Origin of the sequence: Paenibacillus contaminans, from assembly GCF_003285015.1 — a bacterium.
GTDB lineage: Bacteria > Bacillota > Bacilli > Paenibacillales > NBRC-103111 > Paenibacillus_V > Paenibacillus_V contaminans.
The window spans coordinates 1-57,671 of record NZ_QMFB01000014.1 but is presented as its reverse complement, the minus strand read 5'-3'; the positions used below and the strand labels follow the sequence as shown (position 1 = coordinate 57,671).

Genomic DNA, 57,671 nt, shown 5'->3' with positions numbered 1-57,671 from the left:
GGCAATGCGATACCGCGAGCGGCTGGACGGCAGCCGCCATACGCCGAGAATCGCGTTTCACGGCAATGAATGACGGCCATCGAGCGGCGCCGGCGAACGGCCGAGCCGGTCCGGCATGTTTTCACCAATACGTTAAGACAAGTGTCACATACATTTTCCGGATAATTTGAGGAGGGATTTCGATGACGGTTCGCGAATCGGCCATCGTCGTCGGCGGCGGAATCATCGGTTGTTCCATCGCTTATGAATTGACTAAACGGGGATTTGCCGTCACGCTGCTCGACAAAGGCGGCCTGAACGAGGAAGCTTCCACCGCCGCAGCCGGCATGCTCGGCGCACATGTGGAAATCCATCATGACGGCCCGTTCTACGAGCTGTGCAAAGAAAGCCAGCGCATGTACCGTCCTTGGACGGAGGAACTGTACGAGCTTACCGGCATCTCGCCGCAATATACGCCGGAAGGGATCGTTCGGGCGGCTTTAACCGAGGACGACGAGTTGGAGCTGCGCGGCAGGCTGCCGTGGATCGGCTGCTCCTGGCTGTCGGCCGACGAAATCCGCGCGCTGGAGCCTGCTTTATCGCCGAACGTGCGCGGCGGCCTTTATTTTGAGAGCGACCATCAAATCCATCCGCTTCATCTCGCTCGATCGCTTCAAGCCGCGCTGCAGCTATCCGGATGCCGCGTCATGCCTTGGATGCCGGCGCTTGGCGTCATCCGCGAGAACGGCCGCGTGTGCGGCGTTCGTTGCCCGCAGGGGCCGCTTTACGCCGATCGGGTCATCGTTACGGCTGGTGCCTGGGGCGGCGAATTGCTCGAGGGAGCGGGGCTGAAGCTGCCGCTCTTCCCGGTCAAAGGGCAGTGCTTTGCCGTACGCCCCGCCTCGCTGCCGATACGTAAAACCGCGTTTACCCAGGGCTGCTACATCATTCCGCGGCAGGACGGTACGCTTACGATCGGCGCCACGCAGCTCGAGGTCGGCTTCGACAAGCAGCCGACCGCTGCCGGAATCGCCGCCGTTTACGCCAAAGCCGAAGCCCTGCTGCCGTGCGTCAAAGAAGCGGCGTTCCTTAAGACGTGGGCCGGCTTGCGTCCCGGAACGCCGGACGGTTTGCCGTATATTGGCGGCGTAGCAGGCGCTCCCGGGCTGATCGTCGCCACGGGCCACTACCGCAACGGCATTCTGCTAGCGCCGGTTACGGCTAAGCTGATCGGTCAGCTTGCATCCGGCGAGACGCCTTCTACGGATCTTGCCCCGTATACGCCAGAACGGGTTCACGCTGCACAAGCGTAGAGAATAGAAAGTCCCCCACAGCATTGCGGCGGCAGCCGCTGTCCTGCGGGGGACTTTTATATTACTTCACGTTTAATTGTTGTTCCAGCCAGCCATAAGCGAGTTCCCTGATCATTCGCGGGAATTCATGCTTTCCGCCGCCCATCAGCCCGGTGAACCGGTCCCCATGCCCGGCTGCGCCATACAAGTCCGCAACCGATTTGACCGCCCTGCCGATCGCCTCCCAGTGCGGGAAAATCGCATCGTTCTGTGTATACCAGATAAACGCCGGACGCGGAAACGTCAACGCAAGTATTTCGTTGAACTCGAACGGAATTCTCCCTTGCGTGAGATCCAGCGCCGGGAAATGGGTAAACCATTCCTTCCGCAGCGCCCAGCGGGACGGAAGCGGATCGCCCGCAAACGTGCTTAACCCGCAGCTGACGACAATCGCTCTTACGCGTTCATCGACCGCGGACAGGAAGAAGGAGTTGTAGCCGCCGAGCGAATGCCCGATTGCGCCGATACGGGAGCCGTCCACGATGTCAAGGCTGCATAACAAGTCGACGCCGTGCAGGTGATCGGTCATCATTTTGCCGATCATGGACCATTCCGGAAAAGCGTCTTGGAACGGAGCGGTCTGAAACGGCTGCTTGCCGGGATAAACCCGCTCCCCTGCCGTAAGCACATCGGGCGCCAATACGACGAAACCGCGCTCCGCGAGCTCAAGCCCGTAAGCCAGCTCTTTATCTCCCGCAATCCCCGACACCTCTTCCTTTCCTTCGGGAACGGTTTGATGCAAAGCGATGACCGCCGGGCATTTGCCATGCTCCGCGGCCGCAGGAATAAGCAAATTGGCGGGTACTTGATCCCCGAAGCTCGACCGGTATACGATTCGGCTAAGCTTGATCCGATTTCCGGCTGTCGTCTCGCTTATGACCTCGTAAGCTACAGGCCCGCGTTCCGGCAAACCGCCGCTAATCCGCATCAGCCTATTCAGGATGTCCGCCCGTCTGACGGCCCACTCCCGCCCGATATCCGAAGAATCGCCCGCCTCCGTCAGAAGCTCCGGCATTTCATTTCCCAAATCGTATGCCAAACGACACACCCGCCCTTTGAATGAAATTAAGTTAGGATATAGAAGAAAGCGCTTCAACCCGGCGGCAGTCCGTTCTTTCGCAGCATACCTGCTCCCTGTCAGCCTTTGGGCTCGAACTTCAAACAAGGGGTTCCCGACGACTGTCGAACGACAATCGCCGGCATTTGCGCGCTCTTAAAGTTGAAAAACTTGCAGCCGCGCGGGAAGCTTTTGTCCCAGGTCACATAATAATACCGGCATTTCATACAATCGATACGTTTGGATTCCGTCATCAAGTCCTGTTCTACCCCCGCTGAAGCTTCGCAAGCAGCGCCCACTTGCGCTCGGAGCGCCGTTTGTATTTGGGCAGACCGCGATAAATTTGCACCGTTTCGCGGAACGCATCCTTGGCCTCGGCCCCCCGCCCAAGCTGGGCATAAAGCTTTCCGAGACGATAATATGCTTCGCAAGAAGAGGAATGTACCGTGCGAAACTGAACGAGATAACCGATCGCCTTGTCCGGGTCGGTCAAAGCGAACGTTTCGCCAAGCCGCAAATACGGCTCCCCGTATTTAAGACGAGGGTTCATGCCGAGACTTTGCAGCACGAGCCTTTCGCCTTCCGCGATATCGCCGAGCTTCAGCTTGCAAAAGCCCGTTTCATAAATCACTTCCGGCGAATCGTCCATGATCGGACGCACCTGCTCGAGATAATCGAGCGCTTCTTGATATTTCTTTCTCTCGATCAGCAGCCGCGCGGCTTCCAGCTTGCCGCTCGTATTATGCGGACTCGCCGACAGCTCCTGCCGCAGCCGCGACAGCTTCCGGCTCCGCTTGAAAGGCTTTACGAAGCTCGGCATGATGCCGATAAACCGCCGGTCGAGCAAATATAATATGACGAACAGCACGAGCAAAGCCAGTAACGGGTTGCCGAGCAGCCGCCAGAGCAGCACAAAGCCTATAATTTTCCCCATGCTAACCCTCCCCACTTATTCCCATTCTACCATAAAGAACCGGAGCCGGAAACGGCAAAAGACGCCCTGCCGCGTGACTTGCGACAGAAGCGCCCCTATTTGGAAAGCCCTACAGAGGTTGTTCAAAAAGCCATGCTGATAAGTCGACTTATTGAACTCGCACTTTAGAATAAATCGTCGAACACGTCGAATACCGTTTTTTTCTTCTTATGCTTGCCGTACCCGTATTTTCCCTGCTGTCCGTCGTAATTGTTCTGGTTATTGTAGCCGTAGTCTCCGCTGCGGTTGTAATCGTCATGTCTCGTTTGCTTTTTGTAGTCGTCATCGTCATGATCGCGGCGTCCGCTCCACTGCTCGTAGCTCTGACGAACTTCGCGCATGCCTTCGGTCAGCTTTTCCAGTTCTCCGCGATCCAGCCAAACGCCCTTGCAATCCGGGCAGACATCGATCAGAATCCCGTTCTTGTCCACTTCCCTCATCCGCACATCATGGCATACCGGACATTTCATCGTCATTCCTCCAAACGTGTTTTTACATAACTATAGCTTTTCCTACGTTCAAGAGGGCAAACCGTTTCGCCTTTTTTGCCGCGTATGTGCGTTTCTATTAAAACAAGCTTCTCCCGCCTGCATAAAATGGTAGAGAAGCAGAATGATCAGATTTACTGCTCCGGGCTGCCCGCGAAGCACCGGAATCCGTTTCAAGGGATCTGCTTCGGATCGCGGGAAATGGATAAGGAGGGAATGCCAGTGAGGCCCGATCGTCCGGTACTGACTTTGCTAGGAAGCGCCGGGGGAGTCGCCAAAGCGGTCCTTTCCATCCTCCAACGCGCCGCACAGGATGGTGATGATCCGATTCACGGCTGGATGAAGCAATGCCGAATCCACCTGGTCGACTACCGGCAAAAAAGCAAAGCGTATTACAGCAATCTGTTTCCGCATTTGAAAAAGCAATTTGTTCTGCATCAGTTCGATTTGTCCGATTTGCCAAAACTCCGCGAGCATTTGCAATCTAGCGGAACACAGCTGGTCATTGACGTATCATGGGCGGATACCGTCCAAATGATCGGCTGCTGCAACGAGCTAGGCATCAAATACGTCAATACCGCGCTTGAAAATACGGCCGTTGACGAAGATACGTCGCTGGAGGGTTTTACGCTTTTATGCCGCTCGGAACGATTCGAAGAAGCAAGGAATGCGTTCGGCAACTGCACGGCTATCGTCGGCTCCGGCATGAACCCGGGCGTCGTGCAGTGGATGGCATTGGAGCTGATGAGCCGCAATCCGGACAAAATGCCGAAAGCTTGCTATATCGTGGAGCATGACACTACCTTTTTCGCCGACGACTCACGCATGAAGCCGCAAACGATTTATACGACATGGTCGCCGGAATGCTTCTTGGATGAAGCGCTACTAAATTACCCCATGTTCATGCAGCGCGGCGTGCCGCTTTTTATATACGACGATGTGTATGCGATGGAATTTCGCGTCCGGCTCGGGGACAAATCGTTCACGGGATGTCTGATGCCGCATGAGGAAGTCATTACGCTCAGCAAGCTGTACGGGATGGAAACCGGCTTTATTTACCGCGTCAGCGAGCAAATGACGGAGACGATCCGCAAGCATCTGCCCGTTCAGGACGACTTATGGGAATGGAATATGAGCGTGCTGGATCCCGAAAAAGCGCCGCTCGCCGGCGAAGATACGGTCGGCGTCCTGCTCGTTTACGACGATAAGGAAACGTATATGTTCAACTCCCTCTCTACTAGCGAGGTTTATCCGGCCTATCCGACTAACGCGACATATTTTCAGGTGGCCTGCGGCGTTTACGGAGCAGTCGCTTCCCAAGTGCTGGACCGGCTTCCGGCAGGCGTTTATTACGTAGATGAGCTGCTGATGCAAACGGAAAGCCGTTACGGCGCCTATGTGTCACAGTACATGAAGCATTTTACGTTGGGGGAAAATGCCGTTTCGGACGGGATGCTGCTCGATAGAATGACTGAGCCCGAGGCGCCGGAGCAATCGGAGAATAAGGGAAAGGAGGAATAACCATGATCAAACCGACCAATCTGACCGGCTACTATAAAGAAGGGGAACGCGAGGAGCTGTGGCTGTTTGACGACGTCGAGGAAATGGGGCTCGAAATCGGCTATAAAATCGACCGGCTTCTTCACTACGAGCAGTCGCCCTACCAGGAAATCAGCGTAGCGGAATCGGCCGGCTTCGGGCGTATGCTCGTGCTTGACGGCATTCCCCAATACACCTCCAAGGAAGGGTATATTTACAATGAGATGCTGACTCACGTCCCGCTGACGACGCATCCGGAGCCGCATAAAGTGGCGATTATCGGCGGAGGGGACTGCGGGGCCGCACGCGAAACGGCAAAATATACGGACGTCAAACGGATCGACGTCGTCGAAATCGACGCCCGCGTCGTGGAAGTGAGCCGCACTTGGCTCTCCAATCCTGCCATCTACGAGTTGGATGACCGCGTGCATATGATCTATCGCGACGGCTTGCATTGGATCAAGGGGCAAAAAGCGATTTACGACGTGCTTATCGTCGACCGCTCCGATCCTTACGGACCGTCTACAGCCTTGTATAAGCCCGCTTTTTACGAATTGGCCTACCGCGCCCTGAACGAAGACGGCTTGTTCGTCTGCCATTCCGAATCGCCTTACTATAACCCGAAAATTATGCGGGATACCGTACGCTATCTAAACAAGCTTTTTCCGATCGTTCGCGTTTATTTGGCGGCCGTGCCTGTTTTTCCGGGCGGCATTTGGAGTTTTGTCATAGCTTCTAAAAAATGGGATCCGATGCACGCGGACATTCGCAGACTGCAATGGCGGAATAACGGCTACATGAATCCCGACCTTTTTTACGCCTCTTTCGCCCTTCCGAATTATGTAAAGAAGGCGCTCGAGTAACGGCTCTGCAGCTTCACTTGCCGGGCCCTATCCGCCCTCCCCTTGTCGATTGAATCCGTTCGTCTGCCGGCACAACTTTTGGATAATTCCGGTTATGCTAAGCTGAGCAGACATTAACGGAACCATTCGAAAGGGGCTTATTTTTTTTGAAAAGACTTCGGATTTCCACGCTGTTCGTAATGCTTATCGTTTTCGCTATCGTTGAAGCCGCTTCCGCCCCCGCTGCCTCCGCTAAACCGGAAGCCCCCAAAGCCGCCTTCGTTCGAGACGGCAGCCTTTGGCTGAAGACAAGCCGCAATGAAACACCCGTCGACCGGGGGCAAAGCTTCTCGGACATCGCCTGGTCCGCGGACGGCAAGCTGCTGGCTTATGTCAAGCAAAAGCAAGGCGCATGGATACATAATACGGAGACGGGCAAAAAGGAGCAGGTTTTTACAAGCAACGTTCGCCATTTACACTGGTCTCCGAAAGCAAGCTTGCTCGCCTTCCAGGACGAAAGCATTCTCGACGTTGTCGATGCGACAGGTCCGGCGCCGAAACCGTTCACGAACGTTACCGGAGGGGTCGGCAGCTACGTCTGGGAGCCGGAAGGCCAAGGCTTTCTAGTGTCTACAGGCGCGCAGCTGACGCCGGCGGGCTGGTCGGACGTGAAGCTGTATAAAGTGCCGCTGACGGAAAATTTCGATGCGTCGAAAAGCAAGCTTTTCTACACCATCCCGAACCCGCCCGGAGAGCTGTTCGCCGTCGGGACGACTACGTTCAAATGGTCTGCGGACGGACGCTGGATCGCTTTTATCGCGTTCCCGACCGCCTCCTTGGCGATGGATGCGAATTCGCTCTGCCTGCTTTCGGCAGACGGCCGGTCTTTCCGCAAAATCGGCGACATGCTAGGGCATGAAGACTGGTTCCAGTGGAGCCCAGAAGGCTCGCAGCTCGCGTATGTCGGCGGTCAAGGCCGTTTTTATGCGGAGCCCAAGGAGCTCATATTGTACGATCCGGCGGCGCCCGGCGTTTCGGTTACGTTGACGCCGAAAGGCATGCTGGATATCGGTTTTGCATGGCAAAACCCGGCTATTCTGACCGTATCGCGCGGCAAAGCCCTAGGAAACATGGGCAGCGCGTTCCACTTCCCGATGCCCGGTCTTGTCAACCAGTCCGCCGCATCTCCTACGGATGCCCGTGCAATCACGAAGCCACCGCGCGGGCTCGGCGATATCCGGCCGCAGTTTTTGCGGAGCAGCGGCCGTCTCGTTTGGCAGCGAACGAACGGCAAAGGCGGGGGCGATCTATGGCTTGCCGACGCGAACGGGCGCAACCAGCGGCTCTGGATTCGCAGCGTGAACGGCGAATATGCCGTTTATGGCGGATGAGCTATTCGTTCAAGCTTGTCCTGCCATATTGTTGAAAAAGTTAGTGATACTCGCCCACCGATGTGCTACAATTACAAAAAATCGTAACACACATAGGAGTGGAGAACTTGAAAGCGCATCGGTATAAAGCACTATTCATCTTGGCCCTTGCATGCTGTATTTTGGTTGCAGGATGTGCGTCCATATCCGGCACAAACGAGTCTTCCCGAAAGGACGAGCTTCTGCTGGCCGTCGGTTCGGAGCCCGAAGCCGGCTTCGATCCGACTACGGGTTGGGGTCGCTACGGCTCGCCTCTCTTCCAAAGCACGCTGCTCAAAAGGGACGATCAATTGAAAATCGTGAACGATCTGGCCGCGGAATATGAGGCAAGCAGCGAGACGTCATGGACGGTCAAGCTACGCCGCGACGTCAAATTTTCGGACGGTAGGCCGCTAACCGCAGCGGACGTGAAGTTCACCTTCGATACCGCAGCCTCGAACGGCTCCGTCATCGATTTGACGAACCTGAAAAGAGTGGAGACCCTTGACGATTATACGATAAAGTTTACTTTGAAGGAGCCTCAATCCACATTTCTTTCCCTGCTTGTGACGACAGGAATCGTTCCGAAGCATGCTTACGGGAAAGATTATGCGAGCAACCCGATCGGCTCCGGCCCCTACAAGCTCGTACAGTGGGATAAAGGCCAACAGGCGATCGTCGAGGCGAACCCGGAATATTACGGCAGCAAGCCTTATTTTAAGAAGCTGACCTTCCTGTTCTTGACCGAGGACGCCGCTTTCGCAGCCGCCAAGGCCGGCAAAGTGGACATCTCTTATATCCCTTCCGCCTTCAGCAAACAGCAGGTAAAAGGCATGCGGCTGGAAACCGCCAAATCGGTCGATAACCGCGGTATCGTGTTTCCGTATGTCAAAAGCGGCGGCAAAACGAAGGACGGCTTCGCCATCGGCAATGACGTAACGGCGGACATCGCGATCCGCAAAGCGATCAACGAAGCGGTAGACCGCAAAGCGCTCGTAGACGGCGTGCTGGAAGGGCACGGTACGCCGGCCTACACGATAAATGACGGGCTCCCTTGGTGGAACCCGAAAACGGTTATTCCCGACGGGGACGCAAACACAGCCAAGAAACGTTTGGCCGATGCCGGCTGGAAGGACGGGGACGGAGACGGCGTTCTCGAGAAAAACGGGCTGAAAGCCCAATTTACGCTGATGTATCCTTCGGGCGATGTCACGCGGCAATCGCTGGCTTTGTCCGTCGCCGACATGATCAAGCCGATCGGCATCAAAATCGACGTCGAAGGCAAAAGCTGGGACGACCTCGAATCGCAAATGCACGCTAACGCCGTCCTTTTCGGCTGGGGAAGTCACGATCCGCTCGAAATGTTCAATGTGTACAGCAGCAAGTACGGCGGGGTCGAGTACTACAATCCCGGCTACTACGGCAATCCTGCAGTCGACGACTGGATGGACAAAGCGATGCGAGCGACGAGCGAGGAGAAAGCATTGGACTTCTGGCAAAAAGCGCAATGGGACGGCAGCACGGGCTTGAGCGCGCAAGGGGATGCGCCGTGGGCTTGGCTTGTGAACATCGATCATCTTTATCTGGTCAAAGATAAGCTTGATATCGGCAAACAGCGCATCCACCCGCACGGCCACGGATGGCCGGTAACCGACAATATCGAGAGCTGGAAATGGAATGAGTAAACGAAATGAAAGCCATTAACGGAACGAACCGCAATCTTGCCCGCTTCCTTATCGGGAAAGCAATCCGGCTCGCCTCCCTGCTTGCGGCGATAAGCGTCATATCGTTCCTGCTTGTCAGCCGTTCCCCGATCGATCCGACGCAAGCGTACATTGGCGCCGACATGATGCGGGTCAGTCCGGAGCAGCGGGCGCAGATTGCGGAATATTGGGGCTTGGACAAACCTCCGGCCGAACGGTTTATACAATGGGGCAGCGCCCTCTTGAGCGGCGATATGGGAACGTCGATGATCTACCGCGAGCCGGTCGCCGACGTCATCCGCGAGCGATTTCTCAGCTCGTTGGCACTAATGATTACAGCTTGGATATTATCCGGGCTGATCGGATTCATCGCGGGCGCTGTCGCCGGAATGAAGCAAAATACGTGGATAGACCGGCTGATCAAATGGTATTGCTATACGCTGGCGTCCACTCCGGCTTTTTGGCTGGGCCTTGTGCTTGTCATCGTGTTTTCGGTATGGCTCGGCTGGTTCCCGGTTTCGCTCGGCGTTCCGGCAGGCGTACTGGCCGAAAATGTAACGATTGGCGACCGCATCTACCATATGATTTTGCCGGCGCTGACGCTGAGCGTAATCGGCATTTCCAACATCGCCTTGCATACGAGGCAGAAGCTGATTGACGTTTTGTCCAGCGACTATATGTTATTCGCAAGGGCAAGAGGCGAACGGGGCTTCGGGCTGTTTAGGCGCCATGGCCTGCGCAACATCGCGATACCGGCAATCACGCTGCAGTTTACCGCCTTCAGCGAGCTGTTCGGCGGAGCCGTGCTTGCGGAGCAAGTGTTTTCCTATCCCGGTCTTGGTCAAGCCACGGTGGAAGCCGGGCTGCGCGGCGACGTCCCGCTTCTGCTCGGCGTCGTTCTGTTCAGCGCCGTCTTCGTGTTTGCCGGTAATGCGATAGCGGATTTGATCTATCGTTTCGTGGATCCGCGGATGAAAGAAAGGCGGTCGCTATGATACGAGGATTTGGAGCCAAAAAGCCCCTGCAGCCGCTCCTCGGCCTGAACGGCAGGCAGCGGGCGCTGATTGTCGCGGCGCTTGCCGCATTATTCGTGGCGGCCGTCGAACTCGGCGGCCTTCTGATGAGCGACGAACCGATATCCACCCATCTGGAGCTGCGCAATCTCGCACCGTCGGCAGGTCATCTGTTCGGCACGGATTGGCTTGGCCGTGATATGTTTACCCGTACCGTCAAAGGGCTCGCTTTAAGCATACGCGTCGGATTAACGGCTGCAGCATGCAGCGTCGTGATCGCGGCTTTGCTCGGTTTTGCCGCAGCTACGCTGGGCAGAACGGCGGATAAAATCGTATCCTGGCTGATCGATTTATTCCTGAGCGTTCCCCATCTGGTTACGCTCATTCTGATTTCGTTCGTTTTTGGCGGCGGCCTGAAGGGCGTCGTCATCGGCATCGCTTTTACGCATTGGCCAAGCCTCGCCCGTGTCATTCGCGCAGAGCTGCTGCAGCTGAAATCCGCCGATTACATACAGGTTTCGCGAAGGCTTGGAAAATCGCGGCTATGGATCGCAAGCCGCCATATGCTGCCTCATATTTTACCGCAGCTGCTCGTCGGCATGCTTCTCTTGTTTCCGCATGCCATCCTGCACGAGGCGGCGATTACGTTTCTCGGGCTGGGGCTGTCGCCTCATCAGCCGGCTGTCGGTATCATTTTATCCGAATCGATGCGGTATTTGTCTACGGGCATGTGGTGGCTAGCGGTTTTTCCGGGACTCAGCTTGCTCGTGACGGTACGGGCTTTCGACCGGATCGGCGAAAACCTGCGCGGACTTCTCGATCCGCATCGCTCCCATGATTAAACGAATGATTGCGGTCGATTGCATGCAAGGAAAGGAGTTGCCTCGGTTATGTCGGTAATGCCACTTTTGAAAGTTTCCGATCTATCCGTCTCATTTACCCAATACGCCGGCGGCGGCATGAAAAAACAAACGCTCCAGGTCATCCAAGACCTCCATCTTTCGATCGAGCCGGGCGAAATCGTTGCCGTCATCGGCTCAAGCGGCTCGGGCAAAAGCTTGCTTGCCCATGCGATTATGGGGATTCTCCCCAGCAATGCCGCAGTAACAGGGAAGATCGAATTTGACGGCGTCCCGCTTGACGCCGAACGGCAAGCCGCGCTGCGCGGCAAAGAAATTGCGCTCGTTCCGCAATCGGTTAACTATTTGGATCCGTTAATGCGCGTCGGCCGTCAAGTAAGAAGCTCGGCCAAAGGCGGCGATCCCGCCGCCGAGCAGCGATCCGTTTTCGAGCGATTCGGGCTCTCAAGCGCCGTTGAGCGAATGTTTCCGTTCCAGCTGTCGGGCGGAATGGCCCGCAGAGTGCTCGTATCCACGGCCACGATAAGCGGAGCCAAGCTGATCATAGCGGACGAGCCGACGCCCGGCTTGAATCCCGAGGCGGTTCAGGAGGCGCTGAGCCAGTTTAAAGAACTGGCCGATGAAGGATGCGCCGTCCTGCTAATTTCCCATGATATCGAATCGGTTCTGCCGATCGCCGACAAAGTGGCCGTTTTCTACGCGGGTACTACGGTTGAGGTCGCACCTGCTGCGGACTTCGGCGGAGACGGCGGGCGGCTGAGGCATCCTTATTCGAAGGCGCTTTGGAAAGCGTTGCCGCAGAACGACTTTATGCCGATCCCCGGCTCCCAGCCTTCACCGAATGCGCTGCCGGCCGGCTGCTTATTCGCTCCCCGCTGTTCGGCGGCTACCCCCGATTGCACGGTGGCACGTCCGGAAGTACGCGTCCTTCGCGGCGGAACCGTGAGGTGCATTCATGCGTCTTGAAGGCAAAAAGCTAAGCTTCCGCTACGATTCCGGTCCTTGGCTATTCCAAAACCTCGACATTTCTGTACATCCTGGCGAAATTGTCGGTTTGGAGGGACCCAGCGGCTGCGGGAAATCCTCCTTGGCTCGCATTCTTGCGGGGTACGCTCGGCCGCATACCGGAACGGTCGAGCTTGACGGCAAGCCTATTCCCGGCCGAGGCAGTCACCCCGTTCAGCTCGTTCTCCAGCATCCGGAGAAGGCGGTCAACCCCCGTTGGCGAATGAACCGTATTTTAGCAGAGGGAGGAGAGCCTGATCCGGCCTTGCTGCAAACATTCGGCATCGAGAAGGAGTGGCTGAACCGCTGGCCGAACGAGTTGTCCGGAGGCGAGCTGCAGCGCTTCTGCATCGTCAGGGCGCTTGGCCCACAGACGCGGTTTTTGATCGCCGACGAAATGACGACGATGCTGGACGCCATTACGCAGGCGCAAATATGGCGCGCCGTGCTGGACGCCGCTCGCGAACGGAATATCGGCATACTCGCCGTGAGTCATGAAAGGCAGCTGCTCCGGCGCCTTTGCAGCCGGGTAATGGAGTGGAACGGCTATTCATCTTTCTGATATAATCGTAAGATGAATGTTCCCGGCCTTTCGTATGGCGGGAAACATGCCGGAGGATTCCATTTATGAAAGAGAAAGATGCTTTAGTCCGTTTTGGCGTCTCCATGCCGGAACAACTGGTCAACCGCTTCGATGAACGCATTGCCGAGCAGGGCTATGACAACCGCTCGGAGGCGATCCGCGATCTTGTCCGGAAATCGCTGCTCGATCCCAACTGGACGAAATCGGAGCAAATCGTGGCCGGTACGATCGTCATGGTTTACGACCATCATGTCAGTCAACTGCCTATTTATTTAATGGAGCTCCAGCACGATTATCATCATGACATCATTTCTACGATGCACATTCATCTGAACCATGATCAATGTCTGGAGGTTTTGGTCGTACGCGGACCGCTCAAGAGGCTTCGTAGCCTTCACGAGATGATTCAGATCTCGAAGGGAGTTTCCTACGCCGAGCTCTCCGTCACCCATGTAACACCTGAGCACGGGCATAACGGGCATCACAAGCACGGAGAGCAGGAATAGCTCGGGGTATCCCCGATACCGGCACGAAGATGTAACTTCTTGATCGTCTGCAGGTCGGGTAACGGTTTCGTGGGTATCGTTCGGGGTATCTCGATACCGGAACCAGGATGATCCTTCTTAATCGTCGGCAGGTCGAGTAAAGGCTTCATGGGCATCGTTCGGGGCATCCCGATACCGGAACCAGGATGAACCTTCTTGATCGTCGGTAGGTCGGGTAAATGCTCCACGGGCATCGTTTCGGGTATCCCGATACCGGAACCAGGATGATCCTTCTTGATCGTCGGTAGGTCGGGTAAATGCTCCACGGGCATCGTTTCGGGTATCCCGATACCGGAACCAGGATGAACCTTCTTGATCGTCGGTAGGTCGGGTAAAGGCTTCATGGGTATTAGCTTGGGGGTATACATCGGCAGGCAGGACCGCGGGTACATTTCTCGGCCCAATGACCACTGCTGAGGAAGCATAATGAGGAAAAAGTAACTATTAGTGAGGCAAACCTCATTAGTTCTTGCCCTACCACGCTATTTGGTCGCTTAATAAGGAAAAGGTTACTATTAGTGAGGAAAAGGAAATTGATAGTGACTTTTGCCTCACTAATTAGCCAAAACGAGCCATTTACCGGTGGAATAGTGAGGACAGCCTCATGAACAATGAGGTTTTCTTCACTATTCGTGCAAAGGTAACTTTTGACTTGCTGCATTCTACCGATATCAAGCAAGAACAAGGTAACGAAAGCCATAGTCGTACCTCAATCAACGCATACTATTGAAAAAGACCGCCCCCTGCACCGTTTCGTGCATGAGTCGGTCTTTCTTTAATGCCATATGCCGCTTCGGCCTCACCTGTCATGACTTAATCTTTCATGACTTAGCCTTTCATGTCCTAGCCCTTCATTGCCTAGCCTTTCATGACCTAGCCCTTCATGACCCAGCCTTTCATGACTTAGCCTTTCATGTCCTAGCCCTTCATTGCCTAGCCTTTCATGACCTAGCCCTTCATGACCCAGCCTTTCATGACTTAGCCTTTCATGTCCTAGCCCTTCATGGCCTAGCCTTTCATGACCCAGCCCTTCATGACTTAGCCTTTCATGACCTAGCCCTTCATGACCCAGCCTTTCATGACTTAGCCTTTCATGACCTAGCCCTTCATGACCCAGCCCTTCATGGCCTAGCCCTTCATGACCCAGCCCTTCATGACTTAGCCTTTCATCATCGCCGCCGCATATTCGCCGATTTCAATCGCCTTTCCGCCGTTCAAGCGGGATTCCTCGGCTGCGAACGCCATCAGATGGCTGCGGACGGAGGCGGATGCCGAAGTTAAGCCCTCTTGCCCGCCGTAGGCGCGCACTTCGTTCAGGAAGCTGCTGACGATGCCTTCGTCACCGCCGCCGTGACCGCTCGTTTGCACCGGAATGGTAATTTCGGTTTTCTGATGAGTCACGAAATCCCAATACGTCAGTTTGCCCTCTTCGCCCCGCAATTCGCCGCGCGTACCCATGATTTGAATGCGGCGCTCCTGCTCGAACGTGAAGCCGCACATGCTGAACATGGCGGTCGCCCCGTTCGCGAATTCCATATTGACGACTTGATGGTCGACGACGTTATTGTCGCTCCGGTATACGCAGCGGCCGTAATCCGTTTCGCGCAAGCCTTGAACGATCTTATCCTTCGCAAGATCCGGCGTAAAATGACGGGCCCAGCCTTTGAACTGATCGCTCAAATAAAACTTCGGCGCCGAATATGCGCATGTTTTATTAACCGGACAATCCAAGCACCGATCGGTCGAGCCTTCCGGGGCGTTGCCTTCATGGAAGTGCATCAGCGAGCCGAACGAACTGACGCGCGTACACGGCTGATCCATGAGCCAGGACAGCACGTCCATATCATGGCAGGATTTAGCCAAAATCATCGGGCTGGACTTCTCGGAATTGTTCCAGTTGCCGCGAACGAAACTATGTGCGATATGCCAGTATCCGACATTCTCATTCAGTTGGATCGAAACGACTTCGCCGATCGTTCCTTCCGTCAGCAGCTTTTTGATCGCACTCCAAAACGGCGTATAACGCAGCACGTGACAGATGTTCAAAAGCCGGTCGTTCTCCTTGGCCGCCTGCTCCATTTCCAAGCATTCCTTCGGGTCCGGCGACATAGGCTTTTCCAACAGCACGTGATATTTTTTATTTAAAGCTTGGATCGTCGGATCGCGGTGCATCCGGTCCTGCGTGCAAATCATCGCGATTTCGGCAAGCTTCGGCTCCGCCAGCAGCTTCTCCCACGAATCGTAGCAGCGTTCCTCCGAAATGCCGTACGCGGAGGCAAACTGTGCCCGGCGAACCGGATCCGCTTCGGCTACCGCTACGAATTTCAGCTCATGAGGATAATTTAGTGCGTATGGAGCATAGCTTCCTGCTCCGCGCGCGCCCGCGCCAATTAATACCGCAGATAGTTGGCTCATTGTTCTCTCCCCTTTATTGGTGGTGCGTGCGCAAGATGCAAAAGAGATGCGGAATGCGAGTTGGCGAATTTGGCGGATGCGATAACCCGAATAGCCAAAAACACATTTTTTTGCGCCAAATTTATAGGATATTTTCATCATATTATCGAAAATGATCTATGTCAATCATAACTTTGGTACCAAATTTGGATATCAACGCGCCTGCAAACAAAAACGCCCTCCCGGCAACGGCGGCTTGAGACCACCGTTGCCGAAAGAGCGGCTTTGCGTCGAATGAAGCTTTCGCTTCATTCATGGAATAATCAATTTTCTTTTTACCGGATTACCAGCCGCCTCTCATGCAAGCGCAGGCAACGATTACGAGCAGGATGAACAATACCAAAATCGTGCCAGTCGATGTGAAGGCTCCTCCAACAACTCCAGACATGCGAGATTCCTCCTTTGTGGTGCCATACGGCGGTATAGTGACCTCATGTCGAGTGCCCTTCATGCGGCCATCCCCGCCGTCGGTCTACACTTATTTTATGGCATTGCCTCATTTTTGACTGGATAAACGCCCGTGCTTTCAATAATTGGTGTAATGCCTATAGTGACCTGCGAATCCGTTACAACCGCCTCACGGCTAAATGATCTCGTGCAGGCTGGAGCAGTCGCTGCAAGGCTGTTCCTGCGTCAAACGTCCATGAGCAGTTGTCTGCGGATTATCGGCTACCGAAGCGGGAGGCATACCAAAGTGCATGTCCCCGCTGTACAGCTTGGCTCCGGTCTCATCAACATACGCAAAAAAGCCCGGCTGGCGGCCGACGGGCTTAGGTCTTGTAAGGCGTTTATTTATTTCGCGCGCTCCGGTCGCAAGCTGACGATTCCCGGGCAATCAGCTCGTAGGGCAGCAAAATTTTAGCGGGCAGCGTATACGCGGCATCCACATAGTCGATGAGCGTTTTGGCGGCAATCTCGCCTATTTCGAATTTCGGCACCTGTACGGAGGAAAGCGGCGGGGATGTATACTGCGCCACCTCGATATTATCCATACCGACAAATGCGATGTCATCCGGTATCCGGCACTTTCGCTCAAGAGCTGCTCGCATGGCGGGTATCGCCATCATATCGCTCGCACAAAACATTGCAGTCGGCCATTCGTCCTCCGGCAAACTGTTCAGCATATCCGTCATCAGGCTGAAGCTGCGATCGACGTTCCATTTTGCATTTAAAATCCAATTCTCGTTCAAAACCAAACCGGCTTCCAGCATGGCGAATTTGTACCCGATATATCGTTCCTCGCCCTCCAGATCGTTTGAAAAAGCCGGCCCTCCGATGAAGCCGATGCCGGTATGCCCTTGCAAAATCAAATGACGAACCGCCGCACGCGCCGCCGATACGCGGTCGCAATCGACGATTGGAACATCCATGCTCTCGTTGTTCAAGCTCACCCCAAGTATGACGACCCGTTCTTTGCGAAGCAGCTCGAATAATGCTTTATCGTACCAGCCGATAGCTAGAACGCCCTCGACTCCGGTATCCGAAATCAAGCTGCGCATGCGGTCGACCGTGCCGATTTCCTCGCTGGCGCGTATAAAAACCGGAGACAGTCCCATAGTGTCCAATCTTCGGCGAAAACCGGATAAAATCGGAGCAAAATACGGATGATTATCCGTTAGCGTCTGCGGGACAATACAGCCGATCCGGCGAGAGGTATTCGTTTCGTCCTTTGCCGTTCGTGCCTGCGGGCTATCCCACTCATACCCTATTTCTTCAGCGACCTCGCGAATTTTCCGCTTCGTTTCTTCGTTGACGGGACGGTTCGCGTCGTTGCTGATCGCTCGGGATACGGTCGAGATCGAGACGCCGACGCGTAATGCAATATCTTTTAAAGTTGGCATCTGCTATCCTCCTTGCCGTGTATATGGAAAGCCGGTCTCGAACCGAAACCGGCGTTTGGATGTTTTGGCGTGTATCGAATAAACGCCTCTCGGCTTTTTAAAGCGACGGACATTCACTAGAAACGGGGACGATCGGCGGACAATGACAATATGCACCTGTCGTTTAATCGCACTCGATTACCTCATTTTTTCGCTTTCGTGGTTCGAAGCTAGCTGCCGTGATACATGTATTCAAAATAAAATCCGTTTGGTTTCTATTATAGGTCATTATCAACCTGTTGCAAGTCTCCTATCCAAATACTGTCCAAATTCCAACCAAACACGCCAACGCAGCAAGCACCTTAAACCGCGGGCTCGCCCGAACCGTTCAAGATGCTCGTTTCCCATTCATACTTGGATGTATGTTTGTTGATCGCCGTCATGCAGCGTTACAACGCAAGATTTGTTTAACAAGCTCGCGATACGTTGATGAAGTATTCATGGTGGTTCACGTCAGTCAAGCGACGTTACACCGTATGCTTTGGTTAAAAAGCTTGAAATTCCGTTGATGAAATATGGCATGGTAGTTGATCGCAGTTTTGCGGCGTTACCACCGTGTAAGCTTAGGCTTGCCGCGGTGCAATAATCAGCTTTACCGGGATCGCGATACGGTGTGCAAGCGTCCCTCTGCAATGGCTATGCTGCTGCAATCAGAACCGCCAGTAACGCTGCACCGAGAGCGACAGCCTTGACATCAAGCCTTCCCAAACGCAGCTTGAGCGCCGAAGTACGTCTCTGGCCAGCGATCCTGTAGCCTCTTGCTTCCATCGCTACGGATAAATCTTCGGCGTTCTGAAGCACCGACAGCAGCAGCGGAATGACGAAGGCCGGGGCGTCGCGGAGCCGAAGCGGCTTCCCTTTGGAAAACGAGGCGCTGCGCGCTCTGACCGCCAGCTTGAGCCGGTCGGCCTCCTGCGAAATGATCGGGATAAAGCGAAGAAGCAGGGAGGCACCCAGCGCAAATGCGGAAACGGGCAGCTTCCATTTTTCGAGTGCGCCGAAAGTTATTTCTAAAGCGCGTTTCATTTGCATCTGCGTCGTGGTGAACGTAAATAACAGCCCGACGATCATAACCAGAGCAATTTTGGCGAACTGTCGCAGCGTCAGCAGCGCCGTCTCCGCAGCAAAACCGATCTCGAAGCCCGATGATTCCGTCCCGAAAGATAGCTGCAAACCGGAAAACCCTACCGAAAATAAGGAAAAATAAAGAAAAGGCTTCGTCCACCGCCAAAGCGGCCGAAAAGGAGCGCCAGACAACAGAACGAGGACAACCGTGCAAATCGCGGAAACGCCTATGCCGAGCCACCGGTCCTGTAGCAAAATGCCGATCGATACGAGCATCGAAACGAGCCACTTCGTTCTTGGATCCAATCGCCTCGCTAAGCTTTCGCCGGCGCCGGACATCCCGGCTCCGGATTCCCCTTGATCGGCTGCAGAGCGAGCCTTTTCTGCCGTTCGCGCCGATTCTTGAACGCTCTCCGCTCCGTCAGCTGCCGGCTCGGCTGCAGCAACCGCCGCCCTACTGCCCGGCGACTGCGGGTACGCAAGGCTCTCGGCGCCATACGGTATCCTAGTTTGCGCAGCTGCGGCAACCGCTTCATGCTCCGGCTCCTTTGTCGCCAAGAGCCGCTTTCGTGAAGCTTGCCAGATGGCATCGGCCATGGCCGCCGGCGTCATCGGAGGTACGTCGGCCGCCAATTCTACGGCAATGCCGTGTTTGCCCAACGACAGCGCCGTCCGCATGGATGAGGCAAGCCCGATTCCCGCATCGAAAAGCGGCTGCGGGGATCTCGCAAGCTCCGCAGGCGAAGCTTCAGCCGAGATGCGCCCTTCGCGCAGCAGAATAACCTTATTTGCGAGAGGAAGGAACGCATCCAAGTCATGCGTAGCGATGATGACGCCACCGTTTTTACGGGCGCTCCATTCGCGAACTGCCGCCGTCAGCCATTCCACGCCCTCGGTATCCAGAGATGCCGAGGGTTCGTCCAGCAGCAGCCAATCCGGCTCAGCGACAAACGTGCTTGCGAGCGCCAGCTTCCGCTTCTCTCCTCCGCTCAACGTAAAAGGCGACCGTTCGAGCACCGAAGCCGAAAGCTTCACCCGCTCCAATGCAGTCCGGATGCGCCCTTCGCTTTCGGCTTTGGAAAGCCGGAACGGCCGCAGCGTATACTCCAGTTCGCTTTGAACCGTACGAGCGAACAACTGGTGCTCCGGATATTGAAAGACGATCCCGACGCCTGAAGCGCCGCGCTCTTCTTCAAACGTTATTTTACCGCCGCCCGTTTCAATCAAACCCGCAACCGTTTGCAGCAGCGTAGATTTTCCGGAGCCCGTACGGCCGACAAGAAGCGTAATTTGGCCCGTTTCGAAGCGGCAATCGACATCATACAACACCTGTTTAGCGCCGTTTGCGCCGGAAACCGATGCCGACACGCCTTCAACGACGATCGTCATAACACGCCTCCTTCTGCAAAAGAGGCTTCGGCAACGGCTTCTGCCAGCTCCTCCGGCGTTAGCGGCAGCTTAGGCAGCGTGAATCCCTTGCCGATCAGAAGCCGCGCCGTCTCCACCGCGAACGGGCGTACGAAGCCGTACCGGTCGCAGCAGGTTTCGTGTTCAACCCTATCGCCGTCAGCGTCTACTACCGGAAAAGATGCGTCGTAAAAAAACTGCCGCGGCTCGCCGTCAAAAACGGCCTTTCCTCCATCCATCACGACGACGCGGTCTGCAAAAGCAAGCTCATCTAACAGCTGCGTAATCCAGACTACAGCGGTTCCTTGCCGATGCAGCTCCTTAACGACGCCTAAAATTCGCTCGCGCGAAGCCGGATCGAGCATCGAAGTCGCTTCATCGAACACGATGACCGACGAGCCTGCCGCAAGCGCACCCGCTATCGCAAGCAGCTGCTTTTGCCCGCCCGAAAGCTCCTTCGTCATTCTGCCGGCATAACCGGCAAGTCCCGTCTTGGCCAATGCTTCCTCCGCCATCACGGCCATGTCCTCCGGTGCGATGCCCCTGTTTTCCAATCCGAAGCAAACATCCTCAAACACGGTTTCTCCGATCGTCTGCGCCTCCGGATTTTGCATGACAAGCTGTACGGGATGTTGGGCGTCCTGAGCAATCCGGACGTTCTCCGCATCCCCGGCCGTCGAACCGGCGCGAGCGCCCTCTGCACGTTCGGCTTTCTCAGCGCCACTAACTTCTTCCGACTTCACTGATTCCCCACCGGTTCCCGCACACGCTGCGTCCCCGACGCCCTCTGCACTTTCGGCAATCTCAGAGTCTCTATCGCCTTCCGCCTTCACTGCTTCCCCGCCGGTTCCTGCAGCGCTCGAGCCGTTCTGGCGACCCCGGCGCGTTACATAGCCGGCATCCGGCTGGATAACGCCTGCCAGCGTTTTCGCAAGCGTGCTTTTGCCGCTGCCGCTCTTGCCGATAACGGCAACCCATTCGCCGTCACGAACGGCGAAACGAACGTCGGTTAGCAGCGGTATATCCGTGCCCGCCGCCTTTACATGCACGCCGACCGCTTCGACGAAAACATTTTTTTTGCACATGCGAACATTCATCCTCTTTTCGAACGATACCAAAGATGCTACAATACGAAACGTTAACCATTTATTGAAGTTTAAGTTAACATATCAAAGGAGCGGTTGCAATTGAAATCTTCTTTCTTCACGATGAAAGGAATCGTCTTTAGCGCATTATTCGCAGCATTGCTTGTCGTACTGAGCTATGTCAACATTCATCTCGGCTTTACACCGGTCCCGATCGCGATGGAAACCTTTGCGGTCATGCTCGCGGGCGGCATTCTCGGAGCGCGTTACGGATTTTTCAGCATTGCGCTTGTCGTTCTTTTAACCGCACTAGGCATTCCGCTGCTGCACGGCAAAGGCGGCCTTGGCCTCATTCTCGGGCCGACCGGGGGCTTCATCTGGGCGTTTCCGTTCGCCGCATTGTTCATCGGCCTTATCGTGCCGAGAATCAAAAGCGCCAACAAAACCGTCACGTTCGTTCTGACCTTCCTGACGATCGAAATTTTCGGCTCTCTTCTGCTTTACGTGACCGGCGTGCCGTGGCTTGCGCATGTAGCCAACTATTCGCTGTCGAAAGCGCTGACAGCCGGCTTTTACCCTTATTTGCCCGGCGATGCCATAAAAGCTTTCGTCGCAACGCTCATCACGCTGCAGGTCCGCCAGCTGTTCCCGGTTGAACGCATCCACGGGAAGCCTTTTCAGTCGTCGGCCGCTCAAACGAACACCGTATCGCAATAACCGCAGCGTATCCCATTTTGTGCCTACACCCTTACATCATGAACATACTCCGTTTTCTATACCTATTTTGCCGCAATCCAAAAAGCCCGCCCGATGCCATACGGTATCGGGATCGGGCATTTTTTGAAAATAGATGTGCTTACCGCTTACATATATCCCATGATGATGCCGGCCGTTTCCTCTATAGCCCGGTCGGTCACGTTGATGACGTGGCATCCGAGCTGACGCATAAGCGAATTGGCGTAATCGAGCTCCTCCATGATCCGCTCGACCGAAGCATACTTCGCACCGTGCGGGAGACCGAGCGCCTTGAGCCGCTCCGTGCGAATTTTGAGCAGCTGCGAAGCGTCCATAGTCAGCCCCATGATCCGGTGGTTCGGCACGAGGAACAGCTCCTTCGGCGCTTTGACCTCCGGCATAAGCGGGAAGTTCGCGACCTTCCAGCCTTTATGCGCCAGGTAGATGCTAAGCGGCGTTTTGGACGTGCGGGAAACCCCGATCAAAATGATTTGCGCCTGCAAAAGCGCATGCGTATCGCGTCCGTCATCGCATTTTACCGCAAATTCGATCGCTTCGACACGTTTGAAGTAGTCGTCGTCCAGCTCGTGCAGGAGCCCCGGCTTCCGCTTCGGCGAATCGTTGAAAGTATCGATGAACGCCTGCATCATCGGGCCCATGATGTCGACCGCACGAACGCCGAGACGAATCGCTTCCTCCTTCATCATTTCCCGAAGCTCGGGCTGGACAAGCGTAAAGGCGACAAACCCGCCGCTTTTCTCCGCTTCCTCCATAATCGCGCGTATCTCGTCCTCATGGCGGATATGGCCGATTCTTCTGATTTTCACATGGTGGCCGTCAAACTGCCGAATCGTGGCCCTTACGACCGCTTCCGCGGTTTCGCCGACCGCATCCGAGCATACATATATCATCTGTTCGCGTTTTTCCATTAAATCTCCATCCCCCCGGTCTTGCCGATCAGTGCCTTAATTAGTGTCGTTTTGGATACGCGTCCTACGATCTCCAGCTTTTCCTTGCCTGACGACTTTGTATATGCTACGACTGGCAGACTGTCCACCTGATGATGAATAAGTCTTCTTCCCGCTTCCAGTATCGAATCGTCCGGACTGACCGTGATGATATTCGGCTGACGCGTCATCACGAGGCTTACCGGCATCGTGGACGCGCCGGGATTGCCCAAGGTCACCTTAAGCAAATCTTTGCGCGAGATAATGCCTACAAGATTGCCCTCTTCATCTCCTACGATCAGACTCCCGACATTCTCGATGAACATCGTAATCACCGCATCGTTAACGTTGGCCGACTCGCGGACGATCACCGGCATCGCTTGAACGTCTCTCACCTTGATATCCGTCAGCTTGGACATCAAATGATTTTCGTTCGACGCCTTCTTTCCGAGAAAATAACCCACCTTCGGTTTGGCGTCAATATAGCCGAGCATGACGAGCAAAGCAAGATCGGAGCGGATCGTCGGACGGCTTAATCCAAGCTGTTCAGCGATTTGTTCGCCTGTTATCGGCGCATGTTTTTTTACGATGTCCACTATTTCCCATTGTCTTCCAGAAAGTTCGATTCCCGACCCCTCCCTTATCGTTATTCAAGGTTAAACCTACCCGCGTTCTTGACGCAAGTCGTTTTACCGTCAGGTCTAGAGCAGCTTTCACGATCCCCTTATCGGAAAAACTCAAAAATGGCTTAATAAACCGCCTGCATGTTATCGGGCACTTCATGTACCGAGAAAGTGCGTCGCTACTGTAATTGTAGTTCATACCGGATTCGGCTGCAATCTTTCTTAATAAGCACATGTTATTTGCCATTAATAATACCAGTTGCAATCATATAGTACCTATCATATTATAAACTATGATGTCATACATACAAGTAGTCATCGCTTCTAGCACATCTTATTCATTGCCGCGCAGTCGGTAATCGTCATTGCAGAACGCAAAATGATACAAGCTCGAGGGGGATTCGCATGGAAAGAGAACTTGCACTGGAAATTGTTCGCGTAACGGAGCTGGCTGCACTTGCATCCGCACGCTGGATGGGTCGCGGCGACAAAATTCAAGCGGACGGAGCGGCAACATCGGCCATGCGCGCGATGTTCGATTCCGTTTCTATTAAAGGAACCGTCGTCATCGGCGAAGGCGAAATGGACGAAGCGCCGATGCTGTATATCGGCGAGCAGGTGGGCAACATGCAGGGACCCGAGGTCGATGTAGCCGTCGATCCGCTCGAAGGCACCGAGCTTGTTTCCAAAGGCCTGAACAATGCGCTTGCCGTTATCGCAATTGCCAATAAAGGCAATCTGCTTCATGCACCGGATATGTATATGGAGAAGTTGTCGGTAGGCCCGGCGCTTGCCGGGAAACTCAGTCTCGACGACCCGATCGAAACGACGCTCGAGAAGGCGGCTCATCATCTGAATAAGCCCCTATCCGACTTAACCGTGATGATCCTCGACAGAGTACGTCACGAATCGCTGATTCAACGTTTGCGCAACACCGGCGTCCGCATCAAATTTTTGAGCGACGGCGATGTCGCAGGTGCGATGGCCCCCGCTTTTCCCGAGTCGGGCATCGATTTGTATGTCGGCTCCGGCGGCGCACCGGAAGGCGTACTCGCTGCAGCTGCGTTATGCTGCGTAGGCGGAGAATTGATCGGACGGCTTATGCCGGCGGACGAACAAGAATTCGCAAGATGCCGGGAGATGGGCATCGACGATCCGCTTCGCGTTCTTACCATGCATGATATGATCGGCAGCGAAGACGTTATTTTTGCCGCGACGGGCATCACGCCAGGCGAGTTTTTGGGCGGCGTCACCTTCCATCCCGGCCAGCGTGCCGAAACGCATTCGCTTGTTATGCGGGCCAAAACCAAGACGATCCGTTTCATCCGGACGAATCATTATTTGCCGAATAAACCGCTTTTGGGCGTGTTGGAATAAATTTCTTGTAAATTGCGCATCCTATAGCTGACTAAACCCTAAAAACGCCCGATTAGCCTGGCGGCGGAAGCTCCGCCATAGACCGGCAAATCGGGCGTTAACCTTTTTATTTAAAGCGTATTAATACGTCCACAAGTCGAAGACGATATCCCGCTCGAACATTTTGTACGGAAAATAACAGTAGCCTTGATCGCCCCATTCCGTCCCCCAGCTGTTCCTAATGATGACTTCGCCTCGCCCCATCCAGCCGTCCCGGTAGCCGACTGCAAGAACGGCATGGCCGCCCAGCACCTGCTCCCTGAGCACGTCAGGCATCGTAACTTTGCCCGTTCGCCCAACCTTATCCGACTCGAACGACTCATAGACCAGAAAACCCAGTACGACCGGCTTCCCTTCCGCCAGAGCCGCTTTCACTCCTCCAAGACCGATAATCCGGCGATACGATTCGATCCTGTAGCTGACGGCTTCCGCCTCCGCCTGCTCCGAAGGCATATCGCGAAACTTCGTTATATCATAAGGATGCAGCCGCTCCGGACATACGCCGATTTTATTCAGCACCTTCATCCCCGAACGGATTGTCGCTCCCGCATCCTGGTCGATCGTTCCTTCAAGCCTCCGTTCATGCCAGTACAAAAACAAGCGCGACAGCCGTTCGGCACAGCATCCGTCACCGTCCGAACGTATATCCAGGTATTCTCTCAATCCGCTTACAATAGCGTTTGCCGTACACGATCCCAGCTCGCCTTGATCGACAACCGCTGAGCAGTAAGGTCTCAGGTCGATGGCCTTCGGCAGCTTTTGTGCCGCGATCGCCGCCTCGCTTTTATAGTAAAGATCTCGTATATCCCAGTTGTCCTTGCGAACCGCGTATTTTCTCATTTTCCCCTCCCCCCTTCCATGAGGTGAACTGTTTATCGAATGCTTTGAAGCGCCGTTTTCCGCAATCTCGCCTATAAGTAAGCTCTAAGGCTTCGCCTCCCAAGCCAATCAGCTGTAAAGACGCCTGGGCCCTTCGAGCCACGTTCCCGCCTACCTCTTATTCTGCGTACTAGCGGCCTTCTACTATAGTTTTATGCACGATTTGATAGAGTTGCTTTAGTGGAACGCATATCGGGATATCTTGTAAGAACGGTCGTGACAAGCGCCCATACGCAAGAGCCCTTCCGCACATACGATACAGCAAACGGCATCATTCGCGGAAAGGAAGACTCCTCTCATGACTCATATGGATCCGATCGATAATCGGCTGGCGATCTTTCTGGCGGCTGCCTGCAGTCAAACCTATCATCAGTTCGCCGATCCGGACGGCGGCTTCGTCGTACCTGCCGGGTTCAAATGCGTAACGCCTCTTAACGCCAGAGCGTTAGGCATATGGAAAGAACGTTTCGGCTTCGTGCTCGAATCGGACCATGACGTCATCATCGCCTTCCGCGGCACGATTTCGACCGCCGACTGGGTTACCGACATGATCGCCCGTCAATCCGAATTCGGCCTCGTACCGGGATCGGGGGCCACTCATCGCGGTTTTACCAAGATTTACGAAACGATGAGGAAACAAATTTTTGAAGCGCTCGAGAACATCCCGGGAGACAAAAAGCTTTACGTAACCGGTCACAGCCTTGGCGGCGCTCTTGCCGTCCTTTGCGCATTCGATGTGGCCGCAAATACAAAGTTCAGCCAGCCGGTTTTATATACGTACGCCGCCCCACGCGTGGGCGATCCGGCCTTCGCGGCCGCCTACAACCGGACGATCGGCTATAGCCGCCGTATCGTCAACGAATTCGACATCGTCCCGCTCACGCCGCCGCAGACGTATAAACCGCCAAAAAGCGATACCTTATACCGCTACCTCCACGTGAGAGGCGCGTATACGGTTCGCTTTCAGAACATGTCCGTATCGGAAAATCATTCGATAACCAACTATTTCAACAAACTGCGAGAGCTCGATCCAACCTTTGCAAAAACGCTATGCAGGCGAAACCCCGGTTTTTGTCCGTCTAAATAGGTATAATTAGAGCAAGCCGGAACCTTATTCGCCGGTCTTACTTCTGCTCCGAATATCACGCAAAGCTCAACGAATATAGACGCCGCCGAACGGCAGCAGCTCGCGAAGCGCCCTGCGCACGATGCCGTCCTTATGAAGCTGTTCGTCCAGCTGCGTATCGCGAAAACCGGTTTGCATCAAAACCGGTCCTTTGCCCGTCATTTCCCATTGTACATTCATATTTTGGCTGGCCAGCTGATTGCCGTATACCGACAGCTTGATCGAAGCATTCTCCGGATAAGCGACGAGCGAGCCTGCCTCCACGAACAAGGGCCGCTCGGGATGGAGCTGAAGCGTCGCCAGCGCACCGGACGTGATTAAGCCGAGAATGCCCGGCCCTGTAAATCTCATCCGCACCCATTCCCGCGTAATCCAAACGTTTTTGATCGTTTGCACTTTGCTTTTCATCGTCAGGCCGTCCGAATAAAAAAGCACATGCCGGAAATCGAAGAGCAGATCGCTTTCCTCCGGGATGTCGATCGCATCGAGCATGCAGCCCGGCGGGAGACCGACGATCAGCTCCGCCGGACCTTGAAGCCGCGATCGGATCAGCTTTTTTTTACGGTACATGCCGGCAAAATCCATAAGACGGTCTTCGCGGCTCTGCGGATTTCCTTGATAAGCGAGCAGCGCCTGCGGATGAAGCAGCTGTATGGCATCGCTATCGTCGAGCTTGATGTGAATATGACCTACGTTAGGGGGCGTCGTTATGTTCATCTTATACTCCTCTGCCCGAGTGCCTCTGCCTGCGCCAAACGGCATAACGCCAAACGCGAATGGACAATATATAGCCAAGCACAAGCGCAACGGCCGTAATGATCATGGACATCCATTTGCGGTACAAGCTGCTTTTGCCGGCTTTATCCCGTTCAAGCTGCTCCAAACGCTGCGTCAATTGCGCATTCTGCGCTTGCAGCTCGTCCTTTTGCTGGCGAAAACGATTATTTTCCTCCATCAGCAGCTTCTGCTCCGCGGCGTATTTCTCCATTGACGCCTGCGCTTCCTTCAGCATCTCCTGCTGCTGCTCAAGCGATTTCATCGTGTCGTCGTACTGCTTGCGCAGCTCGTCCACCTTCTCGGGGGCATTGTAAATATCTTTGATGCGGTCGAACACACTCGCTTCCGCCGCACGCCCGGATAGGAAAAAGAAACATAAACATGCGAATAACGGCAAAACCAGACGGTATTTGTTCATCTTTTTCCCACCTTTGCAAATCGGACGCCGCTTCGACAGCCAAACCCGACAAATTTCGATTAATTCTAACTATATCATAAAACGTTTCGGACGTGGCTTTGGTTGCAAGGATTTCGTCGAACGTCAAAAGACCGCCAGACATGGTCTGACGGCAAAGTTTCCTGCAAAAAAGCTTAGACATATTTCCTGTCGGTCAGCCCAGTCCGTATGCCTGCTCATAAAACAGGCCCCTAACCCGAAGAATCAAGCTTGCCGCTCCCTGCGCTTCCATAGGGAGGTTCGTCGTTAGTGCCGTCGCCGGACCGCTGCCGTTCCGCAGCTCGATTTTTAATACGGTATTATACGTCGCCATTTTATAAGGAACCGTAGGAGCCGAGTAGGCCGCAGCTCTTGCCCACAAACCAGTATCCGCGGCCCGCGACTGAACGACGACAAGCTCCGCCTCCTGATAATCGGCATGGTTATCGAAGGTCACGCTTGTGACAAGACTATACTTGGCTTGGAACGCTTTTTCACCGAGAAATAGGCCTTTGCTGTAGTCGTCATTCATCGTACTCCCCGGAACGGGCGTCGGCGTCCATGCTTGGTAATCCCAGCCCGCTTCCTTAATCGCATAACGGAACAAAGCTTCGACATCTTTGCTTTTGGCGCCGGCGCTTATGGCAAAAGGCTTGGTCAACCGATGCTCGATAACCCCATTGTTATTTCGGAGCTCAATCTGAAATTGATACTCCTTCAAGTGAATGTGCGCCAATCTGCGGAAAGAAGGTGTAATGTGCGCGCCTTGGCAATGCTCGATTTCCTGATAGATCGCGTTCGTACGATTATAGGGGAACTCGCAGTTGATGAGCCGCGGCAGCACGGTATGTTTGGAAGCGCGGATCGGACCGCTTTCCGCCCGGCAATTGATAAATGCGGGACGGATAACCCGGTCCAGCACGATCGATGCGCTTTCGCGCGTTTGAATCGAGCAGTTTACGAAACGCGGATGATTGATACGGTAAGGGACGCCGCTGCCGATGAATCCGTCGATTTTGAGCGGCGTGCTGTCGGGGGCGATCCGGCTTTGCCAGCCGTCGGCGAATCCGTTCGAATGATGGTCGGTTCCGGAAAAAAAGCAATCGGACACGAACAAATGGGAAAGGCCGAACGCACCCTCCGTCAAATCATCCCCGGTCGGCTTGAGGAATCCGGTTTCGTCAGGCGGTATCCCTTCGTCGCCGCCAAGCGCCGCCATCCCGATTTTCCCCTGAAAAATAGAGTTACTGACCACGCAATACTCGATCGCGCCGAATTCCTGCGTAGCCCCGAGGCGCCCCGAAGCGTCCAAGAGAAGTCCGGCTTTCTGCCAGTAGCCGACAACGCCGATTCCGTTTAGCTTGACATGATCCGCATTGTCGATCCAGAGCCCCACATCGAACATGGCATGCTGATCCGTATCGGAAGTCGTAATGTTCCCGTTCTCATCCCGAATTCGGAACGACGACAATATTTTGAGATCGGACAGCTGCACCCCGTCTGCATCCGGCTCAAGTTTTACCGCGCAGGTGAAGTTTTGGAAGTCGGACCGGTTCGTGGAGAACGTAACGGAAGCGTTTCCAACGAACTTCAGGATCGTACCGTTCTCCATATCCAAAATACTGTTCGGAACGTTATTGCGCAGTTGGCCGAACGGAAACCACGAGGAACAGCCCGCTCCTCTCACGAACGTATTTCGCGGAATCGCGATCGTATCGGTCAGCTTATAGACACCTGCGGCAAAACGAACTTCCTTTCCTCTCGCAGCCTGCATCGCCGCACGGACAGACAGCGTATCGTCCGTTTCCCCGTCTCCCTTTGCCCCGAACCATTTGACCTGCAAAGCGCCCTCAAACATACGCTTGAATCGGCCGCCTGCGGCAGCCGCAACGACCGTTCCCGTATTGTCAGGCGTTGTCGTATCCGACGGGTCGTAGCCGAACATGCCTTCCTGTCCGGTATCGATCACATAGTAGACATAATCGGGGTTCGGATCCGTTTCCGCTCTCAACTCGGCGATCGTTACCGCGATGACGAAATCCATGTCTTTCAGGTCTTTCACCTTTACCTTATCGAGCCCGTAGACGGACTCGGTCACCGTTCCGCCTTTGGCTTCCGCCGTTCCCGGTAAACCGCCCTTCCATACGCTATCCGTCAAAACGGCTGCCCCAGCCATTCCCATCGATGCGAGCAAAGCTCTACGGCTTATCCTGTTTCCAGACATCCCGATCCCCTCCGCAATGTGATTTGATAGTCCATTCGTCCAAACGACTATAACTGCAAAACAGTTTTCAGCACCGGCAGCAGCCGATCCGCCATCGTTTTAAATCCGAGATCGTTCGGATGCACGCCATCCACCGTACATTCGTGGTCGTTCTCGCCGATCAGACTCGTACCGTCCACAAACGTCAGATTACGCTCCCCTTCGCTCCGTAAGCTTGCGGCCAGCTCCTGTTGAAAATGAAGTCTCTCCGCACGCTCCGCCTGTTCGGCACGTTTCAGAAACTCGAAACGGATCGCGATCTTGGACAGCAGCACGATAGGCACCTCGGGGTGACGGCTTCGGTATACCCTGATAAAGTCGGGCAGCGTCTGCCTGTAATAAGCGGTACTTAAACAGTTGGCTTCATAATCAAGCAGAAGGCAAGCGGGATTTTCGACCCGGCCGACCCATTCCGCGACCTCCGGTTCGCCGCGCCCGTTCCCGGAGAAGCCCAGATTGATAAATTCAAGGTTGATGCTCCGGCTCAAAATGTTCGGATACGCCATCCCCGGCCGCGAAGCGCTGGCACCTTGCGTAATCGAGGTACCGTACAGAACGACCCGTTTCTCGCTGTCATACGTCGGGGGCGGCAGCACCTGCGCTTCCGCTTCCAAGCCGATGCTAATATCGTCTACACCTTGATATAGCGGAAAGTTGAGCGTAATCGTCCGTATCCTCGACTCCCCCGGATCAAGCTCCAGCACCGTGCTTTCGTATTCCTTTAGCCGCGGATCGAACTTGACCGTCCCGCCGTATATTTTAAAGCCGGGCTCGCCGACATAAGCGTCGAAGCCGCACTGACCCGTAGCCGGCATATGGTACATAAGCGCAGGAGCCTTGAGGGCGACTCGTAATTCGACTCGCCGCGAGTCGGTCCGAAAACAAATTTGGCCGCCCGCCGTGCAATCCGCCAACTTATCGACTGGTTCCCGCACCGCCCCTTCCGGCAGATGCGGCAGTCTGCGAAAACCGCTCCCGTCGCGCAGCCAAGCGAAGCCTGATATCCGGAACGGCGGCTGGAGCGGGGAGTGCCATGCAATGGCACCTTCCCCGCTTCTTCCGTCCGTTCTCATAAAGCGGTCCAGTTTATGAATGTCCATGCCAGACGTCCATCGCTTTCCTTGCTTCTTCAGTCAATGCGCTATCCGCCCGGCAATACGTTTCTATTGGAATCCCTTGCAGCGAAGCCAAATATTTGGCGGACGCCGGATACGAAAACCGGAGCAGGGCGTCGAGATAAACAAGCTTGTTATGCAGCGCACTTGCTTCCGGCTCTTCGCGCATAGCCGCATTCCAAAAATCAATGACCGTTTTGCCTGAAGCCGCCGAAACGATCGCCATAACGCCCTTAATGCCTAGCGGAACCGACTCCAGCAAGTATGGCGTATTCGCCTGGTACACGATGGAATCCGGCGCGGCGTTCACTTTTTGGCTGATGCCTTCAAGCGTACATGTCGTATCCTTCAGTCCGAGTACCCCGTGCGATGACACGAGCTCCCGGTAAATCTCGGGATCGACACGGTAAGGATGCACAAGCGGCCACTCGTACAAAATGACCGGGCACCCGGCTAAATCCGCCATATTCGCCATGTATGCATGCAGCCGGCGCTGATCCTCTCCCATACCGTTCGGCGGTACGAGAACGACGCCGGACACGCCCGTTTCAATCATCCTCCGCAGCTCATCCGGATGATCGTCCGGGTTCGGCTCCAGGTTTGCCGTAGCCACTACGGGAGTACTTCCTGCGAGGTAAACCGCCCTGCGTGCCAATTCCAGACGCTCCTCGAGCGTCAGCCATTTCATTTCGCTGCTGCCGCAAACGGCGAACAGCCCGGCCGGTTGAAACGACAGCTGCCAGTTCACATATTTCTCGTACACGTCCCAATCGATTTCCTTGTTGGAACGGAATGGCGTAAGCAGCAGCGAAAACACGCCGGTAAACTTTTGATAGTCGGTATTATTCAATGGTTTGTCCTCCTTTAACGTTAGGGCGTGTTTGAAAACCCGCTCGGAGTCATCTTTCACCGCCTTTTCGCCCCATGCTTCGTTCCGTTGGCTTGACGTACCCCCGGTACGCCTTCCCAAACGCGCCTTGCCTGGAACGAAAATTTGGCGAAATTTGCTCTCCTCGGAGTATTCAAACACACCCTAGTAAATCAGCTCCCGGAATCTCGCAACCCGGTGAAACGTAATCAGATTGCCGTTATGCGCGTCCTTGGCCCTCGCATCTCCAGAACGGCTCAACACGCAGAGATCGTCGCCGTCTATAGCCATACTGGCATAATGCCGTGATTGCCTTGGCGAATCGCCTGCCGTCACCAAGCCCGCAAAACACCAGTCGACGCAGTTTTTCGAAAAATGCAGCTGCAAACGGTGCCGTTCGTTGTTCGGCAAATCAAACCGTTCCGCCGGCAGACGGTCCGCCCTCGTCATGCTGTCCGTCGCTTGCGAGCTTAACAGCCAGTACATTTTCGTGATTGCATCGTACAAAATATGAAATTTCATCTGTCCGCCGGGACACGGCAAAAATGCAGCCGTTTTGCCCGAGGGCGTTCGTTCGAGCATCGTTTCCATGCGTCCATCCTCGCGTTCAACCACCTTGGCGATTGCGGCGTACCCCGTACCGCCCGTATGCGCCCGCATCCAGAGATGAAACGTGCGGCCTGAAGGATCGTGCCAATAATGGTCCGGATCGGTAATCTGCACGACATTCGTTTCCAGCCAGCCGACCAAGGCGCTGTTCACTTGATTCGGCTTCGCCGCGCGCTGCTCGGTGAAGAAGGGGACGCCGAAATAGTCGAGGCGCCCGGACGGTATCGCTTCCTCGGCGACCAAGCCGCTCGCAAACGTCCAGCTTTCCGCAAGCGTCAAATCGGCATCGGTCTTTGCGCGCATCAGGATCGGTTCGATTTGACTGACGGGCCAGTTCGTCAATTCATGCTCCCGGATGTTTTCCATAACCAGATAGACGTTTCCATTCGCCTCATGCACATTGCACGGAGCCTGATGCCAGTTTCCGGAATCCGTCAAACGAACCGGCGCCGTCCAAGACTCTCCCTTATCGTCGGAGCGCATAATCTGGATGTTTTCGCACTGTCCGATGACGTACAAGGAGCCTCCCGCGACGAACGGTCTCGCGTGCATGAACGGAAAATCGTGCACATGCCGCCACGTTCGTCCCTTATCGTCGGAGAGGAATATTTTGCCCTGCGTGATGTAGCCGCGCCTGGATCCCTTAGGACCTTCCAGCTCCTTGACCCCTTTACCTCCGAGATCCATGGTCGCGATCAACCGGCCGTCAGGCAGAACGACGATCCCCGGACTGTAACCGTAGACCGATTGCGGATCGGGAGATTCGAACAGAACGACGTATTCGTCCGCCAAGGGGCGGATGCGGTTTCCGCCCGCATCGCCTCCTCTGTTTTTCATAACCTCGTTCAACGCTATCTCCTCCGGTTCAGTTTTTGATAAACGCATCATAAGCAGCCTGCTTGATTTTGATCATTTCCTCGATACCCATTTTCTTCAGCTCTTGCGCGAAGCCGTCCCACTCTTTCTCGACATTGCCGTCGATTATCCATTTCGCTTCCATTTTCCGAATGTACGTACTAATATCGGTATTAAGCACGCTCATCCGGTTGTTTTGCTCCGCAGTCAAATAAAGGTTCGGGTAAGCACGGTCCTCTTTGACGATGTTTGGCTTATAAATCTCGTAAAAGTTTTGCCGCAGCTGATCGCTCTCATTTTTAACGAGCTTATTAACCCAATCTTTCGAAATCAGTAACGGGAGTGCCGTCGAAGGCGATACGCTGCCGATCCAGCTGCTCGTATCCGTTCCTTTCGGTGCGTCGATCACCTCGAACATCCCGTCCGAACGCTCCTTCAAATGCGTGCCGATCGGACCGCGCTGGAACTGCAGGACGGATTTGGGATCGTTCATCGTATCGACGAGTCGCATCGTTACTTCCGGATTTTTGTTGGCCGATGTAATGGAGAAGAAGTTCTGTATAATCCGATTGTCCTGTCTGCGCCACAGCTGATCGCCATTCGGCCCTTTTAATGCGGGAATCGCTACGTAATCCTTCACGCCTTCGTTACCGAACTCATAAACGCCGTTGAACGAGGCAATGAGCCCGACTAACTGAGGGTTGCTTTGCGTCTTCGACAACATCTGTTTGGCGTCCTGGGTGAACGTTTCTTTGTCGAACAGCCCTTCGCTGTAAAGCTTGTTGATAAATTTAATGACTTCCTTGTAGCCTTCCTGCATCGGATCAAACACGACCTTCTTGTTGTCGACGGAGAACATCGTTAAAGCATCGACGACGCCGAAAGCGCCGAACAATTCGTAATAGCCGTTCGTGGAAGCGCCGTGACGGAACGTTGCCGGAATTTCGTCCGCTTTGCCATTGCCGTTCGGATCTTTCTCCTTAAACGCTTTCAATACTTGATAAAGCTCCTCAGTCGTCGTCGGAACATTCAACTGCAGCTTGTCGAGCCACTTTTTATTAATCAGGAACGCGTTGCGGAATTCAAAAAACGATTTGTCCTCGAACCACGGAATCGAGTAAATATGACCGTCCGGCGCGGTTGCCAATCTTCGCACCTGGGGATTTTCGTCCAATATTTTTTTGATGTTCGGGGCGTATTTCTCTATCAGCCCTTCTAAAGGAATGAGCACGCCTTGGGAGCCGTATTTGACGACATCCTGCGAATTTAATCCGTTAAAAAATGCATCAGGAATGTCCCCGCTTGTAAACATCAAATTTTTCTTTTCCTGAAAGCTGGCCGCAGGTATCTGCTCCCAGTTGATGTTGACGTTCGTTTTGTCCTCCAGATCGCGAATGGTGGCCATTTCATCCCAGTTTTTATGGTAGTCCGCTTTGATGACCGGAATGCGCAAGCTAACCTGTTTTTCGACGATCGGCAGACCAGTCTTATTGAAATTTTCCGGCGTACTGCCGGTGCTTGCCGGCTCCGTTTTAGGACTCTGGCTGCAGCCTGTAACCGCTGCAACGGCAACGATCGTCGTGACGAGCAAACTTTTTTTCATTGTTCATGCATCCCCTTTATGTTCGAATGAATATGGCGTTTCTGTCAGCCCTTTAACGAACCGATCATGACGCCTTTGGCGAAATATTTTTGTACGAACGGGTATAAGACGAGAACGGGTAAACTTGCTACAATGATGACCCCGTATTTGATCGTCTCCGCCATGTTGCGCGCTTCTCCGCCTTGTCCGAGGTTGAGTGTCTCCTGCACTTCGTTCTGGAGCAAAATGTTCCGTAAAATAAGCTGCAGCGGATACATCCGCTCATCATTCAAATAAATGAGCGCACCGAAGAACGCGTTCCAGTGACTTACCCCGTAAAACAACACCATAACTGCCGTAATCGCCTTGGACAAGGGCAGCACGATCCGAACGAAAAACCCGAAATCGGAGCATCCGTCGATCGCCGCCGCATCGCGAAGCTCGCCGGGAATCATATGCTGGAAAAACGTGCGAGTGACGATCAAATTCCAGACGCTGACTGCACCGGGCAAGATGAGCGCCCACATCGTATGGATCAGATGCAATTTTTTGATAAGCAGATAAGTCGGTATCAAGCCGCCGCTGAAAAACATCGTAAACGTGATCATGATCATAAACGCGTTTCGTCCGTAAAAATCCTTACGCGACAAGGGATACGCGCCCGTCAGCGTCATCGCTACGTTTATCAATGTCCCGATCGACATGTAGAGCAGCGTATTCCGGTAGCCGATCCAAATCGCATCGGTTTTGAGGATATTCCGGTACCCTTCCAATGTGAACTGGTCAGGAAAGAACCAGACTCTTCCTCCGTTTATGGCGTTCGGATCGCTGACAGAAGCGATGGCGACAAAATAAAGCGGATACAAGACAGCGATCATCGCAATCGTTAAAACCGTAATGTTCAAGCCATCGAAAATTTTGTCGGACTTCGTACGTAAATCCACGCAAGCGCTCCTTTCTACCACAAGCTTGTTTCCGTCAGTTTCCTGGCTCCCCGGTTGACGAGGACGAGCAGAATGAAGTTGACCACCGAGTCGAACAAGCCTACTGCGGCTGAGAAGCTGTACTGCGTGCCGAGAAGTCCCGTTTTGTACACATAGGTGGAAATAATTTCGGATGAGTCGATGTTAAGTGAATTTTGCATCAGAAACGTCTTCTCGAAGCCTACGGTCATGATGCTTCCCAGATTGAGAATAAGGACGATAATCGCCGTCGGCATAATCGACGGAATGTCGATGTACCGGATCCGCTGCAGCTTGCTCGCCCCGTCCATAATGGCCGCTTCATGCAAACCGGGATCGACGCCGGCCAGTGCCGCCAAATAAATGATTGCTCCCCAGCCTGCCCCCTGCCAGACGCCCGACAACACATACAACGACTTGAACCATTCCGGCATCGCCAAGAAGAAAACCGGCTCTCCCCCGAAAAACGTAATGATCTGGTTGACCAGACCGCTGCGGGGCGACAAAAAAACGGCAAGCATGCCAACCAGTACAACCGTAGAAATAAAATGCGGCGCATACGTAACGGTCTGGACGAATCTTTTGAAGCGTTGACTCGCAAGCTGGTTTAACAGCAGCGCGAGCAAGATCGGAAGCGGAAACGAAACGACCAATCCGTATACGCTTAACCCGATCGTGTTTTTAATGACCGTCCAAAATTGGTACGAGTTAAAGAACCTTTCGAAATGCTCGAAGCCTACCCATGGACTGCCGAAAATCCCCTTCGTCGCGATAAATTCTTTAAAAGCAATTTGTATTCCGTACATAGGCATGTAATGAAACACTATAAAATAAACGAAGGTCGGCAGAAACAATAAGTATAGTTGATAATTGCTTACCATCTTTCGGAAAACCGTTCTGCCCGAGTGCATCGTGTTCACCCCCTTTTGCAAGCACCATAACAAAACAAAACGGAAACTGTAAATTTACAATTTCCGTTCCGGGTTGACGAACGATTACATTCGGGAATTGACGGGTTTTACAAGCCTAGCAGAGCTTTACATCAAACGATTGGGCGACTCCTCACGCCTTTCTGGGCCTCATTGTAACCGATTGACGGTTTCCGCACTCCTTTGCAGATCATTACATTCCAGGCTATAAGGTGCTTATTGGCGGTGCAGCGACCGATATTCGCCCGGTGTGAGCCCTTCCGTTTCCTTAAACTTGCGGATAAATCCGGGGACGCTGCCGTATCCGATTTGCGTGACGATCTCGTTCAGGTTTTCATTTCCTTCCCGCAGCAGCCGCTTCGCTTTATCCATCCGCACCGAATTGACGTATTGGGTGAGCGTTTGACCTGCTTGGTCTTTGAAATACCGGCTCAAGTAAGAAGCAGACATTTGAAAATCATCGGCCATCATTTGCACCGAAAAATGGTAAGATCCGTAAAACTCGTGAATGTAGGCGATCATTCGATCCTGCAGCTGCACGTTTCCGCTTTCCTTGCGATCGCGGATCATGCCGCATATATCAATGCTGATCGTACGAACCAGCTCTGCGAGCTCGTCGACCGTCTCGAATTCCGTCAGCGTCATAACGTCCGGGTACGATTTCTGCTGGTTTTTCAAATCGAGATTGAGCTCATACATGATGGCAAAAATGACGTTGATCAGATCGTAGCACATGCATTTCGCCATATATAATGGAATTTGCTCGCCTTTCATCGTCGCGATAAGCTGGTTGAGATAAAACTCCACTTCCTCCGTATTTCCCCGCACAATGTAAAGCTTGAGCCGCTCCCATTCGCTCTTCGGATACCAGCTGTCGCGCGTGCCTGATCGGAGCGTAATTTCGCTGAAAAAAATGATTTGCCCGTGACCCTTGATTAACCGGTAATCGATGGCGCTGCACGCCTCGATGTACGATTTGCCGATCTCTCCAACATTCCTATACGGATTGCCGACGCCGACGGTCGCTTGCAGGCCGTGCTCGCTCAGCATATGCTCCTGAACTCGAAGCAAATACGTCTTGATTACTTGTTCGCTGTCCTCGTCCGTACCGAAAATGAACGTAAGCGTTCCCTCTTCGACGTTTTCCTTGCCATACCCTTCAATTTGCTCCGGAAGCAGCCCTTCCACTTCCTTAATGATCAAATCCCCGTGCATGCCGCTTTCTTGCTCCTTCTTGGAAAAATAAACGATCGCCACCCATAATTGCCGTTTCGTCAGACGGAAGTCCGCCGCTTCCCCCCTCCGGTTAAACTCCTCGACATCCTGAAAATCGCCCTTCAGCAAATTGAGCAGCAGGTAGTTCTTGAGCGCGGGCTTGCTGCTGCTGATTTTACGTATCAATTCATCATTATTGTCCGATATGTAACGAAATGCCGACTGGATCGACTCCAGTTCATTCCCGTTCCGTTGGGGCTGCTTAAGCGTACGGTCCGCTAACGTTTTTAAACGCTTGATCGGCTTGTAGTTTAGCGATGTGACATAGTAGATCACGATGCTGCCCACGATCAGGACGAACAATAACCCGAACAGCGTCCTCTGTTTGGCGAGCTGGATGCTGTTCATGACCTTATTCTTATCGACGAGCGAGACGTAGCTCCATCCCAAGCTCTCCGATTTGATATAGCTGACAATATAGTCGTTTCGGGACAACCGGACTGTTTGCGAGCCGTTCTGGCGTTCCATCGGCATAGCCAGGAGCAGCTCGTTCAGTTGCGACTCTTCGATATTCGAGAGCGATGTGATCAGTTTACCTTCCCCGTTCAGAATGATCGTATTGCCGCCGTAGTCGCCGAACGATTTTTTTATCATATCCCGAAACGCATCTTCCTTGATCAGAAAAACAGCCGTACCGTAAGGTTTTACGTCCCGGTAAGGGATCGGAAGCAGGTAGGTTATAAAGCGCTCCGGGCTGTTCATGGCAACCGTTTCCGCGCTTCTAAGCAGCGGCTTGTCTATCGTTTCGATCGTTTTGTAGAAGTCCTCGGCCTTCCATGCTTCATAGCGAAAAATTTTATCCGTATAGGTTAGGGCATCGTAGGCGCTGTAGGGCGAGTAAAGCTTCTCCCCTCCGCGGTAATATAAGAGCATATCGTGAATCAAATGGTTCGCGCTGCTGTAATTCCGAAGCTCGAGTATCGCGTTCATTTCGCTGTATGCGTTTTTGGTTGCCGCATAGGGAGTAAGATTCGGATTGGAAGCAATATGATAAGCGATATTGCCGAACTCGTTCATCTTGACATCGATCGTATCCTTTACCTGGGCCAGAAGGTTCAAGTTTCCGCGTATGACTTCGTCCCGCAGTAATTGTATGAAATAGCTGTACACCGTAAGGCCGATAATGATGATCGGCAGCAGCAAAACAACGATGTAGGAGATCATGTATTGGTAAAACAATTTGTAATTTAGCTTAATACCGAGCATCGCAACGTTCCCCTTTTTTGTCTGTCGACAGCAAGCAGCTTTATATGTAATCGTTTTCACCCTTATTACTATAACATAATTTCAAGAAGCAACGTACATAAGATGTCAGATCTATGCAAACGCCAAAAAACCGCCAGACATCGTCTGACGGTCGCCGCATTGTTCGGTTCAACGTCTACTCTACTCTTACTGCGATTTGCTGAGCCATCAAGCAAAGCTCCGCCGCTTTGAACGCATGCTCCTGCGTCATCGCATTCTCCGTACGGTTCAAGCAGTCCAGAATAAGCTGTCCGAAGAAAGGATAGCCTACTTGCCCTCGAAGCGAATAATGCTTCTCGCCTTCATGGTTGACCAAATACAGCTGATCCCCGTCTTTATCCCGAGCAATATCGATATATTTGCGAAGCTCGATATAGCCGTCGGTACCGAGGATGATCGTCCGTCCGTCTCCCCACGTGCCGAGCCCGTTAGGCGTCAGCCAATCGACTCGGAAATAGTTCGTGGCCCCGTTGTCGGCTATGAGCGTCGCATCGCCGAAGTCCTCCAGCTCGGGGTATTCCTTGCTGTTATAGTTCGCCACTTTGCTGTGCATCACCTTGGCATCTTTCGCCTTGGAGTAAAACAAAAATTGCTCGATCTGATGACTTCCGATATCGCATAAAATGCCGCCGTATTTCTCCTTTTCAAAAAACCATCCCGGCCTTGACGGCGCATTGAGACGATGCGGTCCCGTACCGATAACCTGCACGACGCGTCCGATCGCGCCCTCATCGATCAGCTGCCCTGCAAACACCGCGCTTTCCACATGCAGACGCTCGCTGTAATAGACCATATATTTGCGTCCCGTTTCCTTCGCCATGCGTCGAGCCGATTCCAGCTGCTCCAGCGTAGTAAACGGCGTCTTGTCCGTAAAATAATCTTTGCCGTGCGACATCGCCTTCAAGCCCAGCGCACAGCGCTCGGACGGAACCGCCGCTCCGGCTATGAGCTTCACCGAAGCGTCGTTAAAAATTTCTTCCTCGGAGGATGCCGCTTTAACGCCCGGATACCGCTTTATAAAATCCTCCACTTTGGCGGGATCGGCGTCATAAACCCATTTGAGCTGGGCCCCCGCCTCGATTAGTCCGTTGCACATCCCAAAAATATGCCCATGATCCAGGCTCATCGCCGCAAAGGTGAATTCTCCCGGCTCTACAACCGGCTTCGGTTTTCCTTGAGGAGCATAATTCATTCCGTCGTGCTTTTGCATATCGTCATCCCCCGGTTTTCATCATCATGTATTCATCGAATTGCGCTTACACCTGTAGCTGCTTGCTATTGCACGATCAACCGAAATGCACACGTTAACATTTCTAGTTTACAACGATCCGGACGTAATCTCAACCTTATTTTACGCACCTGGTGCAGCGGTCACCAAACGGATGCTTGATTTCACAGTTTACTGAAGGCGAATTTATTCATTTATAGCTACAAATATGCTTGAGAATGCCCTGCGTCATGAATAAAAAGCCTTCTTCGTTAGGATGTATCCTTCCGTCACCGAAAAACTTCGGCTGAGGCGGAACCAAACTCATGCCGTCAATCAAGCTGATTCGCGGAAAGCCCTGAGCGACTTCGACGATGGCGCGTGTCATGTCGGCGAAAGAACCCATCGGTTTCGCTTGGTCCGCATCTTGTCTCCAGATTGGAGAAAGCAAAACGATTTGCGAAGCGGGATACATGTCCGACAGCTTTCCTAAAAATTCATCGCATTTCTGCTGGAGCTCCGATAATCGTTCATGCGTCATCCAATCGTTCGTGCCATACGCTACAGTAATGAGATCGGGCTTATACGGCAAATCCGGATCGAGACTTGAAGCATCGAAAATATGCCCGCCTACTCCATGATTCAACAGATTCATCCCCAGAAACCGTGAAAGCTGGACGGGATATGCCGAGGAAGGGCGTCTGGCATCCATGCCTTGGGTGATGGAATCGCCCAGACATAACAAATTTCCCGTTGCAGTCGGAGCGGGGACTACCGAGGCCCTCTCCGAAAACCGTATCTGGCGAATAAACAGGACAACAAGATGCGGCAAATAAATGATGACCCGCCGCTTATGCTCGGACGATGTACCATCGATAATCTTACCGGATGCATTGAATCGGTACGCATTCTCGTATGCAGGTATACTCTTCAAGCTGCAACGGAATAATCCGTTTTTTTGTTCGATGGGCTCTTGTCCATTGGAGCTTATATAAATGCCGTCGATATAGACATCAAAATATAACCAATTCCTCGCGAATTCGCCTGCTGTATATTCAATTTCGATAAAATCGGAGTCTGTCACGATATCCAGCATGACCCCCGAAGCGCAGCGGCTTCTAATCCGAATCCCCTCGTGAACGTCGTAACCTCGTAATTGCTCGTCCGTGAAACGGACCGGCATCCACCCGTGCTCCGTCGACATGACATCCAGTCCGTTTTTGAACCATTCCGCATGCATCATACCCACTACCTTTTCGTTTAATCATTAAAAGTCAGTTATAATTTAGCCAAAATAACAGCCGCAACAATTTTCCCTTGCTCTCTTTTTCCAATTTCATGAAAATGATAACCGTCATCCGTCCGATATTCCGGCCTTCCGTTCATGGCGGTATATAAATCGTTAACCTCACATTGGTACCGCTGCGCAATATGAAGCACGGATTCGTTTCTGAATCGGATAATCCGGTCTTTCTCCTGATCCGGCGCCGCAGGTTGTCCCTTTACCCATACGGAGGTGGACAGAGCCAAAATGATCTTGGCCGCAGGCGCATGCTCCTTCAGCCAAATTACGGCTTCTTCCAGCTTGTTCGCATAGACTTCTTGGCTTACATGCCACCCGTGGAGACCATTATTAAAATGAATGACCTCGTAGCTGCTATTTCCATGACGAAACGCATACGCCATTTCATGGATAAGATCCGGGTTATCCACCGCTTTCGAAGTTGCAAGCAAGCTTGCATAGGCTTGATCCTCTACGATTGAAGCGACATACGGGAAATATCCTGCTGTTATGGAATCGCCAACGAGCATGACCCGCGGCTTATCGTGCTTATTTGCATGCTCCCAGCGAAAGCTGCACCATTCCGTTTTCTCCAACATTGCTATTGTACAGCTCCTTTTCTGCGTAGTTCTGCCGCCATTCCCTACAGACATCCTTCGAACCTTCGCAGCCGCCGCTTCATCGTCCGCTGAAGTAGACTCCGAAGCCGCTTAGTGTCGGATTTATCCGGGATTCCGTTATATTCAGGCGCAAATATCTCGCCTTCGTTTGCGGCAAACGACAAATCTTCTTGTACCCTACGACGGTACCTTCATACAAAGGCACCCACCTCTCTCCTTGCCGGTATTCCAATTGAAACCGCTCGATCCTTTGTCCGGAAGGGATATGTTCCTTCAATACAATCCGGTTAAATACATACTCCTCACCAAGATCAAGCTCCAGCTCCGCCTTCTCCATCCCTGCCGGGGGGCACCAGAACGTATCCGTACATCCATCAACAACGTGCTTGGCGTCTACGACCGCATCTCTGGTGCAAGAGGCACGCACGTTCGCCTTGCCTGCCAGATCGTTTCCGTACGTGCTGCGGAGCCATTGTCCGAATTCGCGCAAATTCCGGGCATCGTTCTCATGAATGACCCCGCGTCTGTCAGGCGGTATATTCAGCAGAAGCCCTGAATTCCCTCCTACGGCAGACTCATACAAATCGATCAATTCGTCGACCGATTTCACCCGATCGTCATCGTCCGCATGATAAAACCAGCGCGGCCGGATCGATACATCTACCTCTGCGGGGTACCAAATCACATGGTCTACTTTCGCCAAAACGGTCCTGCTTCCCAAATCTTCGTCTGTCGTATCAACTCGCTGCGAGAAGGTGCCGTCATCCTTTTTTTGCGATTTGGCCTGAATGATTTCGTTGTCCTTCATCGTTTCAGGGACTACGCTCCACTCCGATTTTCGGGTATGTCCGATTTCATTGCCGCACCAGCGCACATCCGGACCGCAAATCGAGATGACGGCGTCCGGCTGCATCTCGCGAATGGCCCGATAATAGGCGTCCCAATCGTATTCCTGGACCATTCCGTTACTGCCTTCCCCACATGCGCCGTCGAACCATACGCAAAAAAAATGTCCATAATTCGTGAGAAGCTCCCGCAATTGATTCAGAAAATAAGCATTATACGCTGGTGAATCGCCATAACTCGGCTCATGCCGATCCCACGGCGACAAGTAAATCCCGAGCTTCAATCCGTGCTCCCGACAAGCCTCCGCAAGCTCTCGGACAACATCGCCGCGACCGTTCCTCCAAGGACTTGCTTTAAGGGAATAATCGGTATAGTCGCTGGGCCAGAGACAAAAACCGTCGTGATGCTTACACGTCAGGATGATGCCTGTCATGCCGGCGGACTTGCATACTTCAACCCATTGGGAGGCATCGAGTCCTTCGGGCTTAAACAGCGAAGGAGCTTCATTGCCCAGCCCCCATTCCCTTCCAGTAAACGTGTTCATGCCAAAATGGATAAAAGCATAAAACTCCATTTCCTGCCACTTCAACTGCCTTGGAGAAGGAATGGTATGTACTGCCGTTTGAATCGTAACTGCCATCGACATTCACTCCATATTGAGGGGAGACACTTACAATCCCCCCTCCAATAAATTATCGAACCGACTATGCGCCTGAGCGGATTGTTTCTATAAGTAATCCGGCAATTCGATCCAACTCGGTTGCTTGTTCAACCGTAAGTTTTTTGCCGCCTTGCGCATGAACTTCATTCCTGAAGGCTGCGAGCTGATTCAATGAACTTGTGGAATGGCCTTTCATCAAAGATTTGTATACGGCGTTCAATTTTGTTTGCATACTGCCGCTAAAAGCGCTCGCCAACTTCATATCTTCCATTTTCTTCATCAAATCCAATGCCAGGTTATCCATCGACTTTTCGATCGTAATCGTCACCTGCTTCGGTTGCTCGATATTACCCGCATTGTCGATGGAACGATAGGCGAAGGTATACGTGCCATTCTCACTAATCGTAATCGGCGCGTTATACAGGCTCCAGACAACGCCCCCGTCAAGGCTGTATACGCTGGATTGAACGCTTGAAGCATTGTCGTATACGCTTAATGTGACCGTTACATCACTAACAAAGCTGCCGTTTTGCTTTACCCCGGCAATATCCACTGTCGTAACCGGCGGAGTTGAATCAAGCACTTGAATGTCAACTGATGCGGATACATCACCGATATGGGCCCATACTTTCGTATTTCCAGGCATAATAGCCGTTAATTCGCCTGATTCGTCTACGGATGCAATTTCATCATTGTCGCTGCTCCATGTGATGTCGAACCCATTTACCTGATAAGTCTGAACGAACGTATCGGCAGTTAATTGAAGCTGATCCCCTTCGTCGATCTCCACTTGTTCGGGACGGATCTCGATCGCCGTCGGTTCAATCTCGCCAAGCGTGATGCTTCCGCTTCTGGCATACAACCCCATATAACCGGGGGAAGCGATTCTGTCCGCATAAGAATCAAGGAAGTTAAATACGTTATTGCCGTCAACGTTCAAAATAAGCCTGACACCTTCGGCCTCATCGATTGCCCCTACTTGAACCAAATGGTTGGTGTTGTAATCAAATAGATCATTCGGATAAGGACCTCCTCCGATACTCTTGAAGCCCAGCAAATCCCCAAAAATAACGGTTCGCACGCCGCCATTGAACCTATGCAGCTCAATCGCATCAGGCCCTATGGTGAAAACATACGTATCATTATTTTCCATATGGTAGCCTTCATCCCGATTCTGATTCCTCATCATAATGGAGGGCCATCCGCTTTGCGCGTTGATTTGCATGTGAAAGGTCAGAAGCTCATCCTTGAATGTACGTCCCTGATAGACGGCAAAACCGCGCGGCGAGGTGCCGGGGGTGGAAATCGTAATGCTCCCCGCTTCCGCTATTTTATTATTTTGGCCGTCAGCGTCAATGTACCATCCATCCGCATCCTCAATCACGTCATTGATGCCGGCGCCTGCATAGAGCAGACCCGCTTCGTCATTAAATTTGATCACGCGAACCGTTAGCGGACGGCTGGCTGTTTCTCCATTGTACGTACCCGTAACGGTTACAATCGCAGTGCCCGTAGTCAACGGGGTAACAACTCCGGCCGCGCTGACTGACAGGATGTCGGGCCGGTTATTCGAATAGGTAATCGTTGAAAGGGGAGCATCTTGCCCGAGTATCGTCTTTCCGGTTGCCTCAATTTGAAACGAATTGCCAAGCAAAATCGTTTTCGTCGCCTCAAGGATATCCTTGAACTCGATGCTATTTAGTTGATCCTCTACATAGACATCGGTTTCCAGCTTCTTCATAACGCCGCCGAGAATGACATAAGCCGTGATTTTCGTATTCCCCTGACTGATGCCGGTGATCGTCCCCTCATCGTCTACCTGAGCAATACCGGGATGCTCACTGAAGTAATGGTACTGAGCGTAACTGAGATCAGTCGTTTCCCCTTTTCCGGTTGTCGCAACGGGCTGAAGCTGACTGCTCTGGCTGATTGTCATATTGATATTTTGCGGCAGTGCAATCCGCTCCAAGGCGTCCGCCGCCAAATGGGCGTATGCCGCTTCCAGCCCGGATCTCTCGATAATATCGAGCGCTTCGGCCGGCCATTGCGCATCCGGATAAATATGCAGGTTTGTTACCGGCGCTTCCGTACTATGGACAGTCTGCACGGAGGTTGTCGAGAAATTGCCGTCAAACGAAATATTTTCAACGTATACGGCATTTGCCCATCTGGCATTCCGGAATCCCATCTCTTCATGGAACCAAAGCGGCGTTTCAGACAGATCAACCACATTATCCTCAAACGACCAATAATCGGAACCCTGGTCGGCGTAAAGTGCGGCAAACATATTCATTTGATTCCGGATATAGTTTTCCGATATGAGATTAGGCGATTGTTCGGTCCCGCCGGTTCCCCCCAACGTATAAATGCCGCCGCCGTCGATGATCCCATCGCCCATAAAATCATGGATAAAATTATGTTGGATTTTGACGTTTTTTAAAGCCGAGTTTCTGGTATTGGACCAGCCGTATCCCACATGAATACCGCTGTACGGTATATTGAAAATTTCATTATGGCTAATCTCCATATCCATCGGAAATCCAGCCGATATCGCTGCCGCCGATTGATATTCCACGGCGATATCATGAATATAATTGTTCGTTACGTCATTATTTCTCATCCATAATCTCGGATCTTGTGGCGTATAAATGCTCGGGTCATTGATGGTGGGCTCCCCGATGTTAACGGCACCGCCGGACAAGTCATAGAACTTGTTGCCGGTAACCTGGCTGTCTTGCACGCCCTGCACCATCTTCAGTGCCGTAACGCCAAGCTTGGAAAACTCATTGCCGACAAACTGAATATGGTTCGCTCTCTCGACCGTAACCGCCGCAATCGGCAAAATATCCTGAATCGCCCCATTGCTCTGCACTAAACGAATGTGGTTGTTTTGCGCGTCGGCGTGTCCCAGATTGCTGCTCGGTCTTAACCAGGTCGTATTTTGGAAATATATTCCAGAAAATTGAATATGATGAACAGGCAATGCCAGCGAGCTGCCTTGAACGACCATCAGTTCTTCCATAACGGGCGCGATCACTTCCGCAGTTGCGATATCTTCCCAGTATCTTGGCTTGTAATAAATCGTATATGGCGTTCCGTCAATGGCGCCGGACCGGTCTAAATACCATTCCCCCTCCGTATCCAGCAGCTCGAAGGCATTCTCGTAATACAAGGGGATGGTAACGGACGTGCCTCCCTTGTTGGTAGCGTCATACCATGCGGGCTGCTTCATCGTGATAGAGGCTTGATTTCCGCTCACCGATATGGAGTCCACGCCGACCCTTGAATTGGTCCAATATTTTTGGTAGACGAACTCCAGGTCAGAACGATTATGCCATCCGGCCAAAAAGGTATCGGAAGTGGTATACCCGGATGCGGTTTTCACCGCATCGGTCAAGCCGCCGGTACTTCTTGCACGAACGGCGCGTATCCCATCTACGAATAATTGCCTTGTTTCGAGTGGTTGACCCAAGTGGGCCTTGTAGATGTTCGTACCGGCATCGTGCAGCGTCCATCCCGTCACCTGCTTCCCGCCGCTGATAACCGGCTTTTCGTCCGGATAGGCCATGTATTGGACGGAATAACCGTTCGTCCCCGAATCCTCATCGTTCAGTTGAAAAGTCTCGTTTAAGGTGTACGTGCCGCCGCGAAGATAGACGATAATATCGCCAGTCATACTGGCATTGATTTGACGTACGGCATCGCGGGCTTGCTGAAGGGTTTGAAACGGAAACTCCTCTGAGCCGGGATTTTCGTCATCCCCGTCCGGCGAAACATAATAAACTTGCTGAATACTGCGCGCTGACACGATAACGCTGGCCGTATCCGAATAATTGCCATCCACCGAAACGGCTGTAATCGTGGTTTCTCCTTCCTGTAAGGCTGTCACTTGTCCGTTCGCCGTAACAGCAGCAACCGTCGGGTCGCTCAAGGTCCACACGACAGACTTATTGCTGGAATCCGGAGGAGTAAAGGAGACGGACAACGTTCCCTCGAATCCGCTTTCCAGGTTTAGCACTTTGGGGTTGAGTTGAATGTTCTGAACGTGGGCATAGGTAACATTCACCGTGCAGCTCGCGCTGAAGCTCCCGTCCAGCGTGGAGACCGTAACGACAGCCGAACCATCGGCAATACCGGTTACATTACCGGAAGAATCCACGGAAGCGATTGCAGGGTTGCTTGATGTCCAAGTAAAAACCGAATTACTGGCGTCGGCAGGGTCCAACACAGGCACAAGCTTCTCGCTGCCCCCGGCAGTTAAAGATAATACACTCTTGTTCAATGTGAGCGATTGCAGTTCCTTGTACGTATACACGTTCACATCATCCAGAGAGACACTGCCTGCCGCCGCATTATTCATCGTCGCTCTCAGGCCGCCAATGTCGCTGGCATAAGGGTAGATGTCCAAATTGCCGGCCTTGTATTCACCGTCTACGAATACAGCCTCAATTTTGTGAGTGACGGCATTCAGAATGATCTTGAAATCATACCATTGCCCGGCTGCAAAAGGCTGAATGGTGTAATAACTCGGGCCGCTGACAAGAAATCGGATTAAGCCGTTTATAAACGTTTGCTGAGCGATTAACGAACCGTTCCGGCCGAATATTTGAATTTGGGCCGTCGCATTGGTGTTATCCGCCTTTGCTCTATAAGAAATAACGGCATGTGGTACAGCACTGGAAAATACCGCCTGTGCGCCGTAGGAACCTGAGCGGGAAGCGGGCATATCGATTTTTAACACCTTTTGGGCAGTGGCGCCGTCCTGCTCGACCGTTACGCTGTCCGGAACGCCTGGAGTACCGTTGTAAATGGACCACTTGGCAGGCTTAACTCCCACAGTCTCCATTTCGAAATCATCCGTGAAAACATCCCCGACCGCCGCATTTGCCACAGGAATACAGAAGAAAGTAATCATAACAGCAGCCGTCAAGCCAAACAGGAGAGCCATTGTCTTTTTCATCATTTATTCGAACCTCCCGATATTCTTTCGTATCCTTGGGAAGACGAAGCCGGACGGGCATGTTGCGTGAACATACCCTCGGCTATTCATCCGTTTTATTAGCGGACTACTTTCTACTTTCTACTTTCTACTTTCGACAGCCTGAAGCATCGGCGCAAAAATCTTCATCTGTTCCTCGAGAATTTTATTGATATTCGCGCTATTGTTAAGGGTCTGCAGCGCATTTTGCCATTTCGTCTCGAATTCGCCTTCACTTTTGGCTACAAGAGCGATTTTGAAGCTGTCCTCCCACACGCCCCTTGCGTTCATCAAGGTCGTGATATCGGCAACGCTCTTGAAATCGGTCTTCCATGTTGAAAATTCCGGCATTTTCTTCAGGTTTTGCGAATAAGGGCTGGTGGACGGGAATGTGAAAAAGGAGTAATTCAAATTTTTCTTGAAATCCGTACCGTTCATAAAATCATAATTCCATTCGGTAGGATACGGCCTAATCTCATCCACAAGCCTGTTCGGGCGATGTCCTGTTGTCGCAAATCCCTTCAATTCTTTCGGATCAATGCTCTTATCGTATTCAACTGCGCCTTTCTGCAGCAACGGGTCCTTAAATTTCCGCTTTCCGTCAGCGGTTGTTTCATATAACCCGGCTTCCTGCGGTCCCCAATACTTGATCTCCTCCCATTCTTTCGAGAACAGGATATTTAACCAATTCAGAACCTGCGGGAGATCTTCCTCTTTGATTGTCTTGAACAACCACACATAAGAATTGGTACCGCCGGATACAGGTACCGTATATTGCGCAGGATATTCTGGCTTGTTGGGCACGGAAGTGAACAAAGGAACATACTTGAATTTTTTACCCGCCTTCTCCAGTTCCGTATTGATCGCAACCAGATTGGAAAGCCCTACGGAGCCTGTCGATAAGATCGACGTTATGGCATATTGCCCGTTCAGTACCTTCTCCTTGAAAATTTCGGCGGTATGCACGACGGACTCCGGATCGATGACAGCGTCTCTGATCAGCTGATTTTGAATTTTTGCCGCTTCCTTGACGATAGGGGTCTGCAGTCCGAATTCCAGCTTCTTCGAAGTGGAATTGTACATGGACATGTAGTTATAAGATTTGTATCCCATCATCTCCGACCCGAGCGCCGTTAACGCCGTCCAGTTGTCCCCTTTGGGATAGCCAAAAGCGTATACCGGCTTGTTGTTTTCCTTGAGATTCAAATTTTTGATATCGGTAAACAATTTCACGAACTTTTCGGTTGTATCGATTGGCAGGATGAATTTCTCTGCGATACTTGCATTCTTTTCTTGCACCAGCTTGACAGCCTCATCGTATCCTAGTGCGGAAGGGAATAGCGTCTTCAAGATATCATCCCGAATAATGAAACCTTGTGCGGTTGAGAGGGAGTTCCATGTGACGCTTTGCGGGCTGACCGAATAAAAGTTTTTCCAGTCAGCGGATTTTGTTGTGACCTCCCCGTATGCGCTGGACAACAATTCGTACGGTATACCGTATATTTTTCCGTCTTTCTTCACCGAATCCCACACAAATTCCGGATAGCTGTTCCAAACGTTGGGTGCATATTTTTTCATCATTTCGGGGGTAAGCTCCCACAATAACTTCCCCTCAATGGCTTTATCGAAGCCGGTCTGATTCGAGGAGATGGCAAAGCTGGGAACCATATTTCCGGTAATCATCGTCCCTAGTTTGACATTCGGGTCCAGCCCGCCGTTTCCAAAGCCCTCCTTGATCTTGACTCTCGACGTTTTCTCCAGCCAATCTCCCGGTATATTTTCCTTCGGGTCCGGTTTGGCCGGTATATCCGAGCCATGCGAGTACCAGTAGCTCAATTCCAGATCCTTCTTCGGCTCAAATTTTCCCGTATCCGTCTGTTCGGTTGGTGTCGGCTGACCGGTTGATGTGGCTTCCCCCTTCTTCTCCTCTCCATTGCAACCTGCGATAGCGAATACAGTCGCTATACACAAGGCAAGCTGACCCGCTTTTTTTCCTAGATTACGACTCATTCTCTAGACTTCCTCCCTCAATTTGACTATCTATGAAATCAACCCGGAAGCGTGCTTACATGAAGCAGCATACTACCAGATGAAATCCGGAGCTCCGGAAAACAGGTTCATTTCCTTATTCCTTGATGGCGCCTAACATAACGCCTTTCACAAAGTATTTCTGCAAGAACGGATACACGATCAAGATCGGAAGCGTCGACACAATTAAGGTGGCCGCTTTTACGGCTTCCGGCGTAACAGACGGCGCATTCTGGTCGATCGTTCCGCCCTGCATGGATTGCTCGACAGCCATCTGCATAATCAGCTCCGATTCTTTTAACACCCGGTATAGCACAAACTGGAGCGTATGCAGATCCTTGCTCTGAACAAACATCAGCGAGGTTACCCAATCATTCCAGTGGGCCACCGCCAGCCAGAGCGATACCGTAGCAATAACAGGCTTGGCCAGCGGAAGATAAATTCGGGTCAAAATTTGCAGGCTATTCGCCCCGTCAAGCACAGCCGACTCCTCCAAGCTTGCCGGTATCGTGTTGAGATAAGTCCGAATGATGATCATGTTATAAAAGCTGAAAAGGCCTGGAATGATATAGACCCAAAAATGATTGATAAGATCCAAATACCTGTACAAAATAAATGTCGGAATCAGGCCGCCATCAATAAATGTCGGAATCAGGAGAAGGGTAATGAAAAATGTCCTGGCCGGCAAATCCCTCTTCGTAAGCGCATACGCTGTCGCGGTTGTCAGCACGACTCCGGTTATGGTACCAATAATGACCCTCAATACCGATATCATGAGTGCCGTGTTAAAAGAATCGTTGGAAAACACGGTTTTGTAATTTTGCAAGGTGAAGGCGCGGGGATACACCGTGATTCCCCCAAAAGCCGTATCTCTCCCGTCGTTAAGGGAAATGGCAAGCTGATTCAAATAAGGAAACAAAAATACGACACACAACAGCATCATCAATGCAACGTTGAATACGTTAAAGATTTTTCCTCCGATACTGATCCGCATGTTCCGCCTCCTCACCATACGCCTATGCCGCTCAGCTTCTTGGCGATCTTGTTAACCCCATACACGATCAGGAAGGAAGCGATGCCTTGTGCCAAGCCGAATGCCGTAGCCAGCGAAAAATTCCCCTGCTGCAGCCCATATTTGTATACAATCGTATTGATTACTTCTGTATGCTCTTGGGTATAGAGATTTTGGAATCCGATGATTTGCTCAAAATTCGCATTCAGCACACCGCCGGCCGACAAAATAAAGATGATCATGATGGTAGGCAATATGCCTGGCAGTGTGATATGGACAATTTGTCTGAACCTGCCGCAGCCGTCAACCATCGAGGCTTCATACAGCTGCGGATCGATTCCGGCGATAGCCGCAAGGAAAATAATCGTACCCCAGCCGATTTCTTTGTAAACGTTGGAATAAAAAATGAGTTCCAGGAAATGCTCAGGCATCATGAGAATATTAATTCGTTCCACATCCGCTCCGAAGAGCATCGCCCGCAAATTGTTAAACGGCCCGTATAACTCGAAGAATGTATAAAATAGCGAAACGATAGCGATCCAGGATAAAAAGTGGGGGAGGTAGCTGATCGTCTGCACCACTCTTTTAAATGCCATACTCCGGAGTTCATTAAGCAACAGGGCAAAAATAACGGTAAGCGGAAACCCGATAAACAGCTTGACGGAGCTGTATAACAACGTATTGGCAATCGACTTCCTCAGCGCGGGGATCTGAATAATATCCGCATAATGTTTAAATCCTACAAACGGGCTGCCCGTGATCCCCTTAAAAATATCAAAATCCTGAAAGGACATGATAATCCCAACCATTGGCAAATAATTAAACACGAATGTCCAGATGACCGTCATACTCAGGATGAGATACAAAAGCTTGTAATGCTTTATTTTGATCATCGTCTTCCCTTTGTTTAATTTCTGTGCGCCCGAAGCAGCTCCTATCGTAGTCATTTTCAATCCTGTATCTTCCTTTCCCTTGTTACGTAGTCTCCGGCGTCCTTGGTACCTTACGTTGTCGTCACCCCTTCAACTCTGCTCAAATTCCGAGAGACTACTTATAAGCGCTTTCATTCGCATGTTTATCTTACTGAATATTGCAGTCCAATATAAGACTACAATCCGCTTAAAAACATATGCGATTTGATTATTTGGGAAGGATTAAAATGGTTTCATAAATGCAAAATAAGAGGTGTAGATCACCTCTTATTTGCTGCTTCATCGTATGTAACTGCAAGGTTAACTTATATTACTGAGTTCCTCTTTTCGTTCTATCGCTTTAATCCGTATGGCCACTTCCGTACCCGCCCCCGGAACACTATGAATCCGAATGCCGTAATCTTCGCCATAGTACATGTTTATCCGCTTGATCAGATTTTTCATCCCATAACCCGCCAAAATGGAGGTACTCTCCAAATTGAAAATCCGATTTACTTTCTCTTCGGACATTCCCGCTCCGTTGTCTGTGACGGTCAACAGGATGTCACCTTCGACGATTTTTCCCGAAATCGTAATTACTCCTCCCTGCTCCCTGCCATTTAGTCCATGAAGCAAAGAGTTTTCTACGATCGGTTGGAGCAGATGCTTGAATGTGTACATCTTGCGAATATGATCCTCTATATCAAATTCAACGGTATAGGTGCGGGAATAGGCAAAGTCGTTGATTTTGACATAATGGACGATCATATCTATTTCTTCCGAGATCGTGATGATATTATTGCCTTTGTTTAACGATATACGATAATAGCGGGTCATATTATCAATGAGCTCAACCGTTCTTTTGTCATGATTCCGTTGCGCGTTCCATTTAATGGCGGATAATGAGTTATACAGAAGATGCGGATTGATTCGGGCCTGGAGAAGTTCGATCTCAAACTTGTTTTTTTCGATTTTTTCGGTGGTTACTTCTTGGTACAACTCGTTGATTCTGGAAATCAGTTCCTTGAATCGTTTCTCGATCACGGCCACTTCGCCGCCAACGGATTCAGGGATCAGATGCTGATTTAGCAATAACGTATCGTCAAACCGGATGGAGTCAATAAATTTCTTCAATCGGAACAAAGCGGTTCGAGCCGAATACTTGGAAATATAAAGCATGGCAAGCACGATCAGGATCAAACCAATCAGCGTGATCAGCAGAAGCCTGACGACCGGCATCAGGACGCTTAGATAAGGTATAGCAGCGGTTATGGTATGCGAATTGACCAGCGTTTCCGTCACGCTGATGTATTTCCGGGTCATAGTGGCCGACGCATCCTGTTTGAACAAATCCGTGCCTGTCCCATGATTCACTTGACCTTTGCCATCCTTGTAAATAAGCGCGGCCCCCTTTGACAGAGCGGTGTTATCCATAATTTTCTTGATGCTGTCAAAGGGAATGTTGGCTTCCAGTACCCCAATCGGTTTATCGAAATCTTTAATATACCTGTAAAATTTAATATAATCGGAATCGTTCAAATACTTTCTTTGTTGAAGCGTATCGAGCCACAAAATCCCGCTTTCGTCCTTCGGACTAAACGATAGACTTTCCAATAAGTCTTGGATTCGATCGTAGCGCTCGATATAGCTGCCTTCGAACAAGGAGTCATTAAACGGGTATATGGTAAAAAAACCTCTGTACTTGGCGCCGAAGGGCTCCGCTATAAGGATTTCCAGGTTTGAATACAGCTCCATCATTTTCTCGATATCGCCTGCATACTCTTTTTGTATCGCACCTGGAAGATATCTGTTCTGCAATAATACGTCGCTTTTAATCAGGTACATGTCCAATTCGGAGTTAATCAATTGCGAGCTTTTGTAAACGCTGTCTATCAGGTTTCTTTTTTGGTCGTGAAACGCCTTGACTGACACATAAGCGAACGAAGCAAGCGCTACCAATAGAAAAGGTATACAGGAGATAAGAATCGTATTCCGGTATACCGTATATTCAAGATTCCGGTTGTCTCTTGTTCTGCTTTTTTTCTTGAACATAAGCAGTCTCCTTTATCTTGAATACTTTTCCTGGTATTGCTTTGGCGTTGTTCCCGTGTACCCTTTGAATACCGATCTGAAATGGGCGCCTGTCTTGTAGCCGATCTTTTCCGGAATTTCGTATATTTTCACATAAGGGTTCAACAGCATTTGTTTGGCTATTTCCATTCTCTTTGCGGTTACCCAGTCGAATATCGTACTGCCTGTCACTTGCTTAAATACCAGATTCGCGTGGCTGGCGCTGATAAACATCTTTTCAACGATCTGGTTCACATTCTCTATTTCTGCGTATTTTTCGTCAATTACAGCTTTGATATCATCCACAATGGAATTTCTTTTCCCGTTATACTTGTTCAAGCAATCGCATACGGAATGAATGGTGTTCATAATAAATTGTTTGATATCCGCAAAGGTTTCGATCAGTGACAGGTTCCGCCAAATGGTGAAATCATCCTCAAAAATGTCGCCGAAGCGTTTGCCGTTCTCGACTAGGATCGTATGTAATATATTTACAATCGTGTAGGATATACTTTTAATATAATTCTCGGTAAACTTGGCTTCTTGGGAAAGATACGTTTCCATGAATTTCAATTTAGAGGCTTCGTCGCAGCCCATAACCACATTCCGCAGTTCATCATACATGTTCTTGTAATTATAATGAACCTGGTGGTCGGGCTCGTATACCTCCGAGTGAAAAATGATCCGATTGCCGCTGCTGTAAATTTTCGATTTCACGGCATATTCCGCCCGGCCGTACTGCTCCGCCACATCATTCAAATTGTCGGATAATCCGCTTATGCCGATCGTAACATGAAGTCCCAATCTTTGATTGGCCAATTCCATGCAGTGATTCGCGCATTCCGTAATGTCGTCCAAATTGCCGCTTATGTCCGACTTCGAATACTTCTTGATTCCGACGATCCGATCATAGCCCTGGCTGGCAAGAAAACACGAGTCATGCGGATTGGTTATCGCTTCTTGAACACATTTTTGCAGTCTGTAAATTAGTAAATGCCTTTGATCCATCGACTCGTTTGTGTAATGGATACCGTAATTGTCAATTTGCACACAAAAAACGCAATATTGTTCGCATTCCAAATCCATCTTCAGATATTTCATTCTTGCTGCCAGTTCGTTGCCGTCCCATGCGGAACTGTAAAAAAGTTCTTTCAGAAATTGCTCCTGCAACAAGGGGAGGCTTTGCTCCACCAGCGCTACCAGCTCCGCTTCATGCTTCTCCCGCTTCATGTCCACTTCTTTCAGCTTGCGCATTTTGCCTACGGCTTTCACAAGCTCGGGGATCACAATGGGTTTCAATACATACGCGCAAACGTCCAGATTGATCGCACTTTGCAAGTATTCCACATCGTCGAAGCAGCTCATAAAAATAAACTGGGTATCGGGCAACTCCTGCTTGATCATCTCCGTCATTTCAATCCCGTTCTGGATCGGCATCGAAACGTCCGTCAGAACTAAATCCGGCTTTAATGCAATCGCTTTATGAAAACCATCCTCCCCATTAATGGCCGTTCCAACCACTTCGATAAACTCCTCTTCCCAATCGATCAGTTCGGTAATCCCACTTCTATCGTTAGGATTGTCGTCCACAATTAGCATGGTATACATTTATTCATATCCCCCTTAACAAACCCTTTGATAAGACATTTTGAGGATCATAAACCGAATGACTGCATGATTGATCATCCATTATTTCAAGTGGCGCTCGGAACAAATGTCGAGGAAGTCGTATAAATTGGATTATATTATTATACATATTTAGTGCGTTGAGGTGAACAGCTTGTACGCAAATAGCCTGCTGAGGAATTCTCAACAGGCAGGCCGTATTAATAGTAACTGCAGATTGTATGGTAGACGGCATTTATCAATTTTAGGTCGGAAGCGGTTATCACGGAACGAAGACACCCGTGTCCTTATCGCCTGGTGCAGCAAGCAAGTCCAACGAGACCGATTCCGATTGGCCTACGAATGGGGACAGAAGGGCATCCCCTTTCATTTCGTTTGCGAGTGGTTTAAACTGCTCTGATTTCTTTCCATGAACTTTTATCCGTTTTTGCTCATTTATAGCCTGAACACAAAAACCGTCTTGGCAGTGACCAAGACGGTTTTTTACTCCCTGAAAACTAGATGCGAAGTGTTTGCTTTGTTCATCCTGTTCTTCGTAGTCCCTCTCCT

Annotated in this window: 47 protein-coding genes (1 of these 47 running past the window's edge); 14 read left to right on the top strand and 33 right to left on the bottom strand. The window is 52.0% G+C overall.

What is annotated here, in order from left to right; all coding sequences use genetic code 11:
* Together DQG23_RS22560 and thiO are read left to right on the top strand one after the other, a co-directional pair.
* Positions 1–73 carry the 3' end of a thiamine phosphate synthase gene (locus DQG23_RS22560; RefSeq protein WP_113033150.1) on the top strand. 575 nt of this gene lie to the left of the window's left edge, so the window shows 73 of its 648 coding nt (coding positions 576–648); the start codon falls outside the window, past its left edge; it ends in the stop codon at positions 71–73.
* A 109-nt stretch (positions 74–182) separates the two neighbouring features.
* Positions 183–1,292, top strand: coding sequence for a glycine oxidase ThiO (gene thiO / locus DQG23_RS22555; RefSeq protein WP_113033149.1), 1,110 nt, complete (start codon positions 183–185; stop codon positions 1,290–1,292).
* A gap of 61 nt (positions 1,293–1,353) precedes the next feature.
* Here thiO and DQG23_RS22550 read toward each other — a convergent pair whose 3' ends face one another.
* The 4 genes from DQG23_RS22550 to DQG23_RS22535 form a co-directional block, all read right to left on the bottom strand.
* On the bottom strand, positions 1,354–2,370 hold the full coding sequence (locus tag DQG23_RS22550; RefSeq protein ID WP_113033148.1) for a dienelactone hydrolase family protein: 1,017 nt from the start codon (positions 2,368–2,370) through the stop codon (positions 1,354–1,356).
* 98 nt (positions 2,371–2,468) lie between these two features.
* Complete coding sequence (locus tag DQG23_RS22545; RefSeq protein ID WP_113033147.1) at positions 2,469–2,642, bottom strand: uracil-DNA glycosylase; 174 nt, start codon at positions 2,640–2,642, stop codon at positions 2,469–2,471.
* An 11-nt stretch (positions 2,643–2,653) separates the two neighbouring features.
* Entirely contained in the window at positions 2,654–3,322 is a 669-nt protein-coding gene (locus tag DQG23_RS22540; RefSeq protein ID WP_113033146.1) for a tetratricopeptide repeat protein, read from the bottom strand.
* Between the two features lie 164 nt (positions 3,323–3,486).
* Positions 3,487–3,831 (bottom strand): TFIIB-type zinc ribbon-containing protein, encoded by a 345-nt coding sequence (locus DQG23_RS22535; RefSeq protein ID WP_113033145.1) that lies wholly within the window; start codon positions 3,829–3,831, stop codon positions 3,487–3,489.
* A 240-nt stretch (positions 3,832–4,071) separates the two neighbouring features.
* Between DQG23_RS22535 and DQG23_RS22530 the strand changes: the two genes are divergently transcribed.
* From DQG23_RS22530 to nikR, 9 genes are all read left to right on the top strand, one after another.
* Positions 4,072–5,370, top strand: a complete 1,299-nt coding sequence (locus DQG23_RS22530; RefSeq protein ID WP_238177984.1) for a saccharopine dehydrogenase NADP-binding domain-containing protein — start codon at positions 4,072–4,074, stop codon at positions 5,368–5,370.
* A 2-nt stretch (positions 5,371–5,372) separates the two neighbouring features.
* The gene (speE, locus tag DQG23_RS22525) at positions 5,373–6,251 is read left to right on the top strand and encodes a polyamine aminopropyltransferase (RefSeq protein ID WP_113033144.1); all 879 of its coding nucleotides are present in this window, start codon (positions 5,373–5,375) and stop codon (positions 6,249–6,251) included.
* A gap of 146 nt (positions 6,252–6,397) precedes the next feature.
* Positions 6,398–7,621 (top strand): WD40 repeat domain-containing protein, encoded by a 1,224-nt coding sequence (locus DQG23_RS22520; protein ID WP_113033143.1) that lies wholly within the window; start codon positions 6,398–6,400, stop codon positions 7,619–7,621.
* A 158-nt stretch (positions 7,622–7,779) separates the two neighbouring features.
* Positions 7,780–9,324, top strand: coding sequence for an ABC transporter substrate-binding protein (locus tag DQG23_RS22515; RefSeq protein WP_420330253.1), 1,545 nt, complete (start codon positions 7,780–7,782; stop codon positions 9,322–9,324).
* A 5-nt stretch (positions 9,325–9,329) separates the two neighbouring features.
* A complete protein-coding gene (locus DQG23_RS22510) occupies positions 9,330–10,337 on the top strand; it encodes an ABC transporter permease (protein ID WP_113033141.1) in 1,008 nt (335 codons plus the stop codon).
* Positions 10,334–11,197 carry an ABC transporter permease gene (locus tag DQG23_RS22505; RefSeq protein WP_113033140.1) on the top strand — a complete coding sequence of 288 codons (864 nt, stop codon included), beginning with the start codon at positions 10,334–10,336 and terminating at the stop codon, positions 11,195–11,197. The genes DQG23_RS22510 and DQG23_RS22505 overlap by 4 nt, the downstream gene beginning before the upstream one ends.
* A 57-nt stretch (positions 11,198–11,254) precedes the next feature.
* Entirely contained in the window at positions 11,255–12,181 is a 927-nt protein-coding gene (locus tag DQG23_RS22500; protein ID WP_113033280.1) for an ABC transporter ATP-binding protein, read from the top strand.
* Entirely contained in the window at positions 12,171–12,782 is a 612-nt protein-coding gene (locus DQG23_RS22495; RefSeq protein ID WP_113033139.1) for an ABC transporter ATP-binding protein, read from the top strand. Before DQG23_RS22500 ends, DQG23_RS22495 begins: the two co-directional genes overlap by 11 nt.
* 65 nt (positions 12,783–12,847) lie before the next feature.
* The gene (nikR, locus tag DQG23_RS22490) at positions 12,848–13,309 is read left to right on the top strand and encodes a nickel-responsive transcriptional regulator NikR (RefSeq protein ID WP_113033138.1); all 462 of its coding nucleotides are present in this window, start codon (positions 12,848–12,850) and stop codon (positions 13,307–13,309) included.
* Positions 13,310–14,506: 1,197 nt separating this feature from the next.
* Here nikR and DQG23_RS22480 read toward each other — a convergent pair.
* From DQG23_RS22480 to DQG23_RS22460, 5 genes are all read right to left on the bottom strand, one after another.
* Positions 14,507–15,763, bottom strand: coding sequence for a Gfo/Idh/MocA family protein (locus DQG23_RS22480; protein ID WP_113033136.1), 1,257 nt, complete (start codon positions 15,761–15,763; stop codon positions 14,507–14,509).
* 322 nt (positions 15,764–16,085) lie between these two features.
* Entirely contained in the window at positions 16,086–16,190 is a 105-nt protein-coding gene (gene yjcZ, locus DQG23_RS22475; protein WP_113033135.1) for a sporulation protein YjcZ, read from the bottom strand.
* Positions 16,191–16,590: 400 nt separating this feature from the next.
* Positions 16,591–17,643, bottom strand: coding sequence for a LacI family DNA-binding transcriptional regulator (locus DQG23_RS22470; RefSeq protein ID WP_113033134.1), 1,053 nt, complete (start codon positions 17,641–17,643; stop codon positions 16,591–16,593).
* A gap of 675 nt (positions 17,644–18,318) precedes the next feature.
* On the bottom strand, positions 18,319–20,136 hold the full coding sequence (locus DQG23_RS22465; protein ID WP_113033133.1) for an ATP-binding cassette domain-containing protein: 1,818 nt from the start codon (positions 20,134–20,136) through the stop codon (positions 18,319–18,321).
* Positions 20,133–21,239: an ATP-binding cassette domain-containing protein gene (locus DQG23_RS22460; protein ID WP_158560647.1), complete on the bottom strand. Its 1,107-nt coding sequence runs from the start codon at positions 21,237–21,239 to the stop codon at positions 20,133–20,135. The genes DQG23_RS22465 and DQG23_RS22460 overlap by 4 nt, the downstream gene beginning before the upstream one ends.
* A gap of 102 nt (positions 21,240–21,341) precedes the next feature.
* On the opposite strand from DQG23_RS22460, the gene DQG23_RS22455 reads away from it, so the two are divergent.
* Positions 21,342–21,956 carry a biotin transporter BioY gene (locus DQG23_RS22455; RefSeq protein ID WP_113033131.1) on the top strand — a complete coding sequence of 205 codons (615 nt, stop codon included), beginning with the start codon at positions 21,342–21,344 and terminating at the stop codon, positions 21,954–21,956.
* Between the two features lie 146 nt (positions 21,957–22,102).
* Here DQG23_RS22455 and DQG23_RS22450 read toward each other — a convergent pair whose 3' ends face one another.
* Together DQG23_RS22450 and ccpN are read right to left on the bottom strand one after the other, a co-directional pair.
* On the bottom strand, positions 22,103–22,903 hold the full coding sequence (locus tag DQG23_RS22450; RefSeq protein WP_113033130.1) for a pyruvate, water dikinase regulatory protein: 801 nt from the start codon (positions 22,901–22,903) through the stop codon (positions 22,103–22,105).
* Positions 22,903–23,565, bottom strand: coding sequence for a transcriptional regulator CcpN (gene ccpN / locus DQG23_RS22445; RefSeq protein ID WP_192894620.1), 663 nt, complete (start codon positions 23,563–23,565; stop codon positions 22,903–22,905). Before ccpN ends, DQG23_RS22450 begins: the two co-directional genes overlap by 1 nt.
* A gap of 384 nt (positions 23,566–23,949) precedes the next feature.
* Between ccpN and glpX the strand changes: the two genes are divergently transcribed.
* Complete coding sequence (gene glpX / locus DQG23_RS22440; protein WP_113033128.1) at positions 23,950–24,921, top strand: class II fructose-bisphosphatase; 972 nt, start codon at positions 23,950–23,952, stop codon at positions 24,919–24,921.
* Between the two features lie 120 nt (positions 24,922–25,041).
* On the opposite strand, the gene DQG23_RS22435 is transcribed toward glpX, so the two are convergent.
* Positions 25,042–25,800, bottom strand: a complete 759-nt coding sequence (locus tag DQG23_RS22435; RefSeq protein ID WP_113033127.1) for a C1 family peptidase — start codon at positions 25,798–25,800, stop codon at positions 25,042–25,044.
* Between the two features lie 337 nt (positions 25,801–26,137).
* Here DQG23_RS22435 and DQG23_RS22430 point away from each other — a divergent pair, with 337 nt between their 5' ends.
* Entirely contained in the window at positions 26,138–26,926 is a 789-nt protein-coding gene (locus DQG23_RS22430) for a lipase family protein (RefSeq protein WP_238177982.1), read from the top strand.
* Between the two features lie 66 nt (positions 26,927–26,992).
* Here the strand turns inward: DQG23_RS22430 and DQG23_RS22425 are convergent, their stop codons facing one another.
* The 21 genes from DQG23_RS22425 to DQG23_RS43045 all read right to left on the bottom strand — a co-directional run.
* Positions 26,993–27,682, bottom strand: coding sequence for an AIM24 family protein (locus tag DQG23_RS22425; RefSeq protein ID WP_113033126.1), 690 nt, complete (start codon positions 27,680–27,682; stop codon positions 26,993–26,995).
* A gap of 1 nt (position 27,683) precedes the next feature.
* The gene (locus DQG23_RS22420; protein WP_113033125.1) at positions 27,684–28,160 is read right to left on the bottom strand and encodes an MreC domain-containing protein; all 477 of its coding nucleotides are present in this window, start codon (positions 28,158–28,160) and stop codon (positions 27,684–27,686) included.
* Positions 28,161–28,353: 193 nt separating this feature from the next.
* A complete protein-coding gene (locus DQG23_RS22415) occupies positions 28,354–30,402 on the bottom strand; it encodes a glycosyl hydrolase family 28-related protein (protein WP_113033124.1) in 2,049 nt (682 codons plus the stop codon).
* Positions 30,403–30,449: 47 nt separating this feature from the next.
* Positions 30,450–31,541, bottom strand: a complete 1,092-nt coding sequence (locus tag DQG23_RS22410) for an SGNH/GDSL hydrolase family protein (RefSeq protein ID WP_113033123.1) — start codon at positions 31,539–31,541, stop codon at positions 30,450–30,452.
* Positions 31,528–32,406, bottom strand: a complete 879-nt coding sequence (locus DQG23_RS22405; protein ID WP_158560646.1) for a dihydrodipicolinate synthase family protein — start codon at positions 32,404–32,406, stop codon at positions 31,528–31,530. Before DQG23_RS22405 ends, DQG23_RS22410 begins: the two co-directional genes overlap by 14 nt.
* 183 nt (positions 32,407–32,589) lie before the next feature.
* On the bottom strand, positions 32,590–33,882 hold the full coding sequence (locus DQG23_RS22400; RefSeq protein ID WP_113033121.1) for a sialidase family protein: 1,293 nt from the start codon (positions 33,880–33,882) through the stop codon (positions 32,590–32,592).
* Positions 33,883–33,898: 16 nt separating this feature from the next.
* The gene (locus tag DQG23_RS22395; RefSeq protein WP_113033120.1) at positions 33,899–35,491 is read right to left on the bottom strand and encodes an extracellular solute-binding protein; all 1,593 of its coding nucleotides are present in this window, start codon (positions 35,489–35,491) and stop codon (positions 33,899–33,901) included.
* Positions 35,492–35,535: 44 nt separating this feature from the next.
* Positions 35,536–36,414: a carbohydrate ABC transporter permease gene (locus DQG23_RS22390; RefSeq protein WP_238177981.1), complete on the bottom strand. Its 879-nt coding sequence runs from the start codon at positions 36,412–36,414 to the stop codon at positions 35,536–35,538.
* A 14-nt stretch (positions 36,415–36,428) separates the two neighbouring features.
* The gene (locus DQG23_RS22385; protein ID WP_113033119.1) at positions 36,429–37,343 is read right to left on the bottom strand and encodes an ABC transporter permease; all 915 of its coding nucleotides are present in this window, start codon (positions 37,341–37,343) and stop codon (positions 36,429–36,431) included.
* A 234-nt stretch (positions 37,344–37,577) separates the two neighbouring features.
* Complete coding sequence (locus tag DQG23_RS22380) at positions 37,578–39,842, bottom strand: helix-turn-helix domain-containing protein (protein ID WP_113033118.1); 2,265 nt, start codon at positions 39,840–39,842, stop codon at positions 37,578–37,580.
* Positions 39,843–40,017: 175 nt separating this feature from the next.
* A complete protein-coding gene (locus DQG23_RS22375) occupies positions 40,018–41,091 on the bottom strand; it encodes a Gfo/Idh/MocA family protein (protein WP_113033117.1) in 1,074 nt (357 codons plus the stop codon).
* A gap of 208 nt (positions 41,092–41,299) precedes the next feature.
* On the bottom strand, positions 41,300–42,331 hold the full coding sequence (locus DQG23_RS22370; RefSeq protein ID WP_113033116.1) for an SGNH/GDSL hydrolase family protein: 1,032 nt from the start codon (positions 42,329–42,331) through the stop codon (positions 41,300–41,302).
* 35 nt (positions 42,332–42,366) lie between these two features.
* Complete coding sequence (locus DQG23_RS22365) at positions 42,367–42,969, bottom strand: SGNH/GDSL hydrolase family protein (protein ID WP_113033115.1); 603 nt, start codon at positions 42,967–42,969, stop codon at positions 42,367–42,369.
* 79 nt (positions 42,970–43,048) lie between these two features.
* A complete protein-coding gene (locus DQG23_RS22360) occupies positions 43,049–44,476 on the bottom strand; it encodes an alpha-L-fucosidase (RefSeq protein ID WP_113033114.1) in 1,428 nt (475 codons plus the stop codon).
* A gap of 64 nt (positions 44,477–44,540) precedes the next feature.
* On the bottom strand, positions 44,541–49,460 hold the full coding sequence (locus DQG23_RS22355; RefSeq protein ID WP_113033113.1) for an Ig-like domain-containing protein: 4,920 nt from the start codon (positions 49,458–49,460) through the stop codon (positions 44,541–44,543).
* Between the two features lie 117 nt (positions 49,461–49,577).
* Positions 49,578–51,485: a type 2 periplasmic-binding domain-containing protein gene (locus DQG23_RS22350; RefSeq protein WP_113033112.1), complete on the bottom strand. Its 1,908-nt coding sequence runs from the start codon at positions 51,483–51,485 to the stop codon at positions 49,578–49,580.
* 115 nt (positions 51,486–51,600) lie between these two features.
* Positions 51,601–52,497 carry a carbohydrate ABC transporter permease gene (locus tag DQG23_RS22345; protein ID WP_158560645.1) on the bottom strand — a complete coding sequence of 299 codons (897 nt, stop codon included), beginning with the start codon at positions 52,495–52,497 and terminating at the stop codon, positions 51,601–51,603.
* 11 nt (positions 52,498–52,508) lie between these two features.
* Positions 52,509–53,462 (bottom strand): ABC transporter permease, encoded by a 954-nt coding sequence (locus DQG23_RS22340; protein ID WP_238177993.1) that lies wholly within the window; start codon positions 53,460–53,462, stop codon positions 52,509–52,511.
* Between the two features lie 285 nt (positions 53,463–53,747).
* Positions 53,748–55,478 carry a sensor histidine kinase gene (locus tag DQG23_RS22335; protein ID WP_113033109.1) on the bottom strand — a complete coding sequence of 577 codons (1,731 nt, stop codon included), beginning with the start codon at positions 55,476–55,478 and terminating at the stop codon, positions 53,748–53,750.
* Between the two features lie 12 nt (positions 55,479–55,490).
* Positions 55,491–57,104, bottom strand: coding sequence for a response regulator (locus tag DQG23_RS22330; RefSeq protein ID WP_113033108.1), 1,614 nt, complete (start codon positions 57,102–57,104; stop codon positions 55,491–55,493).
* A 280-nt stretch (positions 57,105–57,384) separates the two neighbouring features.
* A partial coding sequence (locus DQG23_RS43045) for a hypothetical protein (RefSeq protein ID WP_238177980.1) occupies positions 57,385–57,671 on the bottom strand: 287 nt, incomplete at its 5' end.

Bases quoted from the DNA above. Each gene is read 5' to 3' on its own strand.
- thiO (WP_113033149.1), top strand. From the start codon at position 183: ATGACGGTTCGCGAATCGGCCATCGTCGTCGGCGGCGGAATCATCGGT.
- DQG23_RS22545 (WP_113033147.1), bottom strand. From the start codon at position 2,642: ATGACGGAATCCAAACGTATCGATTGTATGAAATGCCGGTATTATTAT.
- DQG23_RS22540 (WP_113033146.1), bottom strand. From the start codon at position 3,322: ATGGGGAAAATTATAGGCTTTGTGCTGCTCTGGCGGCTGCTCGGCAAC.
- DQG23_RS22535 (WP_113033145.1), bottom strand. From the start codon at position 3,831: ATGAAATGTCCGGTATGCCATGATGTGCGGATGAGGGAAGTGGACAAG.
- speE (WP_113033144.1), top strand. From the start codon at position 5,373: ATGATCAAACCGACCAATCTGACCGGCTACTATAAAGAAGGGGAACGC.
- DQG23_RS22510 (WP_113033141.1), top strand. From the start codon at position 9,330: ATGAAAGCCATTAACGGAACGAACCGCAATCTTGCCCGCTTCCTTATC.
- DQG23_RS22505 (WP_113033140.1), top strand. From the start codon at position 10,334: ATGATACGAGGATTTGGAGCCAAAAAGCCCCTGCAGCCGCTCCTCGGC.
- DQG23_RS22500 (WP_113033280.1), top strand. From the start codon at position 11,255: ATGCCACTTTTGAAAGTTTCCGATCTATCCGTCTCATTTACCCAATAC.
- DQG23_RS22495 (WP_113033139.1), top strand. From the start codon at position 12,171: ATGCGTCTTGAAGGCAAAAAGCTAAGCTTCCGCTACGATTCCGGTCCT.
- nikR (WP_113033138.1), top strand. From the start codon at position 12,848: ATGAAAGAGAAAGATGCTTTAGTCCGTTTTGGCGTCTCCATGCCGGAA.
- DQG23_RS22480 (WP_113033136.1), bottom strand. From the start codon at position 15,763: ATGAGCCAACTATCTGCGGTATTAATTGGCGCGGGCGCGCGCGGAGCA.
- yjcZ (WP_113033135.1), bottom strand. From the start codon at position 16,190: ATGTCTGGAGTTGTTGGAGGAGCCTTCACATCGACTGGCACGATTTTG.
- DQG23_RS22470 (WP_113033134.1), bottom strand. From the start codon at position 17,643: ATGCCAACTTTAAAAGATATTGCATTACGCGTCGGCGTCTCGATCTCG.
- DQG23_RS22465 (WP_113033133.1), bottom strand. From the start codon at position 20,136: ATGACGATCGTCGTTGAAGGCGTGTCGGCATCGGTTTCCGGCGCAAAC.
- DQG23_RS22460 (WP_158560647.1), bottom strand. From the start codon at position 21,239: ATGTGCAAAAAAAATGTTTTCGTCGAAGCGGTCGGCGTGCATGTAAAG.
- DQG23_RS22450 (WP_113033130.1), bottom strand. From the start codon at position 22,903: ATGGAAAAACGCGAACAGATGATATATGTATGCTCGGATGCGGTCGGC.
- glpX (WP_113033128.1), top strand. From the start codon at position 23,950: ATGGAAAGAGAACTTGCACTGGAAATTGTTCGCGTAACGGAGCTGGCT.
- DQG23_RS22435 (WP_113033127.1), bottom strand. From the start codon at position 25,800: ATGAGAAAATACGCGGTTCGCAAGGACAACTGGGATATACGAGATCTT.
- DQG23_RS22430 (WP_238177982.1), top strand. From the start codon at position 26,138: ATGACTCATATGGATCCGATCGATAATCGGCTGGCGATCTTTCTGGCG.
- DQG23_RS22425 (WP_113033126.1), bottom strand. From the start codon at position 27,682: ATGAACATAACGACGCCCCCTAACGTAGGTCATATTCACATCAAGCTC.
- DQG23_RS22420 (WP_113033125.1), bottom strand. From the start codon at position 28,160: ATGAACAAATACCGTCTGGTTTTGCCGTTATTCGCATGTTTATGTTTC.
- DQG23_RS22415 (WP_113033124.1), bottom strand. From the start codon at position 30,402: ATGTCTGGAAACAGGATAAGCCGTAGAGCTTTGCTCGCATCGATGGGA.
- DQG23_RS22410 (WP_113033123.1), bottom strand. From the start codon at position 31,541: ATGGACATTCATAAACTGGACCGCTTTATGAGAACGGACGGAAGAAGC.
- DQG23_RS22395 (WP_113033120.1), bottom strand. From the start codon at position 35,491: ATGAAAAAAAGTTTGCTCGTCACGACGATCGTTGCCGTTGCAGCGGTT.
- DQG23_RS22385 (WP_113033119.1), bottom strand. From the start codon at position 37,343: ATGCACTCGGGCAGAACGGTTTTCCGAAAGATGGTAAGCAATTATCAA.
- DQG23_RS22380 (WP_113033118.1), bottom strand. From the start codon at position 39,842: ATGCTCGGTATTAAGCTAAATTACAAATTGTTTTACCAATACATGATC.
- DQG23_RS22375 (WP_113033117.1), bottom strand. From the start codon at position 41,091: ATGCAAAAGCACGACGGAATGAATTATGCTCCTCAAGGAAAACCGAAG.
- DQG23_RS22370 (WP_113033116.1), bottom strand. From the start codon at position 42,331: ATGATGCATGCGGAATGGTTCAAAAACGGACTGGATGTCATGTCGACG.
- DQG23_RS22365 (WP_113033115.1), bottom strand. From the start codon at position 42,969: ATGTTGGAGAAAACGGAATGGTGCAGCTTTCGCTGGGAGCATGCAAAT.
- DQG23_RS22360 (WP_113033114.1), bottom strand. From the start codon at position 44,476: ATGGCAGTTACGATTCAAACGGCAGTACATACCATTCCTTCTCCAAGG.
- DQG23_RS22355 (WP_113033113.1), bottom strand. From the start codon at position 49,460: ATGATGAAAAAGACAATGGCTCTCCTGTTTGGCTTGACGGCTGCTGTT.
- DQG23_RS22350 (WP_113033112.1), bottom strand. From the start codon at position 51,485: ATGAGTCGTAATCTAGGAAAAAAAGCGGGTCAGCTTGCCTTGTGTATA.
- DQG23_RS22345 (WP_158560645.1), bottom strand. From the start codon at position 52,497: ATGCGGATCAGTATCGGAGGAAAAATCTTTAACGTATTCAACGTTGCA.
- DQG23_RS22340 (WP_238177993.1), bottom strand. From the start codon at position 53,462: ATGACTACGATAGGAGCTGCTTCGGGCGCACAGAAATTAAACAAAGGG.
- DQG23_RS22335 (WP_113033109.1), bottom strand. From the start codon at position 55,478: ATGTTCAAGAAAAAAAGCAGAACAAGAGACAACCGGAATCTTGAATAT.
- DQG23_RS22330 (WP_113033108.1), bottom strand. From the start codon at position 57,104: ATGTATACCATGCTAATTGTGGACGACAATCCTAACGATAGAAGTGGG.